At 73.9% G+C, this 40,517-nt stretch carries 34 protein-coding genes (1 of these 34 cut by a window edge); 9 read left to right on the top strand and 25 right to left on the bottom strand.

Annotated features, from left to right (window positions below; translation table 11 throughout):
- Positions 1-142: 142 nt before the first annotated feature.
- Entirely contained in the window at positions 143-628 is a 486-nt protein-coding gene (locus tag DQ240_RS15015; protein ID WP_113840421.1) for a GtrA family protein, read from the top strand.
- Between the two features lie 32 nt (positions 629-660).
- On the opposite strand, the gene DQ240_RS15010 is transcribed toward DQ240_RS15015, so the two are convergent.
- Both DQ240_RS15010 and DQ240_RS15005 read right to left on the bottom strand, forming a co-directional pair.
- A complete protein-coding gene (locus DQ240_RS15010) occupies positions 661-1,632 on the bottom strand; it encodes a ferritin-like domain-containing protein (protein WP_113840420.1) in 972 nt (323 codons plus the stop codon).
- A gap of 161 nt (positions 1,633-1,793) precedes the next feature.
- Positions 1,794-2,537 carry a TetR/AcrR family transcriptional regulator gene (locus DQ240_RS15005; protein ID WP_199589333.1) on the bottom strand — a complete coding sequence of 248 codons (744 nt, stop codon included), beginning with the start codon at positions 2,535-2,537 and terminating at the stop codon, positions 1,794-1,796.
- Between the two features lie 94 nt (positions 2,538-2,631).
- Here DQ240_RS15005 and DQ240_RS15000 point away from each other — a divergent pair, with 94 nt between their 5' ends.
- Positions 2,632-4,842 (top strand): MMPL family transporter, encoded by a 2,211-nt coding sequence (locus DQ240_RS15000; RefSeq protein ID WP_113840419.1) that lies wholly within the window; start codon positions 2,632-2,634, stop codon positions 4,840-4,842.
- A gap of 46 nt (positions 4,843-4,888) precedes the next feature.
- On the opposite strand, the gene DQ240_RS23325 is transcribed toward DQ240_RS15000, so the two are convergent.
- Together DQ240_RS23325 and DQ240_RS14995 are read right to left on the bottom strand one after the other, a co-directional pair.
- Positions 4,889-5,035 (bottom strand): hypothetical protein, encoded by a 147-nt coding sequence (locus DQ240_RS23325; protein ID WP_158548735.1) that lies wholly within the window; start codon positions 5,033-5,035, stop codon positions 4,889-4,891.
- Positions 5,036-5,169: 134 nt separating this feature from the next.
- On the bottom strand, positions 5,170-5,631 hold the full coding sequence (locus DQ240_RS14995; protein WP_113840418.1) for an NUDIX domain-containing protein: 462 nt from the start codon (positions 5,629-5,631) through the stop codon (positions 5,170-5,172).
- 431 nt (positions 5,632-6,062) lie between these two features.
- Between DQ240_RS14995 and DQ240_RS14990 the strand changes: the two genes are divergently transcribed.
- Together DQ240_RS14990 and ilvA are read left to right on the top strand one after the other, a co-directional pair.
- Positions 6,063-12,206, top strand: coding sequence for a DUF4011 domain-containing protein (locus DQ240_RS14990; protein ID WP_113840417.1), 6,144 nt, complete (start codon positions 6,063-6,065; stop codon positions 12,204-12,206).
- A 63-nt stretch (positions 12,207-12,269) separates the two neighbouring features.
- Positions 12,270-13,514, top strand: a complete 1,245-nt coding sequence (gene ilvA / locus DQ240_RS14985; protein ID WP_233498731.1) for a threonine ammonia-lyase IlvA — start codon at positions 12,270-12,272, stop codon at positions 13,512-13,514.
- Position 13,515: 1 nt separating this feature from the next.
- Here ilvA and DQ240_RS14980 read toward each other — a convergent pair whose 3' ends face one another.
- The 4 genes from DQ240_RS14980 to DQ240_RS14965 form a co-directional block, all read right to left on the bottom strand.
- Positions 13,516-15,747 (bottom strand): SpoIIE family protein phosphatase, encoded by a 2,232-nt coding sequence (locus tag DQ240_RS14980; RefSeq protein ID WP_113840415.1) that lies wholly within the window; start codon positions 15,745-15,747, stop codon positions 13,516-13,518.
- A 9-nt stretch (positions 15,748-15,756) separates the two neighbouring features.
- On the bottom strand, positions 15,757-16,107 hold the full coding sequence (locus DQ240_RS14975; protein ID WP_158548733.1) for an STAS domain-containing protein: 351 nt from the start codon (positions 16,105-16,107) through the stop codon (positions 15,757-15,759).
- A 170-nt stretch (positions 16,108-16,277) separates the two neighbouring features.
- Positions 16,278-17,678 (bottom strand): cytochrome P450, encoded by a 1,401-nt coding sequence (locus DQ240_RS14970; RefSeq protein WP_113840413.1) that lies wholly within the window; start codon positions 17,676-17,678, stop codon positions 16,278-16,280.
- An 87-nt stretch (positions 17,679-17,765) separates the two neighbouring features.
- Positions 17,766-19,166, bottom strand: coding sequence for a cytochrome P450 (locus tag DQ240_RS14965; protein WP_199589332.1), 1,401 nt, complete (start codon positions 19,164-19,166; stop codon positions 17,766-17,768).
- A 209-nt stretch (positions 19,167-19,375) separates the two neighbouring features.
- Between DQ240_RS14965 and DQ240_RS14960 the strand changes: the two genes are divergently transcribed.
- On the top strand, positions 19,376-19,804 hold the full coding sequence (locus DQ240_RS14960; protein WP_158548731.1) for an ATP-binding protein: 429 nt from the start codon (positions 19,376-19,378) through the stop codon (positions 19,802-19,804).
- Positions 19,805-19,828: 24 nt separating this feature from the next.
- Here the strand turns inward: DQ240_RS14960 and DQ240_RS14955 are convergent, their stop codons facing one another.
- The 10 genes from DQ240_RS14955 to DQ240_RS14915 form a co-directional block, all read right to left on the bottom strand.
- Positions 19,829-20,047, bottom strand: coding sequence for a hypothetical protein (locus tag DQ240_RS14955; protein WP_113840411.1), 219 nt, complete (start codon positions 20,045-20,047; stop codon positions 19,829-19,831).
- A 46-nt stretch (positions 20,048-20,093) separates the two neighbouring features.
- Positions 20,094-20,735, bottom strand: a complete 642-nt coding sequence (locus tag DQ240_RS14950) for a TetR/AcrR family transcriptional regulator (RefSeq protein ID WP_113840410.1) — start codon at positions 20,733-20,735, stop codon at positions 20,094-20,096.
- Between the two features lie 25 nt (positions 20,736-20,760).
- Positions 20,761-21,912, bottom strand: coding sequence for a lipid-transfer protein (locus tag DQ240_RS14945; RefSeq protein ID WP_113840409.1), 1,152 nt, complete (start codon positions 21,910-21,912; stop codon positions 20,761-20,763).
- Complete coding sequence (locus tag DQ240_RS14940; RefSeq protein ID WP_113840408.1) at positions 21,909-22,319, bottom strand: Zn-ribbon domain-containing OB-fold protein; 411 nt, start codon at positions 22,317-22,319, stop codon at positions 21,909-21,911. The genes DQ240_RS14945 and DQ240_RS14940 overlap by 4 nt, the downstream gene beginning before the upstream one ends.
- Positions 22,316-23,596, bottom strand: a complete 1,281-nt coding sequence (locus DQ240_RS14935; protein WP_199589331.1) for a cytochrome P450 — start codon at positions 23,594-23,596, stop codon at positions 22,316-22,318. Before DQ240_RS14935 ends, DQ240_RS14940 begins: the two co-directional genes overlap by 4 nt.
- Positions 23,593-23,754, bottom strand: a complete 162-nt coding sequence (locus tag DQ240_RS23320; RefSeq protein ID WP_158548729.1) for a hypothetical protein — start codon at positions 23,752-23,754, stop codon at positions 23,593-23,595. The genes DQ240_RS14935 and DQ240_RS23320 overlap by 4 nt, the downstream gene beginning before the upstream one ends.
- Complete coding sequence (locus tag DQ240_RS14930) at positions 23,751-26,219, bottom strand: CaiB/BaiF CoA-transferase family protein (protein WP_113840407.1); 2,469 nt, start codon at positions 26,217-26,219, stop codon at positions 23,751-23,753. Before DQ240_RS14930 ends, DQ240_RS23320 begins: the two co-directional genes overlap by 4 nt.
- A 3-nt stretch (positions 26,220-26,222) precedes the next feature.
- Positions 26,223-27,308, bottom strand: a complete 1,086-nt coding sequence (locus DQ240_RS14925) for an amidohydrolase family protein (protein ID WP_158548727.1) — start codon at positions 27,306-27,308, stop codon at positions 26,223-26,225.
- A 119-nt stretch (positions 27,309-27,427) separates the two neighbouring features.
- Entirely contained in the window at positions 27,428-28,255 is an 828-nt protein-coding gene (locus tag DQ240_RS14920) for a mycofactocin-coupled SDR family oxidoreductase (RefSeq protein WP_113840405.1), read from the bottom strand.
- A 48-nt stretch (positions 28,256-28,303) separates the two neighbouring features.
- A complete protein-coding gene (locus tag DQ240_RS14915; protein WP_113840404.1) occupies positions 28,304-29,755 on the bottom strand; it encodes an aldehyde dehydrogenase in 1,452 nt (483 codons plus the stop codon).
- A gap of 157 nt (positions 29,756-29,912) precedes the next feature.
- On the opposite strand from DQ240_RS14915, the gene DQ240_RS14910 reads away from it, so the two are divergent.
- The gene (locus DQ240_RS14910) at positions 29,913-30,464 is read left to right on the top strand and encodes a nuclear transport factor 2 family protein (RefSeq protein WP_158548725.1); all 552 of its coding nucleotides are present in this window, start codon (positions 29,913-29,915) and stop codon (positions 30,462-30,464) included.
- Positions 30,465-30,509: 45 nt separating this feature from the next.
- Here the strand turns inward: DQ240_RS14910 and DQ240_RS14905 are convergent, their stop codons facing one another.
- The 6 genes from DQ240_RS14905 to DQ240_RS14880 form a co-directional block, all read right to left on the bottom strand.
- A complete protein-coding gene (locus DQ240_RS14905) occupies positions 30,510-31,790 on the bottom strand; it encodes a cytochrome P450 (RefSeq protein WP_113840402.1) in 1,281 nt (426 codons plus the stop codon).
- Positions 31,791-32,021: 231 nt separating this feature from the next.
- Positions 32,022-32,459, bottom strand: a complete 438-nt coding sequence (locus DQ240_RS14900; RefSeq protein WP_113840401.1) for a nuclear transport factor 2 family protein — start codon at positions 32,457-32,459, stop codon at positions 32,022-32,024.
- Positions 32,456-33,625 carry an acyl-CoA dehydrogenase family protein gene (locus DQ240_RS14895; RefSeq protein WP_113840400.1) on the bottom strand — a complete coding sequence of 390 codons (1,170 nt, stop codon included), beginning with the start codon at positions 33,623-33,625 and terminating at the stop codon, positions 32,456-32,458. The genes DQ240_RS14900 and DQ240_RS14895 overlap by 4 nt, the downstream gene beginning before the upstream one ends.
- Positions 33,625-34,653, bottom strand: a complete 1,029-nt coding sequence (locus DQ240_RS14890; RefSeq protein WP_158548723.1) for an acyl-CoA dehydrogenase — start codon at positions 34,651-34,653, stop codon at positions 33,625-33,627. The genes DQ240_RS14895 and DQ240_RS14890 overlap by 1 nt, the downstream gene beginning before the upstream one ends.
- Before the next feature lie 2 nt (positions 34,654-34,655).
- Entirely contained in the window at positions 34,656-35,135 is a 480-nt protein-coding gene (locus DQ240_RS14885) for a Zn-ribbon domain-containing OB-fold protein (protein ID WP_113840398.1), read from the bottom strand.
- 43 nt (positions 35,136-35,178) lie between these two features.
- Positions 35,179-36,348: a thiolase family protein gene (locus DQ240_RS14880; RefSeq protein WP_113840397.1), complete on the bottom strand. Its 1,170-nt coding sequence runs from the start codon at positions 36,346-36,348 to the stop codon at positions 35,179-35,181.
- A 138-nt stretch (positions 36,349-36,486) separates the two neighbouring features.
- Here DQ240_RS14880 and DQ240_RS14875 point away from each other — a divergent pair, with 138 nt between their 5' ends.
- The 3 genes from DQ240_RS14875 to DQ240_RS14865 are packed head-to-tail and all read left to right on the top strand — an operon-like array spanning position 36,487 to position 39,487.
- Positions 36,487-37,620, top strand: a complete 1,134-nt coding sequence (locus tag DQ240_RS14875; protein ID WP_113840396.1) for an acyl-CoA dehydrogenase family protein — start codon at positions 36,487-36,489, stop codon at positions 37,618-37,620.
- A complete protein-coding gene (locus DQ240_RS14870; RefSeq protein ID WP_113840395.1) occupies positions 37,617-38,876 on the top strand; it encodes an acyl-CoA dehydrogenase family protein in 1,260 nt (419 codons plus the stop codon). The genes DQ240_RS14875 and DQ240_RS14870 overlap by 4 nt, the downstream gene beginning before the upstream one ends.
- A complete protein-coding gene (locus tag DQ240_RS14865; protein WP_113840394.1) occupies positions 38,873-39,487 on the top strand; it encodes a TetR/AcrR family transcriptional regulator in 615 nt (204 codons plus the stop codon). The genes DQ240_RS14870 and DQ240_RS14865 overlap by 4 nt, the downstream gene beginning before the upstream one ends.
- A gap of 63 nt (positions 39,488-39,550) precedes the next feature.
- Here the strand turns inward: DQ240_RS14865 and DQ240_RS14860 are convergent, their stop codons facing one another.
- Positions 39,551-40,517, bottom strand: partial view of an ABC transporter substrate-binding protein gene (locus tag DQ240_RS14860; RefSeq protein WP_158548721.1) — the 3' portion only. Its footprint extends 605 nt past the window's final position; the window shows 967 of its 1,572 coding nt (coding positions 606-1,572); its start codon lies off the right edge, out of view — the gene reads right to left on this strand; its stop codon occupies positions 39,551-39,553.

The following is a 40,517-nucleotide window of genomic DNA, read 5'->3' as shown; positions in this document are numbered from 1 at the left end:
GGCGTTAGCGTGGGCCACAGAGACCTCCGGTTGGGAACGGCGACGTCAAGCACCGCCACTCCTTCCGGAGGTCTCCTTGTTGATCAAGCCGCCACGCCGACTGTCAACAACGTCCCTGGTTGCGACACCTAGGCTGCTCGGCGTGCGGAGCTCCTGGTGGTCGCTCCCACCGGTCACCGGCGCCTGGCGCCGCCTGGTGCGGGAGCTGTCCGCCTTCGGCGTCGTCGGTGCGATCTGCTTCGCCCTCGACCTCGTCCTGTTCCAGCTGCTCTACGCCTCCGCGGGCGTCCCACCGGTCCTCGCCAAGGCCCTGGCCACACTGGTCACGTCCACCGTGGCCTTCGCCGGCCACCGGTTGGTCACCTACCGCCGTCGGCCCCGCGCCTCCGTGCGCCGCGGCTACCCGCTGTTCGCGGCGATCAACGCGGCGACGCTGTTGCTCGGGCTCGGGATCATCGCGTTCGTGCGCTACGTGCTGGGCCAGGAGGGCGCGCTGGTCCTGCAGATCGCCAACGTCGCCTCGATCGTCATCGGCACCGCGCTGCGGTTCGTGAGCTACCGGCGGTGGGTGTTCCCCGAGGCGGCGCCCGGAGCCGCCCCCGCACGGCGGGAGGCCCGCACCCCCTGAGGGGTGCGGGCCTCCCGAACGGGTCCGCGGCGTCAGCTGTCGACGCCGACGACCTCCTTGGCGACCGCGGCCAGGGCGACCTGGGCGGCGCTGATGACGCTCGACCGGTTCTTGTGGGTCTCCTCGTACCGGATCACGACGTTGATGTCGTGCGGCGAGCGGAGCGCCTTGGCGGCCTTGGCCGCGTCGGCCGTGCTCATCGAGTCGAAGCCCTTGATCGGCAGCTCGTCGGCGGTGACGTCGCCGAGCTCCTCGCGGGCGGACCTCGCGGCGTCGGCCGCGTCGCGGTTGCCCTCGCGGCGGGCGATCCGCTCGGCCCGGCGCAGCGCGGCGGACCGGCCGACGGTCAGCGTCTCGCGGACGGCGCCGGTGAAGGAGCTGGCCTTGTCGGCCACCTCGCCGAGCCGGTCCCCGGCCTCGTCGCGGACCTGCTGGGCGCTGTCGAGCACCTCGTTGACGCGGTTGGCGACGAAGCGCACCGGGGCGTTGGCGGCACGGGCGGCCGTCCCGGCGACCCGCTGCAGCGGGGTCGGCATCAGGGCGGCGGGGCCACCCAGCGCCTCCTCGGCGAGCACCACGGTGAGCCACTCGACGGTGGCCTTGTGCGCCGTGATCAGGCGCTCGGCCAGGTGCTCCACCTTGGGCAGCTCGGCCTTGGTGGCCAGCGCCTTCACGTAGGTGGCGCGGTCCAGCAGCTGGTGCTCGAGCTGCAGGTCGGTCAGCAGGGCCTCCTCCAGCGGGGCGGCCTGCTCGAAGGTGGCCTTCAACACCGCGGAGAGCCGGCCCAGCGCCGGGGTGACGACGTCGGGCACACCACCGAGAGCGCGCAGCTGCTCGGTGATCAGCCGGGTCCGCTCGGCGGCGTGGTCGGCGTTCTGGTTCAGCTCACGGCGCACGGCGTCGGTGCGGGCCTGCGACACGCGGGTACGCGCGACCTGCTCCTCGGTCTGCGTGAGGAGCACGAGGGCGCGGAGCTGGTTGACGATCTTGGTGTTGTCGGTCATGACGGGGAACTCCAGACATCGGGGATGACCTGACGTCTGGATGGGTGCCCCGCCTGGACCGGGCGCTAACTTCTGCAAGCAGATTGCTAGCAGTGACCCTCGCCACGCCGAGTCGACATGTCGACCGCGGGCGCCCGATCCCGCCGTGGACCGCCGGCCGCTCAGGACGGCGGCGAACAGTCCTCGACGATGCCCAGCTCCGACGCCACCCGCCGCATCTCCGACTCGAACATCGGCTCCGGATCGGCCAGCGCGAAGCGCAGGTGGCCGAAGACCTCCATGCAGACCATGCCGTAGAGGCGGATCCAGCAGGAGAGGAACACCGACATCACGCCGAGCGGCAGGGCGACGGGGAGCTTGGCGCACCACGCCTCGAGCTGTTCCTGGAGCTCCGGGGTCAGCTCGCCGTCCGCAGGGACGGGGAACGGCTGCTCCAGGTACACCTGCGCCATCAGGGCGGCGAAGACGCCACCGAAGCGCCGGCCGGCGAGCTCGGCGGGGCCCTCCGCGACGTCCCCCGACACGACCCCCTGTGCGGCACTGCCGAACAGCAACCCGAACTCGGCGTGGTGGGTGGTCGCCCAGTGCCGGAACGCCCGCGCGGCCGCCAGCAGCTGCGCGCCCGGGCGGGGCGGCCGGACGGCGTCCCGGGCGGCCTCGAGGTGGTCGCTGAGCTCGTCGTAGAGGTCGGCGACGAGCTGCTCGACGAGGTCCTCGCGGCTGGGGAAGTAGCGGTACAGCGCGGGGGCGGACAGGCCCATCTCCCGCGCGATGGCCCGCAGTGCCAGCCCCTCGGGACCGGAGGTCACCAGGACCCTGCGTGCGGTCTCACGGATCTCGCGCACGGTGTCTGCCCGGGCCCGCTCGCGCCGGGTCCCGATCTCCGGGGACGCGCCGTCCGCCATCGCGGTCCCCCTTGACGTCAGTGAACGGTGTATGCAGAGTTATCGGCGTTAGCTAACGCTGTTCACTCACTCTACCGGCTCCCCGGGAGGACCCGTGTTCGAGACCCTCGGCCGAGTGATGTACCGGCGCCGCCGGACCGTCGTCGTCGTGTCGTTGCTGTTCCTGCTGGTCGCCGGCGTCTGGGGCACCGGGGTGTTCGGCAAGCTGACCGGTGCCGGCTTCGAGGACCCCGACAGCGAGAGCTCCCGGGCCGCCGACGTGGCGGAGCGGGAGCTGGGCCGGGAATCGGCCGACGTCGTCGTCCTCTACCGCAGCGACGAGCTGACCGTCGACGAGCCCGCCTTCCGCGCCGCCGTCCAGGACTCGCTGGCCGCGCTGCCGCAGGACCTGCTCGCCCGCACCACCACCTACTGGTCCACCGGCGCCGACCCGCTCGTCAGCGAGGACCGGCAGGCGACCTACGCGGTCCTGCAGCTCGCCGACGGGGCGGACGACGACGAGGCCATGACCGCGATCGAGGACGAGCTCTCCGCCGACGGCCTGACCGCGTCGCTGGGCGGCAACGCGGTGGTGAACCGGGACATCAACGAGCGCGTGGGCGCCGACATCGCACGGGCCGAGATGATCTCGCTGCCGGTGCTGGCGGTGCTGCTCGTGGTCATCTTCGGCAGCCTCGCCGCGGCCAGCCTGCCCCTGGCGATCGGCGGGACGGCCATCCTCGGCGCCTTCACCGCCCTGCACGTGGTCAGCGGCTTCACCGACGTCTCGGTGTTCGCGGTCAACGTGGTGACGATCCTGGGCCTCGGCCTGGCCATCGACTACGGCCTGTTCGTCGTCAGCCGGTTCCGGGAGGAGATGGCGCGACAGGCATCGGTGGAGGACGCCGTGGCCCGCACGATGGCGACGGCCGGCCGCACGGTCGCCGTCTCCGGCGCGACGGTCGCCATCTCGCTGGCCGGGCTGACGATCTTCCCGCAGGTGTTCCTCCGCTCGATGGGCTTCGGCGGGATGAGCGCCGTCCTCGTCGCGATGCTGGCCGCCCTCACCCTGCTCCCCGCGCTGCTGGGGATGCTCGGCCCGCGGGTGGAGGCGCTGTCGGTCCGCCCCTTCCTGCGCCGGCTGACCCGCCGGCCCGCCGTCCCCGCGCCGGCCGGACCGGACGAGCACGGCGCCTGGTACCGGATCGCCCGCAGCGTGATGCGCCGGCCGATGGTCTACGCCGTCGCCGTCATCGCGCTGCTGGTGGTGCTGGCGCTGCCGTTCCTGCGCGTGCAGTTCGGCGCCATCGACGTCCGGGTGCTGCCCGCGGGCACCGAGAGCCGGGTGGTCTCCGAGACCATCGACGCCGACTTCCCCGCCGCGCCGGAGGCTCCCGTGACGGCGATCGTCTCGCTGCCGGACGCGGTGGACTCCGCGGCCGGCTCGGCGGCGCTGGACCGGTACGTCGCGGCGGTGGCGACGGTCCCCGGCGTGGACGGCGCCACGGTGACCTCCGCCGCCGGGGACACGGCCCGGGTGGCGGTGGCCTACGGCGGCGACCCGGTCGACGCCGACGCCCGCGCACTGGTCGAGGCGGTCCGGGACGTGCCGGTGCCCGACGGGGTCGAGGTCCTGGTCGGCGGCGAGAGCGCGGTCATGGCCGACCTGCTGGACAGCCTCGGGTCGCTGCTGCCGTGGATGGCGCTGCTGGTCGTGGCGACGACGCTGGTCCTGCTGTTCCTGGCCTTCGGCTCGGTGGTGCTGCCGGTCAAGGCGGTGCTGATGAACGTGCTGTCGCTCGGGGCCTCGTTCGGCGCGCTCGTCTGGATCTTCCAGGAGGGCCACCTGTCGGGGTTCCTGGACTTCACGCCCACGGGCTTCGTCGAGGCGACCCAGCCGATCCTCGTGCTGGCGATCGTCTTCGGGCTGTCGATGGACTACGAGGTCTTCCTGATGTCCCGGATCCGGGAGCAGTACGACCTCACCGGCGACAACACGACCGCCGTGGCCACCGGGCTCCAGCGCACCGGCGGGATCATCAGCAGCGCGGCGCTCCTGCTGGTGGTCGTGATCGGCGCCTTCTCGCTGTCGGGCATCACGTTCATCAAGATGATCGGCGTCGCCATGCTCATCGCCATCGTGGTGGACGCGACCGTGGTCCGGCTGCTGCTCGTCCCGGCCACGATGCGGCTGCTCGGGCGGGCCAACTGGTGGGCGCCGGGACCGCTGCGCCGCGTCTACGCCCGCTACGGCATCCGGGAGGACGACGGCGGGACCTCGGCGGTGGCGGCGCCGGCTCCCGCGGAGCTCGCCCCCGCTCCCTGACCGGTCCGGCCGGCCGCACCGCTGCTGGCGGTGCGGCCGGTGGCACTCAGGTGGTCCGCGCCGGCGCGGGGACGGCGGGCTTGCGGCGGGTCTCGAGCCGGAGCACCGGCTGCGTCATCGAGAGCAGCTCGACGCCACAGGAGGTGCAGTAGGCGCCACGCTGGTCGTGGGTGCCGCAGGTGGGGCAGGACACGGGCTCTCCTCCGCTCGGGAGTCCGCCGGGGACTCGGGCGGGCGAACGATGGCACGCCCGGCGGCCGATCCCGTACCGCGTGGGACTCCTGGGACGACTCGTCAGCCAACCGTCATGAACGCTCCCCGCGCCCGTCACCCACCGGCCAGCGCGGCGAGCCGGTCGAGGAAGGGGACCTGGCCCCTGACCAGCTTCTCCCGGGCCTGGGCGAGCGGGAACCAGGCCGCCCGGTCGATCTCCGGGAACTCCTGCACCCGACCGGAGCGCGGGGGCCACTCGAGGGAGAAGGTGTTGCTGCGGCACGTCGTCGCGTCGAGGTCCCCCTCCGCCGCCCAGACGGCGAGCACCTTCCCCGAGGCCCTGAGCTCACCCAGGGGCACCAGGTCCGCCGCCGGCACCGGACTGCCCAGCTCCTCGGCGAACTCCCGCCGTGCCGCCGTCTCGGGGTCCTCGTCGGCGGCGTGCTCCCCCTTGGGGATCGACCAGGCGCCGTCGTCCTTGCGGGCCCAGAACGGTCCGCCCATGTGGCCGAGCAGCACCTCGGGGCCCGCCGGTCCGCGACGGTGCAGCAGCACCCCCGCACTCCGTCTCGGCACGCCCCCACCCTGGCACGGCGGGGTCAGCCGGGCCGGGGTCCGGTCCGTGCGGGGCGGGTCCAGCTGGAGCGCACCCGGACGATCGTCGCGGCGCGGGCCCGTTCGCAGGCGGGGCAGCGACCGGTGGGCGTGCAGGACGGACAGGACATCGGGACCTCCCGGGGAATCGGTGCCGGGGACCGTGGCAGCAGCCGGCGCGCCACCGGGCCGACGGCGCGCCGGTGGGGTGAGACGTCATCTGCGCGACATCCACCGCTCGCCTGCGGGGACGCCACCGCTCGTGCGCGGATCGGCAGACCAAGGCGCGCACCGCACCGGTGCAGGTCAACGGCACGCATCTCACCGTCACGCCGGTTCCGTCCGTCACAGCCGTCCCAGGAGGCGCCGCGTCCTGACCGGACCGGTCCGTCCGGACCGGTAGACAGGACACCGTGAGCACCACTCCGGTCCGCCCGGCCCCCGCTGCCGCCGGCAGCGCGCGGCCGGCGGTGGCGATCTCGGCGACGAGCACGCCGGTGCTCTCCTACGCGCTCGCGCACAACCGGGTCCCGGTGGTCTCCAGGCTGACCCTCACCAACCACGGCGGCGCCGCGCGGGCGGCCACCGTCCGCCTGCAGGTGCTCGACGCCGAGGGCCCCATCGGCGGCGCGGTCGAGCGGCTGGTCGACCTGGACGCCGGGCGGACGACCGTGCTGGGCGACGTCGGCCTGGTCATGGACCCCGCAGCGATGCTGCAGATCGAGGAACAGCGGCCGGGCTCCATCGAGATCGACGTCCTGGTCGACGGCGACGACGTCGGCGGGACGGCGCTGCCGGTGCAGGTGCTGGCCGCCAGCCAGTGGCTGGCGACCCCCGCGCCGCTGGCCCTGGAGATGCTCGCCGCGCACGTCCTGCCCAACCACCCGGCGGTCGCGCACCTGCTCGACGAGGCCGCGACGCTGCTGGCCGACCGCACCGGCGACCCGTCGGTGCAGGGGTACCAGGCCGGGCCGGAGCGGGTCGACCAGATCGTGTCGGCGCTCGCCACCGCCATGGCCGCCCGGGACATCCGCTACAGCGAGCCGCCGGCCAGCTGGGCCGACGTCGGCCAGAAGATCCGCACGCCGGGTGACGTGCTCGACGGCCGGGTCGGCACCTGCCTGGACACCGTGGTCGTGCTGGCCGCGGCGCTGGAGCACGCCGGCATCCGGCCGCTGCTGTGGGTGGGGGACGGTCACGCCTTCCTCGGCTACTGGCGGGAGGAGCGCAGCGCGGAGAGCGCCGCCACCACCGACGTCGCGCCGCTGGTGAACCTGGTCGACCTCGGCTACGTGCGGCTGGTCGAGACGACTCTCCTCACCTCCCGTGGCGAGGCCGCGCCGCTGCCGGACGCCGAGGAGCTGCACCGCGCCGCCTACTCCGCCTGGCTGACCGGCGGGCTCGGGCGCGGGCCCGAGGGGCTGGACCGGATCGTCGGCGTCACCGACGTCTACCGGGCCCGGCGGGACGGGATCGTGCCGCTGCCGGCGCGGACCCGGGGCACCGACGGCACCGTGCACGTCGTCGAGTACCGGCCGGCGGTGCACGGCGCCGCGCCCCGCCCGACGCAGCCGACGGGCGCCGACGGCGACCGGCCGGTGCGCCGGCACGGCCGGCCCGAGGCCCCGGGGCGCGTGCAGCAGTGGAAGAACGCGCTGCTCGACCTCTCGCTGCGCAACCGGCTGATCAACTACACGGAGCGGTCCGGGCTGCCGTTGACCGTTCCCGCCGGCGCCCTGGCCGCGCTCGAGGACATGCTCTCCGGCGGCACCACGGTCTCCCTGCTGCCGTCGGACCGGCTGGCCGCGGTGCACCGGGAGCGCGGTGCGGCCAGCGCCCGCGAGCTGCCCGAGGAGCTGCTGACCGAGACGCTGACCGAGCGGCGGTCGGTGCACGCCGACGTCACCGAGGGCGGTTACCTCCCCCGCCTGCGCGGCCTGGCCTACAAGGCCAAGACCGTCCGCGAGGAGACCGGCGCCAACAACCTGTACCTCGCCCTGGGCAGCCTGGTCTGGGAGCTGGACGGCCGGCCGCTGCGCTCGCCGCTCGTGCTGGTCCCGGTCGTGCTCACCGCCGCCTCCCGCGGCGGCGGCTACCGGCTGACCGTCGACGACACCGGCAGCAGCACCCCCAACTACTGCCTGCTGGAGAAGCTCCGCCAGGTGCACGGGCTGGTGGTGCCCGGCCTCGCCGAGCCCGAGGGCGACGGCACCGGGATCGCGCTGGACCGCGCCCTGGACGCGATGCGCCAGGCGCTGGCCGAGGCCGGGCTCCCCCACCGGGTCGAGCCGACCGCCGACCTCGCCGTCCTCCAGTTCGCCAAGTACCGGCTCTGGCGCGACCTCGACGAGCACTGGGCCGACTTCGCCGAGAACCCGCTGGTCGCGCACCTGCTGCACGGGCCCACCGAGGCGTTCGCCGACCCGGCGCCGGACACCGCCGGCACCGTCGACCTCGACGAGCTCGCCGCCCAGTGTCCCGTCCCGGCCGACGCCTCGCAGCTGCGCGCCATCGCCGAGGCCGGTGCCGGGCGCACCTTCGTGCTGGAGGGCCCGCCCGGCACCGGCAAGTCGCAGACCATCACCAACCTGCTGACCCGCGCCGTCGCCGACGGCAAGCGCGTGCTGTTCGTGGCCGAGAAGCGGGCGGCGCTCGACGTGGTGGCCCGCCGACTCGACGCCGTCGGCATGGGTCCGTTCGCGCTCGACCTGCACGACAAGGGCAGCAAGGCCGCCGCGGTGCGGGCGCAGGTCAAGGCGGCCCTGGAGCACGCCGTCGCCGTCGACCGGCAGGGCCTGCGTGCCGACGCCGAGGGCCTGCGCGCCGCCCGCCGCACGCTGGCCCGCTACGCCGAGCGGCTGCACGCGCCCAACGCCGCCGGGCTCTCCTACTACTCGGCGCGGACGGCGCTGCTCGTCCTCGCCGACGACACGCCCCTGCTGCCCGTCCCGGCTCCGGTGGTCGCCGCGGCCGCGGCCGACGACCTCGCCGCCGTCCGGCGGGCGCTGGCGCTGCTGCCCGACGTCGCCGACCTCACACGCCCCTCCCCCCGGCACGCGTGGGCGTTCGTCGACACCCCGGGAGTGGACCTGCTGGCCGCCCAGCAGGCCGCGGCCGCCGTCGACGCCGCCATCCGCGCGCTGCCCACCGAGGACCACCTGGCCCGCGCGCTGCGCGAGGTGTGCACCCCGGCCGACCTCGACGGGCTGGCCCACCTCCTCTCCGGCCCGCCGACCACGCTCGACGTGCTCGACGAGGTCCCGACCGCGCGGTGGGCGGCGGCCACGACGCAGGTGCTCGCCGAGGTCGCGGCCTTCGCCACCGGCGTGCACCCCGGTCTCGACGTCGCGACCCCCGAGGCGCTCGCGCTGCCGCTGGCCGACCTGTACGTCGAGGCGCAGACCGCGCAGGCGGCGACCTGGCTGGCCCGTCGGCGCGGCCTCGCCGTGGTCCGCGAGAAGCTCGCGCCGGTGCTGCGGCCGGACGTGAAGCTGCGGCTGCGGGACGTCCCGGACCTCGCCGCGTCGCTGTGGCGGCTGCAGACCGCCGCCGCCCAGCTGGCCGCCCGCGCCGCGGTGATCCCCGGCCTGTCGGTCCCGCCGGACTGGAACCCGTTGCTGGCGCCGGACGTGCTCGAGAGGCAGGTGGACTGGCTGCGCCGGTCCGGGGCCCTGGTCGACAGCGCCAGCGAGTTCGCCGTCCAGCTGCGCCGCTACGTCGTCGCAGGGCCGGGACCCGACGCGGCGGCCGCGGACGCCGTCGCCCGGCTGCGCGACACCCTCACCGCACTGCTCACCGTGTGCGGCAGCGACGCGCGCCGGCTGGCCGCCTGGTGCGGCGACGACGGCCTGGTCTTCCGCTGGACGATGACCCGGCCCGAGCGGGGGGTCGAGCACACCGGCCTGATGTCGCTGCGCCGCTGGGCCTCGTTCCTCGACACCCTCGAGCCGCTGCGCGCGGTCGGCCTGACCGACGCCCGCACGGTGCTCGTCCGGGGCGAACTGCCCGCCGACGACGCGCTGCGCGCCTTCGAGCACGGCGTCGCGGTGACCTCGGTGACCGAGCGCCGGGACGCCTCCGGGCTGGACGCCTTCGACGCCGAGGTGCACGAGAAGGCGATCGGCCGGTTCGCCGCCGCCTCCCGCGCCGTCCGCCGGCACCTGGCCGCCGCGCTGCCCGCGGACCTGCTGGCCGCCCGCCCCTTCGACGCGCACTCCGGCGACGGCCGGGTGGGGGCGCTGCAGCGGGAGCTGGCGCGGTCCCGCCGGGGGCTGGGCGTGCGCGGGCTGCTGGAGAAGTACGCCGACCTGGTCACGGCCGTCACGCCGTGCGTCCTGGTCAGCCCCGACTCGGTGGCCCGGTTCTTCCCGGCCCGCGCCGGGCTGTTCGACCTGGTCGTCTTCGACGAGGCGTCGCAGATCCGGGTCGCCGACGCGGTCGGGGCCCTGGGCCGGGCCCGGGCGGCGGTCGTCGTCGGCGACAGCCGGCAGATGCCGCCCACGTCGTTCGCCGAGCCGGCGACCGGTGGCGACGACGACCCGGTCGACCTCCTCGGGACGACGGTCGAGGACGAGGAGTCGATCCTCTCCGAGTGCGTGCAGGCCCGGGTGCCGCGCCAGTGGCTGTCGTGGCACTACCGCAGCCAGGACGAGTCGCTCATCGCCTTCAGCAACACCAACTACTACGAGAACCGGCTGTCGTCGTTCCCGGCGCCCACCCACGGGCGGTCCTCGGCGGAGCCCGACGGCCGCGGGGTCTCGCTGGTGCGGGTGCACGGCACCTTCCACCGCTCCGGCGCCGGGCGGCTGCTGCGCACCAACCCGATGGAGGCCAAGGCCGTCGTCGCGGAGATCCGCCGGCGGTTCGACCTCTCGCCGGACACGCTGCCCTCGATCGGCGTGGTCACCTTCAACGCCCAGCAGCGCTCCTACATCGAGGGGCTGCTCCGCGACGCCGACGACGAGCGGCTGGTCGAGGCCCTGGACCGGACCGACGGCGAGGGGCTGTTCGTCAAGAACCTGGAGAACGTCCAGGGCGACGAGCGCGACGTCGTCTTCTTCTCGACCGGCTTCAGCCCGGACGACCGCGGGGTGCTGCCGCTGAACTTCGGTCCGCTCAACCGGGTGGGCGGCGAGCGCCGGCTCAACGTGGCGATCACCCGCGCCCGCCGCCAGGTCGTCGTCTTCACCTCCTTCGACCCGGCCCAGCTGCGCGCCGAGCAGACGGCGTCGGTCGGGGTGAAGCACCTGCGCGCCTACCTCGACCTCGCGGCGCTCGGCACCGACGCCCTCCCCCGCGACGCGCGCCCGCTGACCACCCTCGACCGGCACCGCGAGGAGATCGCCGACGCACTGCGCGGACGGGGGCTCGAGGTGCGTACCGACGTCGGCCTGTCGGAGTTCCGCATCGACCTGTCGGTCAGCGCGCCCGAGGCCCCGGACACCCCGGTGATGGCCGTGCTGCTCGACGGACCCGCCTGGGCCCGGCGGGGCACCGTCGGCGACCGCGACGGCCTGCCCGTCGAGGTGCTGGGCGGGATGCTGCGCTGGCCGGCCGTGGAGCGGGTCTGGCTCCCCTCGTGGCTGCGTGACCGCGAGGCGGTGCTCGACCACCTGGTCGCCGCGACCCGGTCGGTCGCACCGGCCGCTCCCGCGTCCCCCGCGCCCGCCTCCCCCGCGCCCGCCGCCCAGCCCGCGACCGCCGCGCCGGATCCGGAGCCCTCCGTGCCCCAGGTGCCGCGGGTGCGCCCGGTCCTCGTGGTCGTCGACGACGGCCCGGCGACGCCGCCGGCCCCCTCCGCGCCGCCGATGGCGGCGCTGCGGTCCGCCGCGGCCCTGGCCCCCGCGGTCCAGCCCGCGCCGCCGGTGCGGGCGGAGCTCACCGTGATCGCGCCGGGGCCGGAGACCGCTCCGGCGGACCCGGCCCCCGCCGGTACCGACGCCGAGCCGCCGCCCGCCCGGCCCGCCCGTCGCCCGGCCGGCCGCACCCCGCCCACTCCGGCGCTGGACGGCGAGCAGCGCTTCGTGCCGTGGACGCCGAAGCCGGCCGGGGACCGCAAGGCGCTCGACCAGCTCGCCGACCCCGCGACCGCCCGCGCCGTCCGGCGGGTGCTGGGGGCCGGCCTCCGCGCCGAGGGACCGGTGCACCGCGACCGGCTGACCCGGCTGGCGGCCGCTGCGCACGGGCTGACCCGGGTCACCGAGACCCGCCGCGACGCGCTGCTGGCGCTGCTGCCCGCCGACGTCCTCGCCGGTGACTTCGTGTGGCCGTCGAGCGTGGACCGGGCGACCTGGCGGGCGTTCCGGCGCCAGGCCACGAGCGCCGACCGGCCGCTGGAGCACGTCGCGCCGGAGGAGGTCGCCAACGCGATGGCGGCGCTCTGCCCGGCGGCCGGCACCACCGCGGACGAGCTGTTCGTGCGCACCGCGGAGGTCTTCGGCTACCGCCGTCGCACCCCGTCGCTCACCCCGCTGCTCGAGCGGGCCGCGGAGCTCGCCGTCGCGACCGGCCGCCTGACCCGCACCGACGACGGCACGCTGCTCCCGCCCACGACCTGACCGGGAGGCATGTCACCCCGCCCGGTGACCGGCGCAGACAGCGCGCTCGGCGAGGATGGAGCGGTGAGCTTCACCGCCGACGTCGACGACGCGGTCCGCCGGCTGGCCGGCATCGCGCACCGCACCCCTCTCCAGCGCAACGCCCGGCTCTCCGCCCTGACCGGCGCCGAGGTGTGGATCAAGCGGGAGGACCTGCAGATCGGCCGCTCCTACAAGATCCGTGGCGCGTACACGACCATCAGCCGGCTGGACGACGCCGCCCGCGCCGCCGGGGTCGTGTGCGCCAGCGCCGGCAACCACGGCCAGGGCGTGGCCCACGCCTGCGCCGCCCTCGGGGTCCGGGGCTACGTCTTCGTGCCGGGCACCACCCCGCGGCAGAAGCGGCAGCGGATCACCGCCCTGGGGAAGGGCCTGGTCGAGCTGGTGGTCTCCGGCGACACCTACGACGACGCCGCCGCCGCGGCCGCCCGGCACGCCAGCGCCACCGGCGGCACGCTGGTGCCCGCCTTCGACGCGCCGGGCACGATCGCCGGCCAGGCCACGGTCGCCGTCGAGCTGCTGGAGCAGCTGCCGCAGCGCCCGGACGTCGTCGTCCTGCCGGTGGGCGGTGGCGGGCTGCTCGCCGGCGCCGGCACGTGGCTCGCCGAGCACAGCCCCGGCACCCGGCTGGTCGGCGTCGAGCCGGCCGGCGCGGCGAACATGACCGCGGCCCTGGCCGCCGGGCACCCGGTGGAGCTGCCCGAGATCGACACCTTCGTCGACGGCGCCGCCGTCCGCCGGGCCGGCGACCTGACGTTCCCGCTGGTCCGCGACTGCGGTGCGGAGCTGGTCTCCGTCCCCGAGGGCCAGATCTGCACCGAGATGCTCGAGCTCTACCAGGTCGACGGCGTCATCGCCGAGCCCGCCGGGGCCATGGCGACCGCAGCCCTCACCGGTGGTCTCGTCACCGTCGAGCCGGGGCAGACCGTGGTCTGCCTGCTGTCGGGCGGCAACAACGACGTCAGCCGGTACGCCGAGGTCATCGAGCGGTCACTGGTACACCGGGGGCTCAAGCACTACTTCCTCGTCGAGTTCCCGCAGGAGCCGGGCGCACTCCGCCGCTTCCTCGACGAGGTCCTCGGCCCCGACGACGACATCGTGCTGTTCGAGTACGTCAAGCGGGACAACCGCGAGACCGGCGCCGCGCTGACCGGCATCGAGGTCGGCAGCGCCGCGGACCTGACCGCGCTGCTGGCGCGCATCGAGACCAGTCCGCTGCGCATCCAGCACCTCGCGCCCGGGACGACGGCCTACCGCTTCCTGGTCTGAGTCAGCCGACCCGGCCGAGGCCGAGGAGGGTGACGTCATCGGTGTCCGGCGGGTCCAGCACCGCGAGGACGGCGTCCAGGACGGCCGAGACGTCGGCGCCCTCCGCCGTCGCCGCGGACTCCAGGACCGAGAGCCCGGCGTCCACCGGCTCGCCGCGGCGCTCCACCAGCCCGTCGCTGAACAACAGCAGGCGCTCGTCGCCGGTCAGCCGCAGCCGCGTCTCGGCGTACTCGGCGTCGTCGAGGATGCCCAGCGCGGGACCGCGACCGGCGCGCAGGAACCCGGCGGTGGTGGAGAGCACGGGCAGGTGTCCGGCGCTGGCGATGGCGACCTCGCCGGTGGCCGGGTCGAGCTCGGCGACGACCGCGGTGGCCATCTCCCCGGGCAGCAGGGCGGTGAGCAGCCGGTTCAGCTCCGCCAGCGCCGTCCCCGGCCCGAGGTCGCGCAGCAGCGTCGCGCGCAGGGCGTGCCGCAGCTGGGCGGTCACGGCCGCCGCGGTCAGCCCGTGGCCGGCGACGTCGCCCAGCACGAACGACACCCGGCCGCTGGGCAGCGGCACGAGGTCGTACCAGTCCCCGCCCACGACGTCGTCGGCACTGGGCAGGTAGCGGGCGGCGAGGTCGACGCCGGGCACCTTGGGCAGCTCGTCGAGCAGCAGGGTGCGCTGCAGGGCGGCGGCCATCCGGTTCTCCTCCTCGGCCCGGACCCGGCCGGCGACGGCGACCTGCTCGGCGAGCGACCGGGCGGCCGCGACCTCGTGCTCCCGCCACGGCCGGGCGGTACCGCGGACGATCTCGGTCCACGCCTCGAACGACCGGCGCGGCGAGAGGCGGCCGCTCGCCGCGATCTCGGTCTTGTGCGGGTTGCCGCCCCACGTGACCTCGCGCGGGGTCTCCGGCCGGAACCAGGCGAGGAAGTCCCCGCCGTCCAGGCCGACGGCGAGCACCCCACTGGCCGTGCCGGCGAGGTCGGCCGCGCCGGGCAGCACCCGGGGCAGCGAGTCGGTGACCGGGGCTCCCGCGGCCAGCAGCGCCTCGACCAGCGGGCCGACCCGCTCGGCCGGTGGGGTCTCCCCCAGCAGCCGCAGGCGCCCGTCCAGCCGGACGGCGGCCCCCGTCGCCGGGAACAGGCCGAGCACGGAGGGCGCTCCCCCGCCACCCTCGGTGAGGGCGGGCAGCGGCGTGCGCCCGGCCCGGCCGACCGCGGCGACGAGGTCCGCCGACCGCTGGGCCACCCCGACGACGTCCCCCTGCTCGGCGGCGTCGACCGTCGTGGGCAGCAGCAGCGACGCGGTCCGGCCGAGGAACTCCGCGGCCACCCGGTCGGTGTAGGACGGCCGGCGCGGACCGTCGTAGTGGTGGCAGGCGATGAGGCCCCACAGCCTCCCGCGGTCGATCAGCGACACCGACATCGAGGCAACGACGCCCATGTTCGCCAGGTACTCCAGGTGCACCGGGGAGACGCTGCGCAGCATCGCGCCGGAGAGGTCCAGCGGCCGCCCGGTCGCGGGCACGGTGGCGGGCTCGAGCGGCACCCGGGTGTAGCGGGCGTCGGGGATCAGCCGCATCCAGTTGGTGGCGTACAGCGCCCGTGCCTGCGCCGGGATGTCGGCGGCCGGGTACCAGAGGCCGAGGAACGGCTCGAGGTCCGCCCGCCGGTCCTCGGCGACCACCTCGCCGTTCCAGTCCCGGTCGAAGCGGTTGACCATGACCCGGTCGAAGCCGGTGAGGGCCCGCACGTCACGGGCGAGGACCTCGGTGAGCTCCTCCAGGGTGGCGGTTCCGGACAGCCGCTGCAGCACCGACGGCAGCCGACGGTGCCACGCCGGGCCCGCCTCCGCGGCGCCCTCCAGCAGCTCCCACTCGGTGACCAGGAGCCCGTCGGCGCGGTGCACCACCAGGTCGACGGGGCCGCCGGGCAGGGCGAGCCGCACCGGGTTGAGCTCGGCCAGGTCGCCGGCGTCTCCCGCGAGCCCGGCGCGCAGCCGGTGCAGGTCGGCGGGCTCGAGCAGCTCCGCCAGCGTGCGCCCCCCGACGTCCGTGCCGAACACGCGGGCGGCGTTCGCCGAGGCCACCACGACGGTCAGGTCCGGCTCGGTCACGGCCAGGAGCGCACCGTGCGGCTGGATGGCGCCCGGCACGGCGATCGGCTCGTCCGCGCAGCGCAGCAGCGCCTCGGACAGGACCGCGTCGGCCGTCGCGCCGTCGGGCAGGGGACTCTCGGCCGTGGTCACCGGCCGACCCTACGAGCCGAAGCCCCCACCGGCGAAGCCCGGCTTCTCCACGATCGGCACCGCCTGCTGCAGGTCCAGCAGGTCGAGGACGAGCCGGACCGGCCGGTTGTCGGCGGGGCACACCACCTGCAGGGGGACACCGGCGCCGTCGGCACGCCGCGCGGTGCGCACGAGCTGACGGGCGCCGGAGGAGTCGAGGAACGTGGTCTCGCTCAGGTCGACGACGAACGCGGTCGGGCCGGCCTCCAGGACGCCGTCCACGGCGTCGGCCAGCTGGGGTGACGTCGCGATGTCGAGCTCACCGCGCACCCGCAGAGCCGGCCGTCCGTGGACGGTCGTGCGCTGGACCTCGAACAGCACGGACCTCAGCCTCTCACCCAGCAGGCGGCGCCCCGGCGCCGGACACCTGCTCCCGGAACACCGTAGGCCCTGGTCCCACGGCTGTCTCGATCAGGTCACCCGTCCGGTCGCCGTCGGAGCACCCGATCGGGCGCCGGGTCCGCGGACCCGGCGCCCGAGGGGCGGGACGACTACTCGGAGAGCCGGGCGGCCTCCTTCTTCACGGTCACCGGCTCGGCCAGCCGCTGCTCGTCGACGACCTCCTGCAGCCTGTCGATGGTCTCCACCAGCCCCGCGCCCAGGCGCGGGCCCGGGGTGAAGGTGGCGGGCAGGTGCTTCAGGCCGTTGATGACGCCGACGGTGTCGTAGTGCACCGCGCCGTCGGGGTCGCAGACGAAGTCCGGCATCCGGTCGAGGACCGCCTTGAGCATGGTCTTGAACGTCGCCCGGGCGACGTTCGAGCCGATGCACCGGTGCACGCCGAGCCCGAAGCTGGCGTGCCGGTTGCCCTTGCGGTCCAGCTGGACCTCGTGCGGGTTCTCGAAGACCTTCTCGTCCCGGTTGGCCATCGCCCAGGACAGCCAGAGCCGGTCGCCCTCCTTGAACTGCACGCCGTGGATCTCCGCGTCCATCGCCACGGTGCGGCCGTCGCCGGGGGCCGGGGTGTAGTAGCGGAGGAACTCCTCGGTGGCGCTGTCGCGCAGCTCGTCCCACTCGGCGATCAGGCGGGCGCGCTGCCCGGGGTTCTCGCTGAGCCACTCGAGCGCGTGCGCCGTGAGCGCCGTCGTCGTGTCGAAGCCGCCGCCCAGGAGCAGCCCGACCGTGCCCAGGATGTCCATGTCGGAGGGCTTGCGGCCGGTGATCTCGGCGTTGATCAGCGCGTTGACCAGGCCGGGCCGGGGGTTGGTGCGGATGTCGGAGATGTAGCCGAACGACCGCATGCCCATCTCGATCTGCTGCGCGTTGATGCGCTCCATCTCGGGCGTGCCGGGCTTGGTGTAGACGGCCGCGTGGATCGGCTCGACGTAGGTCTCGTAGTCGTTCATCGGGAAGCCGAGCATCGCCATGGTGAGCACGGCGGGGACCACGTTGGCGAGGTGGTCGACGAAGTCGATCCGCCCGGTCTCGATGACCTCGTCCAGCGCCGCGCGGGTGATCTCGTCGATCACCGGCTGCCAGCGGGCCACGGCCGCCGGTGAGAGGTACGGGTTCAGGGCGTTGCGGTAGTGCCGCTGCGCCGGCGGGTCCATGCCCAGGAACTGGCCACCGAGGGCCCCGGGGCCACCCGCCATGCGCTGGCGGACCTCGATCGGCGGCGACGGGATCGAGATGCCCGTGTAGCCCTTGCGCTCGCCGTAGGGGTCGTCGTCGTTGGAGAGCACGTCGGCGCGGCGGGCGGTGTCGAACAGCTCCTGGTTGCCCGAGACGAACCAGTAGCCGCCGTGGGTGTCGTTCCAGGCGATCGGCTTGGTCGCGTGGAGCTCGTCGGAGAGCCGCTGGAACTCGGTCCGGTACTGGTCTCCGTGCCGGTCCAGCTCGATCCGCAGCGCGCTGCGGTCGTCGCCGGTGCGGACGGTGTCGTCGACGGTCATGCAGGTTCTCCCGGGGATGGGTCGGTGCCGGTGGGGACGGGGAGCCGCGATCGCTCCGGGACGGCGGCGGGGGTGGACGGCTGCGGGTCAGGAGAGGCGGGCGGCCTCGCGCTGGACGGTCACCGGCTCGGCGAGACGCTGCTCGTCGACCACGGTCTGCAGCCGGTCGATCGTCTCGGCCAGCCCGGGCCCCAGGCGCGGGCCCGGGGTGAAGGTGGCCGGCAGGTGCTTCATGCCGTTGATGACGCCGACGGTGTCGTAGTGCACCGCGCCGTCGGGGTCGCAGACGAAGTCCGGCATCCGGTCCAGGACCGCCTTGAGCATGGTCTTGAACGTCGCGCGGGCGACGTTGGAACCGATGCACCGGTGGATCCCGAGGCCGAAGCTGGCGTGCCGGTTGCCCTTGCGGTCGAGCTTGAGCTCGTGCGGGTCCTCGAAGACCGTCGCGTCCCGGTTGGCCATCGCCCAGGACAGCCAGAGCCGGTCGCCCTCCTTGAACTGCGCGCCGTGGATCTCGGCGTCCTGCGTGACGGTGCGGCCGTCGCCGGGGGCCGGGGTGTAGTAGCGGAGGAACTCCTCGGTGGCGCTGTCGCGCAGCTCGTCCCACTCGGCGATCAGGCGGGCGCGCTGCCCGGGGTTCTCGCCGAGCCACTCGAGCGCGTGCGCCGTGAGCGCGGTCGTGGTGTCGAAGCCGCCACCGATGAGCAGCGACACCGCGCCGAAGACGTCGCTGTCCTCCGGCTTGCGGCCGGTGATCTCGGCGTTGATGAGGCCGTTCACCAGTCCGGGCCGCGGGTTCGCGCGGATCTCGGCGATGTAGCCGTAGGTCCGCATGGCCATCGCGATGCTCTGCTCGATCACCCGGTCCATCTCGGGGGTGTTCGGCTTCGTGTAGACCTGCGCGTGCGTCGGCTCGCAGTAGACCTCCCAGTCGGCCATCGGGAAGCCGAGCATCGCCATCGTCAGCACCGCCGGGACGATGTTGGCCAGGTCGTCGACGAAGTCGATCCGCCCGGTCTCGACGACCTCGTCGAGCGCCGCGCGGGTGATCTCGTCGAGCACGGGCTGCCAGCGGGCCACCGCTGCCGGGGACAGGTACGCGTTGAGCGCGTTGCGGTAGTGCCGCTGCACCGGCGGGTCGAGCAGCAGGAAGTTGCCGCCGAGGGCTCCGGCCGGGCCGGCCATCGCCTTGGCCGACTCCGGGTTCATCGCCGGGATGCTGATGCCGACGTAGCCCTTGCGCTCCCCGTGCGGGTCGTTGTCGTTGGACAGCAGGTCGGCGCGCCGCGCGGTGTCGAACAGCTCCTGGTTGCCCGAGACGAACCAGTAACCGCCGTCGGTGTCGTTCCACGCGATCGGGGCGGTGGCGTGCAGGTCGTCGGCCAGCTCCACGAAGTCGGTCCGGTACCGGTCACCGTGCCGCTCCAGCCGGATGACGCGGGGCGCCCGCTCCGACACGGGTGCGGTGCTCGTCTCGTCGACGCTCACGCTGGTTCCTCTCGTCGGGTGCCCTGGCCGGTCGCGCTCGTGACCGCGTTCACAGTTCGATGGAAGAGTATCGATCGAAACGTCTGTCGCAAACCCCCCTGCCCGGGGAGTCCCCCGCGTCGCACCGGCCCGGCGTCGGCGGGGCGGGCTCGTGGGCGCCGGCCCCACCTGGCAGGCTGCGGGTTCCGCACACGACCGGAGGGGGCGGGATGGACATCGCATTCACCGTGACCCTGCCGGTCGACACCGACAGCGTCCCGTTCGTCCGCGGGCTGTGCCGCCAGGCGCTGGAGCACCTGCAGATCCCGCAGCCCGTCATCGACGAGGTGACGCTGGCCCTGACCGAGGCGTGCGCCAACGTCGTCCAGCACAGCGGCGGCGACGCGCAGTACGAGGTCGGCGTCGCCATCGACGACAGCCGCTGCCGCATCACGGTCTGGGACGACGGCGAGGGCCTCGACCCCGACGCCGCTCCGAACACCCGGGCCGGTCGGGAGCTCGCCGAGGGCGGGACGGGACTGCTGCTCATGCAGGCCCTCGTGGACCGACTGGACTTCCGGCACGACGCGGACGGGCGGCACCGGGTGACGCTGGAGAAGCGCTTCAGCAGCCGGCCGGCGCTGCGCCTGCTCGACTAGCGCGGCCGCTCGGCGCGCGCCGGGTCAGCGGGCGCGCAGGACGCCCTTCTCCTCGAGCTCCAGCAGCGCCGCGAGCCGCCCGGCCCGCGCCGCGGCGTCCTGCGCGGCGGCGTCGGAGCCCTGGGCGCGGGCGCAGAGGCTGGCGACCTGGCGCACGACGATCCGCCGCCACGCCTCCCGGCGTCGCTCGGCCCGGTCGACGGGTGCCGTCGCGATCCCGGACGTCCCTGCGAGTGCCTCCACGCCGACCTCCTCGACTGTGCGCTGCGTCCTGCCGCACGAAGATAGGTCAATGACTTTCGAAACGTCCAGTCCTGGAGGTCACGAGCAGTCCGATCGCCCGCACCAGCGCCTGCTTCTGCGCCGCGAACTCCGCCGCCCGACCGGCGCCGTAGGCGGGCGGGTTGGCGCTGATCATCAGGTGGCTCATCGCCATCCCGCGCAGCGCGTGGAAGAGCACCGGCCCCAGCTCGTCCTCGCTCTCGCCGGAGCCGGCCAGCACCTCGCCGCCCAGCCGGTGCAGGTCGGCGTCGACGGCTCCGGTGATCCGCTGCATCGTGGCCAGCGTCTGCTCCGACGTGCGCGGGTCGTGGGCGAGGGTGAGCAGCACCTGCATGAAGACCAGGTACTCCTGGCTGCCGTAGTGGGCCTCGAGCACCGCGAGGTACTCCCCCACCCGCTCCTCGACCGAGCCGCCCCGGATCTCCGCCTCCCGCAGCAGCCGGCTCAGCCGCTCGTTGCCCTCCTCGAGGACGGCGAGCATCAGCGCCTCACGGGTGCCGAAGTGGTGCTGGATGGCGCCCCACGTCACGCCGGCGCGCTCGGCGATGGCGTTGGAGCTGGCCCGGTAGATCCCCCGCTCGAGGATGCACTGGATCGCCGCCTCGACGACGGCGGCCCGGGCAGGCTGGTCCGGGCGGCTCGCGGTCACGACCGCCGAGGGTACGACCCGGAGGTCAGCGGCGGAGGAGGACGCCGGTGCGGCCGGCGCTGACCAGGGCGACGTGCGGGTCGTCGAGCTGGTTGGGCGACGAGCCGCGGAGCTGGCGCACCGCCTCCAGGGTCAGGTTCAGCCCGTGGATGTAGGCCTCGCCGATGAGCCCGCCGTTCGTGTTGCACGGCAGGGCGCCGGTGGGCCCCAGGTGACCGTCGGCGACGAAGTCCTTGGCCTCGCCGTACCCGCAGAAGCCGAGCGCCTCCAGCTGGAGGAAGAACATCGGGGTGAAGGCGTCGTAGATCATCGCGACGTCGACGTCGGCCCGCTCGAGGCCCGCGGCGCGGAACAGGCTGTCCCCCATCTCCGCGGTCCCGTCGAACCGGGAGAGATCGGGGCGGTAGTGGTTGCTCGCCACCTCCTCCTCGAAGAGCCCGACCGAGGCGGCGGCCGCGATCTGCACCGGCGCCGGGGTGTCGGCCGCCCGGTCGCTCGAGGTGACCACCATCGCGACCGCGCCGTCGGTCTCCTGGCAGCAGTCGAACAGGCGGATGGCGGGCTCGGCGATCCAGCGGGAGTTCTGGTGGTCGTCGAGCGTGATCGGCCGGCCGGCGAAGTAGGCGTTCGGGTTGGTCGCCGCGTAGTCGCGGAACTGGACGACGGCCCGGCCGAAGTCGGCGCTGGTCGTGCCGGTCTCGTGCATGTACCGGGTCGACTCGAACGACATCCACGACGCCGGCGTGAGCACGCCGAACGGGGTGGCCCACTGCATCGCCGTCGTCCCCGAGTGCCCGCTGACCGGCTCGGGAGCGACACGGGCCCGCCCGAAGCGCTTGCCCGACCGGGACCGGCAGGCGCGGTAGACGACCACCGCGCGCGCCGCGCCGGAGAGCACCGCCGCGGCGGCGTGCTGGAACATCCCCTGCGACCCGCCGCCGCCGTAGGGCACGCGGCTGGACCAGCGGACGGCGGGGATGCCGAGCGAGCGCACCAGCTCGGTCTCCTCGACGGGGTCGACGGTGAAGCTGACCAGCCCGTCGACGTCGGCGGTGGTGAGACCTGCGTCGGCGAGGGCGGCGACGATCGCCTCGGCCGCCAGCCGGGTCTCGCTGCGGCCGGCCTCCTTGGAGAACTCGGTCGCCCCGACCCCGACGATGGACGTGGAGCCGTTCATGCTCGCCCCTCCCGGATCGCGAACACGGGGACGTCCCCCTCGGCGGTGGGCGCGGAGGTGACCTCCACCGGCAGCCCGATGCGGACGTCGGCCGGATCGACCCCGACCAGGTTCGACAGGACGCGCGGCCCCTCGTCCAGGGTCACGAGCACGGCCACGACCGGGTACTCGAACGACGGGTGCTGCGGGTGGTGCAGCAGCGACCAGCTGTAGACCACCCCGGTCCCGGCGACGTCGGCGAAGGACAGCGCGACGGAGTGGCAGTCCGGGCACATCGCCCGCGGCGGGTGCTGCCAGCGGCCGCACGCATCGCAGCGCTGCACCGCCAGTCGCCCCTCCGCGGCCGCCGTCCAGAAACCGTCGTTCTCCTCGGTGCGCAGCGGCGCCGGCCGCACGTGGTCGGTCATCGACCTCTCCCCGCCGATCGGGGGCCGGGCGTGAACTCGACCGGCAGGCTGGTCGGCGCCCAGACGTTGCAGGCGTCGTCGAACCGGGGGACGTCGGTGACCAGGAGCCGGAAGTCGGGCAACCGGTCGAGGACCGCGTCGATCATGACCCGGAACATCGTGCGGGCCAGGTTCGACCCCAGGCAGCGGTGGAGGCCGACGCCGAAGGCCATGTGCCGGTTGGGCCACCGGTCGACGTCGACGACGTCCGGGTCGGGGAACTCGGCGGGGTCGCGGTTGGCCGCGGCCCACATGAGCAGCGCCCGGTCGCCGGCGTGCATCCGCTGCCCGTGGAACTCCGCGTCCCGGGACAGCGTCCGCATCTGGCACTGCGTCGGCGTCCCGATCCGCAGGAACTCCTCGGTCGCGGTCGCCAGCAGGTCACGGCGGTCGGTCAGCCGCTGCCGCAGGGCCTCGTCGCGGCCGAGGTGGATCAGGGTGTTGCCGGTCAGGCCGCTGGTGGTGTCCATGCCGCCGAGCAGGATCAGGAAGACGTAGCGAACCTGCTCCTCGAAGCTGATGGTCCGTCCGTCGACCTGGCAGCGGGTGATCGCCGTGAGCAGGTCCTCGCTCCCGCCCGGGTCCGCCGTGCGCTCCCGGATCGCCGCGGCGACGTGCGTGACGACGTTCCCCAGCGCCGCCTGCCCCTCGGCCGAGCTGCCGTGGATGATCGCGTGGATCCACGACACCCACACCGCCCAGCGCGACTCGTCCAGCCCGAGCAGGTGCAGGGTCACCCGGGCGGGCAGCGGGGTCGTCAGCTGCTGCACGAGGTCGGCCCGGCCGGTCCCGACGAACTCGTCGACGAACTCGTCGGTCATCCGCCGGATGACCGGTTCCAGCGCGGCGACCGATCGCGGCGAGAGCGGGCCGAGGGCCGCCTTCCGGAACTGCTGGGCCTGCGGCGCGTCGATCTCGATCGGGATGGGCCCCGTCCCGGGCGGGAGGGCCGCCCCCTCCCCGTCCCTGGGCAGGCCGACGCCGGCCGAGGTGGAGAAGAGCGCGTCGTCCCGTGTCGCCTCGTACACCGGGCGGTAGCCGGTCAGCATCCAGAACCCGCCGTTGGTGGTCGACCAGGCGACGGGGTGCTCCTGGACCAGGCCGCGGTAGATGTCGTGCACGTGGGCGCTGAAGAACGGCTGGTGGGGGTCCAGCCGCATCGTCGGTCGCGGCGGCGCCCCGTCCCCGACGTCCTCCAGCGTGACCGGGACGGGGACCTCGACGGAGCCCACGGTCACCGCTGCTCGTCGAGGAGCCGCGCCAGGCGTGCGGCGCGCGCGGCGGCGTCGCGGGCCGCCGGGCCCGATCCGCCAGCCCGATGCCGGAGGCGCTCCAGCTGCACCTGCACGATCCGCCGGCGGGCCTCCCGGGTCCGCTCCGCGACGGGCGCGGTCACGACTGCGCCCCGGCCTGCGCGGTGTCGTCCACGGCGCCGGAGGCGATCAGCTTGTCGATCTCCTCGGGCGTGTAGCCGGCCGCCTGCAGGACCTGCCGCGAGTGCTCGCCCGGCCAGACCGGTCCGCTCCGCAGGACCCCCGGGGTGTCCGACAGCCGAAAGTACAGCCCGGCCGCCTGGGTGTGCCCGACCCGGCGGTGCGGGAACGCCGGGGAGAGCAGCTCGGCCGCCCGCGGGTCCTCGCCGGAGAAGAGGCGGTCGGCGAAGTGCGGGTCGGGCACCTCGCACGGCACCCCGGCGCCGTCGAGGGCGGCGAACCACTCCGCCGACGTCCGGGTCGCGAACGACGTGGCCAGCAGCTCGGCCAGCACGGTGTCCTCGGCCGCCCGCCCGGACCCGGTGGCGAACCGCGGGTCCGCCGCCAGGTCCGGCCGCTCCAGCGCGGTGCACAGCGCCGACCACGCCCCGTCGCCGAGGACGGCGATGCAGATCCAGTCGTCGGCGGTGCGGTACAGCCGGTAGAGGGCGTTCCAGCCGTACTGCTCGCCGTCGGGTCGCTGCCGCGCCCCCCGGTGCGCGCCGTCCGGGGTGATCCACGCGGTCGAGGTGTGCAGCAGGTGGGCGTAGAGGATCGACGTCCGCAGGAACTGGCCCTCGCCGGTGCGCTCGCGGTCCATCAGCGCCTCGATGATGCCCAGCGCCGAGAGCAGCCCGTTGCCGGTGTCGCCCAGCGAGGTGCTCGACCAGATCGGCCGGCCGCCGTCGTCCAGGCCGCCGTCCAGCCAGCTGGTGCCGCCCAGCGCGGCGCCGGTCTGGTCGTTGCCGGGGTTCTGCTCCCGCGGGCCCTGCTCGTGGCCGATCGTGTGGCAGTAGACCAGTCGTGGGTTGATCTGCTTCAGCGACTCGTAGTCGATGCCCAGGCGCTGGGCGGCGGCGTAGCGCATGTTGTGCTGGACGACGTCGGCCTGCTCGACCAGGCGCTTGAGCACGGCGAGGCCGGCCGGGTCCTTGAGGTCGAGGGCGATCGACTCCTTGTCCCGGTTGCACATCTGCGCGATGTGGTTGGAGTACCAGAACTTCTCGGTCAGCGAGTTCACCTTGATCACCCGGGCGCCGAGCTGGGCCAGCATCTGGGTGCCGAACGGCCCGGCGACGGCGACACCGAGGTCCAGCACGGTGATCCCCTCGAGCGGCGCCGTCAGCGGCCGGCCGGCCGGCGCCTCGGGGACGGGCCCGCCCGCGCGGATCAGCCGGTCGGCCTCGGCCCGGACCTCGTCGGTGTGCTGGCCGCGGGCCGGCGCGGGACGCGGGGCCGGCTGCGGGTGCCGCTCGAGGTCGATGACCCGGCCCACCTGGCGGACGACGCCGAACTCCGGGTCGGGGACGTCGACCACGCAGCCGTCGTCGACCAGCAACGGGTCGAGCAGCGCCTCCTCCGGGGAGCGCACCGGCTGCAGCGGCGTGCCGACCTCGGCCGCCAGCCGCACCCAGTCGGCGACCGGGTGCCGCGCGACGGTCTCGACCATCTGGTCGTGGAAGTGGAAGAGCACGACCATGTCGTGCGGCGACGGCGTCACGCGGTACGACGCCTTCTTCGGCGCCGGCACCGAGGGCAGCGGCTGCATCTCGGCCTCGTCGGCGTTGATCACGAACTCCGGCAGCGGCACCCAGTTGTGCAGCCAGCGGCCGTCGGACCCGCGGAAGAACCCGCGCGGGGTCCGCGGGTCGGGGATCCAGGTGAGGAAGTCCTCGACCTCCGGGTCGTCCACCTTCACCCACGCGCCCGGGGTCGTGACCATGACGCCCTGGAGCAGGCTCGCGTCCACCCGCTGCCCGCGGCCGGTGACCTGCCGGGCGCGCAGCGCCGCGGCGATGCCGACGCTGGCGATGTAGAAGGTGCCGAGGTCCACCCACGGGGTGCCGCTGAACAGGGGCCCGTCCCGGTCGGGGCCGTTCCAGACGGTCTCCGGCTGCTCGACGCCGGGCATGATCCCCGCGCCGCCCGAGAGCCGGCTGATGGTGGTGCCGAGCGTGCCCCGGACCTCGTACTGGTGGCCGGTGCGCGCGGCGACCAGCGCGCCGAGGCCGGGCCGGTCGGCGTCGGGGCCGTCGGCGCCGTAGCCGGTGATGGAGCAGTACACGAGCCGCGGGTTGAGCGCCGACAACGTGTCGAAGTCGATGCCGAGCCGCTGCGTCGTCCCCGGGGCGAAGCTCTCGACGACGACGTCGGCCTCGCGCGCCAGCGCCAGGAACCGCTCGCGGTCCGTGGCGTCGGTGAGGTCGAGGACGGCGCTGCGCTTGCCGCGGTGCCACACCCGGTATCCCGACAGGTCGCCGAACGGGTCTCCCCCGGGGCGCTCGATGCGGGTCACCTCGGCGCCGTGGTCGGCGAGCAGCATCGCCGTCATCGGGCCGCTGATGCCCCAGGAGAGGTCGAGGACCGTCAGCCCGTCGTGGACGCCCATCGACTACGACAGGTTCCAGGTGCGCATGGCGTTGCCCGACAGCATGAGCTCGCGCTCGTGCTGCGGGACCTCGGCGAACTGCTTCTCGACGCACGCGCGGGAGTTGGGCCACGAGGTGACCGGGTGCGGGAAGTCGGTGGACCACATGAGGTTCTCCACCCCGATGTAGTCCCGCATCCGCTCGAGGCCGAGCTTCTCGTCGATGAAGGTGAAGCTCATGTTCCGGCGCATGTACTCGCTCGGCAGCATCGTCGTGCCGGGGTACTCGTAGCCCTGGCGGGTGACCATGTCGTCGACCATCTCCATGTACCAGGCCACCCACGCGATGCCGGGCTCGACGAAGACGAGCTTCAGGTCCGGGAAGCGCTCCAGCAGGCCGGTCATGGTCCACATGCCGAACGACTCCGCCGTCATCAGCGGGGTCATCGAGACCATGATCCCCTTCAACGGCGTGGGGTCGCGGTCGGCGAGCTCGCTCAGCGTCGTCTTCAGCCCGATGTGCAGCGCGATCGGCAGCCCGGTCTCCTGGATCAGCGACAGCAGCGGCGCGTAGCGGTCGTGGTAGTAGTCCAGCTGCCCGAGCTCGTTGGGGAAGACCGGGAGCTGCAGGGACCTCGCCCCCAGGCCGACGACCCGCTCCACCTCGCCCATCGCCAGCTCGATGTCGTGGATCGGCACCTGGTAGCTCATGACCAGGCGCTTGGGGTCGACGTCGGAGAAGGCGTGGAGGCAGTCGTTGAAGGCCCGCAGCGCCGGGCCGACGCCGCCGTCCTTGATCGTGCTCAGGTACCGGAAGGCGCTGACCTCGCTGTAGAGCACCTCGACGTCGACACCGTCGGTGTCCATGTCCTTCAGCCGCTCCACGGGGTCGGAGTAGCTGGGCCGGGAGAACGCGGAGTTGGCGGTGGTGGCCTTGTCCTTGGGCTTCGCGCCGGCCTGGTTGGCCGCGCCCGCGCCGGTCTTCATCCGGTTCTCGTGCTCGGCGGCCGCCTCGTCGTAGACCGCGTGGTACTTCGCCGGCATGAACGACTTGATCTGGTCGTGCGAGACGCGGACGTGGGAGTCGGCAGAGATCAGGCGCTCGGTCATGGGGGGCTCCTCGTCGCCGGGGTCCGGGGGTGCACCGACGCCCTCGGCAGGCTCGGCGCCGAGCGCCATAGTAGCCACTATGTGGGCTCGTGGCGAGACCCAGGCCACATCCCGGCGACTCAGAAGACGCTGCAGCCGGCGTCGACCGGGAGCGTCACGCCGGTGACGAACCGGGCCTCGTCGGAGGCGAGGAACAGCATCCCGTTGGCCTGGTCCACCGGGTCGACCATCCCGACCGGCCCGAGGTCGAGCAGGTGGTTCCAGAGCATCGGCGCGACCTTGGGATCGGCCTCGATCGGGTGCGCCACCCCGGGCGTGGACTCCATGTGGTTCATCGGGGTGTCGGTCGCCGTCGGGTGCAGCGAGTTGACCCGGATCCGGTGCCTGGCCAGCTCGGTGGCGAAGGCACGCATCAGCCCGACCACCCCGTGCTTGGCGGCCACGTAGGGCACCAGGAACGGCAGGCCCTTGAGGCCGGCGACGGAGCTCACCAGGACGATCGACCCGCCACCGGCCTGCTGCAGATGGGGGACGGCGGCCATGACGGTGTTCCAGGTCCCGGTGAGGTTGACGTCGATGACCTCCTGCCAGATGGCCGGGGTCACCTGGTCGTAGGGCTGGACGACGACGATGGCGGCGTTGGCGACGACCACGTCCAGGTGGCCGAGCTCGGCGACACCGGCGTCGACCGCGGCGGCCAGCTCCTCGCGGTCCCGGATGTCGGCGACGCGGTGCACGATCCGCCGGTCGAGGGCCTCGACCAGCCGGACGGTCTCCGCCAGGTCGTCCTCCGTGGCCGCGGGGTACTGCGTGTTCTCGAACCCGGCGCAGACGTCGACCGCGATGACGTCGGCCCCCTCCTGCGCGAGCCGGACGGCGTGCGCCCGACCCTGCCCCCGCGCCGCCCCGGTGACGAGCGCGACCTTGCCCTGCATGCGTCCGGACACGGAGCTCCTCCTCGTCGTCGTGGCGGTGCTCCCCGACGGGGGTCGGGGCTACAGCGGCATCCACACGTTCTTGGACTGCACGAACTCGCGGATTCCCCAGATGCCGCCCTGGCGGCCGTAGCCCGAGCGCTTCACGCCGCCGAACGGCGCACCCACCGGCAGGTCGACGAAGCCGTTGATCCAGACCGTGCCCGCGTCGAGGTCGCGCGCCATGCGGTGCGCCCGGCGCACGTCGTTGGTCTCCAGGTGGGCGGCGAGGCCGTACTCGGAGTCGTTGGCGATCGCCACGGCCTCCTCCTCGGTCTCGAACCGCATGAAGGCGGTGACCGGCCCGAAGATCTCCTCCTGGGCGATCTCCGCGGAGTTGTCGACGTCGGCGAAGATCGTCGGGGCGAGGAAGTAGCCGTCGGCCAGGTCGCCGCCGAGCCGCTCGCCACCGGTGACCAGCCGCCCGGTCCCGGCCTCCTTGGCCCGCTCGACGAAGCCGAGGATGCGGTCGGCGTGCCCCTGGCTGATGACCGGTCCGACGAAGGTGCCCGGGTCGAACGGGTCGCCCATCGGCACCTGCTGCGCCATGGCGGCCGACATCTCCACCAGCCGGTCGTAGACCGGCGCCTCCACCAGCACCCGGCTGCCGGCGATGCACGCCTGGCCGGTGCCCAGCAGGGACCGGCGCGCGGCCCCCTCGAGGTCGCCGTCGGCGAAGACGATGCGCGCGGACTTGCCGCCGAGCTCGAAGGCGGTGGGGGTCAGGTTCGGGGCCGACGCCGCGATGATCCGGCTCGCCGTCCCACCGCTGCCGGTGAAGCAGATCTTGTTGACGTCGCGGTGGCTGGTCAGCGCCGTGCCCGCCACCGCACCGCCGGGGACGACGTTGATGACGCCGGGCGGGAAGCCGACCTCGAGCGCGAGCTCGGCCAGCGCCAGGCAGGTGTAGGGCGCCATCTCCGGGGGCTTGATCACGATCGTGTTGCCCGCGGCCAGCGCCGGGGCCAGCCACTGGCCGAAGGACACGAACGGCCCGTTCCACGGGACGATGACCGCGACGACGCCGTAGGGCTCGTCGAGGGTGTAGTCGAACGCCGGCCCGGGGAACGTGGGGACGACCTCGCCGCCGATCTTGTCCGCCCAGCCGGCGTTGTACTCGAAGAGCTCGGCGACCCAGTTCGTGAAGTACGGGGTGAAGGCCAGCGGGTAGGCGTTCTCGACCGTGATGACCGGGGCCAGCCGGTCGCTGCTCCGGACCGCCGCGGCGAACGCGAGCATCAGCCGGCGGCGCTCGTTGACCGGCATCCGCTTCCAGGCCGGGAGCGCCGCCCGGGCGGCGGCGACGGCCGCGTCCACCTCCTGCTCGCCGGCCAGCGGCACCGCGTGGGTGACCTCGCCGGTGGCGGCGTACCGGTGCTCGTACACCTCGCCGTCGTGCGTGGTGATCTTCTCGGCGCCGATGAGGAACCCGGGCTCGGGCAGGACGGCGCGGTCGACGGCTGCGGGGGGCATGCGGACTCCCAGTGCGAAGTGCCCATCAGGGCAAAGATGACTATTGAAGGGTCTACCCGACGACCCGTGCTGCCACAAGGCACCCGCGCCGTTGACCGCGGCGCACGCCGCGACCTAGCGTGCTGAACACCGTTCAGTAATCCCAGCGAGGAGCACCGTGTCCAGCACCGACCCCCAGTACGCCGCCCTGGCCGCCCGGCTCCAGGAGCTCGAGGACGTCCGCGAGATCACCGAGGTCTTCTACGAGTTCCACCACGCGTGCACCGGCGGCTTCAACGGTCTGCAGGCCGGCCGGATGGAGGCCCTCGACTGCCTGACCGACGACGCGACGATCGAGGTCGCGATGCTGCACGAGCCCGGCAAGGGCCCGCGCGGGCGCGAGGCGGTCGCGGAGTACTGGCACTACTTCTACGGCGACGACGGACCGCTCCCCTACGTGTTCCAGACCAGCGTCGCGGACAAGGTCGTCGTCACCGGCGACACCGCGGTGCAGTACTCGAACATGCTCGGGATGTTCTGGCACCGGGAGAACCAGCCGGTGATCTCGCTGTCCAAGCGGGTCAACGACTTCGTCCGCACCGAGAAGGGCTGGCGGATCCGCAAGACCACCATCGAGGGCGGCTTCTCCGCACCCCTCGAGGAGTTCCGCGGCCGGCTCAACCCGCTGCCCCCGCAGGAGCCGCGGACCCCCTGGACGTACCGGGGCTGACGCCACCGATGGAGGCGGCCCGATCGGGCCGCCTCCATCAGGGGTTCAGCTCGCGGCGGGGGTCACCCGCGGTCCGGGGGTGAACCGGACCGGGAAGCTGGTCGGCGCGTAGACGTTGCCGGCGTCCTCGAACCGCGGCACCTCGTCCACCGTCAGCTCGAAGTCCGGCAGCCGCTCCAGGACGCGGTCGATCATCACCTGGAACATCGTCCGCGCCAGGTTGGACCCCAGGCAGCGGTGGATGCCCACCCCGAAGGCCATGTGCTTGTTCGGCCACCGCTCGACGTCGACCGTGTACGGGTCCTCGAACTCCGCGGGGTCGTAGTTCGACGCGGCCCACATGAGCATCACCCGCTCACCGGCCCGCATGTGCTGGCCGTGGAACACGGCATCGCGGGACAGGGTCCGGGCCAGCCCCTGGGTGGGCGTCCCGACGCGGAGGAACTCCTCGGTCGCCCGCTCCAGCAGGTCGCGGCGCTCGATCAGCTTCTGCCGCAGCGCCGGGTCGCGGGCGATCCGCTCGAGGCTGTTGCCGGTCAGCCCGCTGGTGGTGTCCATGCCGCCGAGCATCACCAGGAACACGTACCGGACCTGCTCCATGAAGCCGATGGTCCGGCCGTCGACCTGGCAGGTGACGATCGCGGTCAGGACGTCGTCGGGCTTGTCCGCCAGCGCGGTCCGCTCCTCGATGGCCTTCGACACCTCGCCGAACAGCGCGATCTGCGCCTCCCCGGCCTGGGCCCGCTCGCCGTGGATGATCGTGTGGATCCACTGCACGAACTCCGGCCAGCGGCTCTCGTCCATGCCGAGGATCCGCAGCGCCATGAGCGCCGGCAGCGGCGTGCTGAGCTGCTGGACGAGGTCGCCCTCCCCCGACTCGATGAACGCGTCGATGAGCTCGTCGGCGGCCGCGCGGATCCCCGGCTCCATGGACGCGACCGACTTCGGCGAGAGCAGACCGAGCACCGGCTTGCGGTACTGCTGGGTGTGCGGCGGGTCGATCTCGATGGGGATGGGGCCGGTCCCCTCCGGCAGGCCGCCCTCCTCGCCGTCCTTGGGCAGCCCGGTGCCGGGCGCGGAGAGGAAGAGGTCGTCGTCCTTGGTGGCCTCGAAGACGGGCTGGTAGCCGGTGAGCATCCAGAAGCCGCCGTTGCGCCGGTCCCAGGCGACCGGGGCGGTCTGCAGCAGCTCCCGGTAGATGTCGTAGTTCAGCTCGGAGAACCGCTCACCGTGCACGTCGAGGTCGATGACCGGCCGCGGCGGCGCGCCCTCCTCGAGGGACAGCGACGTGACCGGACACAGGCCGGTGCTCTCGGACGTGGTCATGGCTGGCCCTCCAGGACTGGTTCTGGTCGCGCCCCGGCGATGACCGCCGACTCGCACCCCAACATAACAATGATTGTCGAATAGTCGGACGAGGCGCAAGGGTGCCGGTCGGCGGACGCGACCGAGGCGCACCCCCGCAGGGCATTGGCCCCCCACCGGCCACTCGACGGGGAGATGTGGCCGGTTCCGGGACGACGCTCGACCGTGGACCCGATCGGCTCCCCGGTCGACTCAGGGCTCCGGTGGTCGCAGGACCTCCCGGTCGCCTTCCGACCAGATCCCGGTCGCGGTGCGGACGGCGATCCGCCACCCCGCGGCGGTGCGCACCAGCTCGTCGGCGTACCAGGCGCCGGTGCGGTAGGTCCGCGGTGGCCGGCCGGCGCGGCGCAGGGTCGCGATCACCTGGCACCGCGTCCGCGCCGTGTCGCCGTCGACCCGGACGTCGTGCCCGCCGATCAGGTGCTGGGTGGAGTCCACGTGGGCGTGCGAGGTCCGCATGCGCTCGACCATCTCGTCGACCCCGGCCACGGTGAAGGCGCCGTAGTCCGCGCGCAGGTCGGCGGCGAAGACCTCGCGCAGCCCCTCCCAGTCGCGGGTGTCCAGCGCCCAGGCGTAGCGGTTGAGCACCCCCATGACGGCCAGGACGTCGGTGGCCTCCGCCGAGCTCATCCGACCGGCCGGCTGCGCGGCAACCCGAGCCGGCGCTCGGCGACGATCTCCCGCTGCACCTCGCTGGTGCCGCCGTAGATCGTGCTGACCGGCGCCTTGCGGTAGGCCCACTCCACGGCGCCGTGCAGCGGCCCGGCCCCGTCGCGGAGCAGCGCCTGCTCCCCCAGCAGGTCGGTGAGGACGTCGACCCGGCGCTGCTCGGCCTCGCTCGAGTACAGCTTCGCCATCGAGCCCTCGATGCCCGGCATGCCACCGGTCGCGGCGATCCAGCGCACCTTGAGGCCGAGCAGCCGGGAGACCTCGTCGTCGATGGCCAGCCGGGCCAGCTGCTCGGCGACGGTCGGGTCGTCCAGGAGCGGGGCGCCGTCGGGGCCGGGAGCGGTGCGGGCCCACTCGGCGACCTGCTCGACGAGGGTGGGGCCGCCGGGGGCGACCGCCGTGCCGCGCTCGTGCACCAGCGCGACCCGCATGACGCCCCAGCCGCCGTCGACCTCGCCGATCCGCATCGAGTCCGGCACCCGCACGTCGGAGTAGAAGGTGGCGTTGGTGCGCTGCCCGCCCAGGGTGTGCACCGGCTGGACCTCGACGCCGGGGGCGTCGAGCCGGGCCAGGAACAGCGTGAGCCCCTTGTGCTTGGGCACCTCGGTGTTCGTGCGGGCGAGCAGGAACACGTGGGTGGCCATGTGCGCGGTGCTGGTGAACATCTTCGAGCCGTTGACCACCCACTCGTCGCCGTCCCGGACCGCGCGCATGCGGGCGGCGGCGACGTCGGAGCCCGAGCCGGGCTCGGTGTAACCGAGCACGATGACGACCTCGCCGCGCAGGGCGGCGGGGACGATCTCCTGCTTGGCCTCCTCGGTAGCCACGTGCAGGATCGTGCGGGTCACCATCTCGGTGGTCACCCAGCCGTCCATCCGCAGGCCGCGCGCGCCGATCTCCTGGAACACGGCCAGCGCGTAGGCCGGGTCGACGTCGGTGCCGCCGTACTGGGCCGGCCAGCCGGCGCCGAGCAGCCCCTGCTGCCCGAGCAGGGCGTGCAGCTCCGGGTTGTGGTGGGTGCCGGTGGCGTGCTCCTGCTCGACCCACTCGGGGCGGAAGTGCCGCTCGGCCCACGCGTGCGCGGCCTGCCGGTGCTCGGCCAGGGCGTCGCTCTCCACGAAGTCCATCAGGCTGCCTCTCCCGCGAAGAGATCGGCGGCCAGCGCGCGCAGCTCGTGCCGCGGCGCCCCCAGCGCGAGCGGCCAGGCCTTGGCGCGCCGGTAGTAGAGCTGGATGTCGTACTCGAGCGTGAAGCCGTAGCCGCCGTGGAAGTGCAGGCTGGCCGCGGCCGTCTGCTGCGCCGTCTCGGCGGCGAAGAGCAGCGCCATCCGGGCCAGGGCCGCCGCCCGCGGGTCCCCGGTGTCCCGGGCCCACGCCGCCTCGTGCACCAGCAGCTCGGCGCCGTCGCCGGCGGTGGCGACCTCGGCCAGGCGGTGCTGCACGGTCTGGAACCAGGCGATCGGGACCCCGAAGGCGTGCCGGTCCTTCACGTACTCGACGCCGATCCGCAGCGCCTCCTGCCGCAGCCCCTCCAGGGCCGCCGCGGTGAGGACCCGCCACAGCGAGACAGCGTCGTCGTGCGCCCCCCGCGCCTCGTCACCGGTGGCGAGCACCAGCCGCTGCGACCACACGGTGGTCGCCACCTCGGCCAGCGCCGCGCCGCCGAGGTCCGGCAGCGGCTCGGCCGCGACCCCCTCCGGCCGGGAGAGCGCGACGAGCTCGTCGCCGTCCAGCGCGACGACGACGTCGGCGACCGCCGCGCCCGGCACCGGGCCGGCGGTCCCGTTCCGCAGCGGCCGCAGGGCGACCGTGGGGACGACGTCCCCCTCCCCCACCCCGGCCAGCAGGTCCGCGCCCGCCGGCGAGGCGGCCAGCAGCGCGGCGGCGGTCAGCGCCTCCGGCAGCGCGACCGGGGCGACGCGGCGGCCGGCCTCGATCGCGACGACGACGAGGTCGGCGACCGTCGCGCCGCCGCCGCCCAGCTCCTCGGCCACACCCATGGTCGGGATGCCGGACTGCACGAGCACCCGCCACAGCGCCGGGTCGTGCCCGACGGCCTCCGCCGCCCGGACCCGCTCGGACGTGGCCTGACCCGCGAAGAGCTCCGCGACCGACCCGCGCAGCGCCTGCTGGTCCTCGGTGAGGGAGAGGTCCACCGTCAGGCCACCGTCGCCGGCTGGTTCTCCACGTTCAGCGCGGCATCCGCGTCGTCCGGCTCCGCGGCGTCGGCGGCCGCGAACCGGAAGACCGTCACGTCCTCGCCCGGGATCTCCTCGAACACGATCCGCAGCGGCATGCCGATGTACAGGTCGTTCGGGTCGATGCCCACGGTGTTGCCGAGGACGATGCAGCTGCGCGGCTCCTCGGCCAGCTTGGCCAGCACCACGGCGTAGGGGACGTCGTCGTTGAACGCACCCGGGCCGCGGTGGACGAGGCTGAAGCTCCACACGGTGGCGTCCCGGCTGACCGGCGTCCACGTCTGGTTCTCCGACAGGCAGGAGCGGCAGGCCGGGTAGGGCACCCAGTTGTAGTGGCCGCAGTCGTCGCACTTCGGCACGCGGAACTCGCCCGCGGCCAGGCCGTCCCAGAACTCCTTGTTGCGGGGCTCGATCTGGGGCAGGGGCTTGAGGTAGGTCATCGTCGCTCTCCTGAGGTCTGGGGGGTCGGTCGGCGCGAGCCGGTCACTCGGTGGCCATGACGAGCACGCCGGCCATGCCGTGCACCGCCCAGCCCTGCTGCAGGGAGACGCCGAGCTTCGCGCCGGGCACCTGCCGCTCGCCGCACTCGCCGCGCAGCTGGCGGACCACCTCGATGGTGTGCATGCCGGCGGGGTCACCGGCGTGGCTGTTGGAGAGCAGGCCGCCGTCGGTGTTGGTCGGCATCTTCCCGCCGAGCGAGCAGTGCCCCTCCTTGACGTAGTCCGCGCCCTCCCCGAGCTTGCAGAAGCCCATCTCCTCGAGGTCGCGGATCGTGGTGATGGTGAAGCAGTCGTAGAGGCCGGCGACGTCGATGTCGTCGTGCTGGATGCCGGCGATGCCGAAGGCGCGCTCGGTGGCCCGGCGCACGGCTTTGCCCTCCTCGGGGAACCACGGGTCGTTGATGGTCACGTAGAAGTCGGTGTAGGTGGACTCCGCGCCGCCGAGGACGAGCACCGGCTCCTTCTTGCCCGACCGGGCCCGCTCGACCGAGGTCATGACGATCGCGTAGCCGCCGTCGTTGTCCAGCGAGCAGTCGAGGAGGTTCAACGGCTCGCAGATCGGCCGGCTGTTCAGCACGTCCTCGACGGTGATGTCGCCCTTGCGGCCCATGATCGAGTCCGGGTTCAGCGTGGCGTGGTGCCGGGTGAAGACGGCGACCTCGGCCAGGTCGGCGTGCGTGACGCCGAACTCGTGCATGTACCGCTGCGCCCACAGCGCGTACCACGTCGTCATGTAGGCGCCCGACTGGTAGAAGCTCCAGTCCGGCACCCGCGGGGCGCGGTCGGGCATCGCGGTGCCGCGGGGGCCGACCAGCGAGCCGGCCTTGCCGTAGAAGAGGACGACGACCTCGCACATGCCGTTCTCGATCGCTAGCGCCGCCTTGGCCAGGGCGCCGGAGGCACCGCCGACCTCCATCAGACCCAGCGGGCGCTCCCCCAGCTGGTTGGCCCAGAACTGGTGCGCCGTGGTGCCCGGCAGGTGGTCGGACATGCTCATCGGGATGATCCCGTCGACCTCCTCGATCGGGATCCCGGCGTCGTCGAGCGCGCCCTTGATCGCCTCCAGCTGGAGGGAGAACGAGGTGCGGTCGGGCAGCTTGCCCTGCTTGGTCGTGTAGACGCCGGCGATGGCCGCCTGCCTGGGTCGCGCCACGGGTTTCCACCTCTCGATGCCCGCCAAAGGAGCGGGGCTGATGAGACACTTGCTACCGAACTTGTATCGCACGTATCGTCCGCCGGGCAAGGGTCCCGGGCCGGTCCGCGGCCGGGTCGCGCACCCCGAGGAGGCGGCATGGCGTTCGGCCTGTCCGACGACCAGGAGCTGTTCCGCACCACCTGCCGGCGGGCGCTCACCGAGCGCGCGCCGGTCGAGCGGGTGCGCGAGCTGATCGGGGACCCGGTCGGCGTCGACCGCGCCACGTGGGCGGCCGGCGCGGACCTGGGCTGGTACGCGATGTTCGTGCCGGAGGAGCTGGGCGGGGGCAGCGTGTCGGGCGAGGCGCTGGTCGACGCGGCGATCGTCGCCGAGGAGTTCGGCCGGATGGTGCACCCCGGCCCGGCGCTGACCACGAACGTCGTCGCCGCCGGGCTGGCGCGTGCGGCCTCGGCCGAGCTGGCCGAGCGGGTGCTCCCCGGCATCGCCGCGGGTGAGCTGATCGCCACCTGGGCCTTCGCCGGCCCCGACGACGCGCTGCCCACGACGCCGCCGGTCACGGCCACCCGGGACGGCGCCGGGTACCGGCTGGACGGCGTCGCCTCCTACGTCCCCGACGCCGCCGTCGCCGATCTGCTGCTGGTCAGCACCGGCACCGACGCCGGCCCGGCGCAGTTCCTGCTCCCGCGCGACACCCCCGGGCTCGAGGTGGAGCCGCTGGAGACCCTCGACCTCGCCCGCCGCCTGGCCACCGTCCGGTTCACCGGGGTGCAGGCCGGGCCCGGCACCGTCGTCGGGACACCCGGGGACGCGGCGGCCGACGTCGAGCACCAGCTCCGCGTCGCCCTCGTGCTCCAGTGCGCCGAGACCACCGGCGCGACCGCGCGCGGTCTGGAGATGACCGTGCAGTACGCGAAGGACCGGGTCGCCTTCGGCCGGCCGATCGGCTCCTACCAGGCGCTCAAGCACCGGATGGCCGACCACCGGATGTGGCTCGAGGGGTCCGCGGCGATCACCGCGCACGCGGCCCGCTCGGTGCAGGAGCGCCGGCCCGACGCCGCGATCGCGCCCCGCGTGGCCAAGGCCCACGTCGGGAGGCGGAGCACCGCGACGCTGCACGACTGCATCCAGCTGCACGGCGGCATCGGGATGACGTGGGAGTACGACCTGCACCTGTACTTCCGGCGGGTCATCAGCAACGAGGTGCTCCTGGGCAGCCCCGAGCTGCACCAGCGCGCGCTGGTGGACATCGCAGAGGGAGCAGCGGCATGACCGACGTCGTCGAGGTCCCGCAGCAGGAGGCACCTGCCGGCGAGAGCGTCGCGGAGTTCCGGGCGCGCGCCCGGGCCTGGCTCGCCGCGCACGTGCCGCGGAAGACCCCCGGCGAGCCGTTCCTGCAGTGGGACGACGAGGGCGTCGCCCGCTCCCGCGCGATCCAGCGGGCGCTGTGGGACGGCGGCATCGCCGGGGTCCCCCTGCCGCGCGAGTACGGCGGCCTCGGGCTCACCGCGGCGCACCAGGAGGCGTTCCGCGAGGAGGCGGCCGAGTACCGGATGCCCGAGGAGTTCGGCAACGCCTTCAACGTCGTCGTCCCGACGCTGCTGGCGCACGGCAGCGAGACGCTCAAGCGCCGTCACATCTGGCCGATCCTGCGCGGCGACGCGATCTGGCGCCAGTTCCTCTCCGAGCCCAGCGGCGGCTCCGACCTGGCCGGGCTGCTCACCCGCGCCGACCGCACCGAGGGCGGCTTCGTGCTCAACGGCGCGAAGATCTGGACCACCGGCGGCAACTACGGCGACTGGGCGATCTGCCTGGCCCGCACCGACCCCGACGTCCCCAAGCACGCCGGCCTGACGATGTTCGTCGTCGACATGCGCACCCCCGGCATCGAGATCGCGCCGGTGCGGCTGCTCGACGGCAGCGCCGACTTCTGCCAGGAGCACATCGACGACGTCTTCGTGCCCGCCGAGAACGTCGTCGGCGAGGTGGACGACGGCTGGCGCGTGGCGACCACGCTGATGGTGAACGAACGCAGCGCGATCGGCCGGGGCTGGTCGCTGGGCGGTCAGCGCGGGCAGCAGGAGGACACCGGCATCGGCCTGGAACCCACCCTGCTGGACCTCGCCCGCGAGGTCGGCCGCGACACCGATCCCGGGGTCCGCGCGCTGATCGGCGAGCGGTGGGTGCTGGACGCGGTGATGGCCGCGACCACCCGGCGCGTCGGCGCCGCCCTGCGCGCCGGCGACCTCCCCGGCCCGGCCGCGGCGATCCTCAAGGCGATGGCCGGCTCGGTGGGCCCGCGCAGGGGCGAGATCGACCTCGCCGTCGCCGGCGCCCGGGCCGCGGCCTGGCAGCCCGGTGCGGAGAACTGGGGCGTGCACCGGCTGTCCAGCCACGGCATCGGCGGCGGGACGACGGAGATGCAGCGCAACGCCATCGCCGAGCGGCTGCTGGGGCTCCCCCGCGAACCCGGCGACGACCGCGTGCTCCCGTTCCGGGAGCTGCGGCACAACACCCGGCCTGCATGACGACCGCGCCGGAGCAGACGGAGGCCGCGGCCGACGAGGCGACGCGGGACCGGATCCTGCGCGCCGGGATGGACTGCGTGACCCGGTACGGGCGGGCGAAGACGACGATGCGGGACGTCGCCCGGGCTGCCGGGCTGTCCCGCGCGACCCTCTACCGCCACTTCGTCGACCGGGGCGCGCTGTTCCACGCCATCCGGGAGTTCGAGCGCCGGCGGGACCTCGCCGCGATCACCGAGCGGGCCGGTCGGACGACCACGCTGACCGACGCCGTCGCGGTCGTCGCGGAGGTGCTGGCCGCGACCGGGATCCGGTACCGGCAGGGCGAGCACCTCGCCGCCGGGGACGAGGACCTCGCCCGCTACGTGGCGTTGCGGCTGGGCCGCGAGCGCGAGCGCGTCGCCGGCATGGTGCGGCCCTACGTCCGGCGGGCCGCGGCGGCCGGCGAGCTCCGCCCCGGGATCTCCGAGACCGAGGCCGAGGAGTGGCTGGCCCTCTCGCTGGCCCAGGCCGGGTCGCTCACCGGCGTGCGGTCGGTGGACGTGCGCGACCCGGCGGCCGTCGGCGGTTGGCTGGCCCGCATGGCCTGCGCCGGCCTCTGCGTCGACGCGTGAACCCCCACCGACGCGGCGGGCGCGGCCCCCTTCCGGGACCGCGCCCGCCCGTTCCGGTGCCGGTTACTCGTCCAGCCAGGCCCCGCTGAGCACCACCGACCCGGTGCCGTAGAGCTCCACGCCCTGCAGGTCCCCGAGGACGTTCTCGCGGGTCGCGCTCCAGATGATGAACGGGTACAGCTCGCCCACCCGCTCCTCGACCGTCGTGTAGTACTCCGTGCGCGCACTCTCGTCCGCCGTCAGCCGGGCGGCGTCCAGCGCCTCGTCGATCTCGGGATCGGCGATCTTGGAGAAGTTGAGGAACGAGGTGGAGTACAGGCCCGAGTACAGCTGCGGCTCCGGGTCGACGAACTGCAGGCCGGCGATGCTGGCCTGGAACTGACCACCGGTCAGCGCGCCCTGGGCGCCGGCGAAGTCCCGGTTGTCGATCTCCATCGTGACGTTGTCGAACGCCGCGAGCTGGGACTGCATGGACTGGGCGACGGCCAGGGCCTCCGTCGTCGGGAAGGTGACCATCGTGAACTCGACCGGCGTCCCCTCGTCGGCGAGCTCGTCGAACAGCTCCTGGGCCCGCTCCGGGTCCGAGCCCGACAGGTACTCCCCCGTGTAGAACGGCGACTCCTCGCCGAAGAGCGACCGGGGCACGGTCCCCGCACCGTTGAAGACGGCGCTCTGGACGACGTCGAGGTCGATCGCCTTGTAGACCGCCTCGCGCGCCCGCACGTCGTCGAAGGGGGCGGTCTGCGTCTGGAAGACGACGGTGCTGCCGCCGTTGGGCTCGCTCGGCACCGCGACCGCGATGCCGGCGTCCTCCGCGCGCTGGGTGATCACCGGGCTGTTGTTCAGGATCGCGTCGACCTGGCCGCTCTGCAGGGTGTTGAACCGCTGCACCGCGTCGTTCTGCGCGGTCAGGGTCAGGCCGTCGAGGTAGGGCCGTGGTGCGTCCCAGTAGGTGTCGTTCCTGACCAGCTCCATCGCGCCGCCGCGGGTCCAGCTCTCCAGGACGAAGGGGCCGGCGCCGATGGGCGCG

Source organism: Blastococcus sp. TF02A-26 (assembly GCF_003319125.1).
In the GTDB taxonomy this organism is placed as follows: domain Bacteria; phylum Actinomycetota; class Actinomycetes; order Mycobacteriales; family Geodermatophilaceae; genus Trujillonella.
The sequence above is the reverse complement of the archived record's forward strand: the minus strand, read 5'-3'. Positions and strand labels throughout refer to the sequence as shown.

Coding starts and splice junctions, on each gene's coding strand:
- DQ240_RS14865 (WP_113840394.1), top strand. CDS start 38,873: ATGACGACCGCGCCGGAGCAGACGGAGGCCGCGGCCGACGAGGCGACG.
- DQ240_RS14905 (WP_113840402.1), bottom strand. CDS start 31,790: ATGACCACGTCCGAGAGCACCGGCCTGTGTCCGGTCACGTCGCTGTCC.
- DQ240_RS14930 (WP_113840407.1), bottom strand. CDS start 26,219: ATGGGCGTCCACGACGGGCTGACGGTCCTCGACCTCTCCTGGGGCATC.
- DQ240_RS14885 (WP_113840398.1), bottom strand. CDS start 35,135: ATGACCTACCTCAAGCCCCTGCCCCAGATCGAGCCCCGCAACAAGGAG.
- DQ240_RS14900 (WP_113840401.1), bottom strand. CDS start 32,459: ATGAGCTCGGCGGAGGCCACCGACGTCCTGGCCGTCATGGGGGTGCTC.
- DQ240_RS14915 (WP_113840404.1), bottom strand. CDS start 29,755: ATGCCCCCCGCAGCCGTCGACCGCGCCGTCCTGCCCGAGCCCGGGTTC.
- DQ240_RS14895 (WP_113840400.1), bottom strand. CDS start 33,625: ATGGACTTCGTGGAGAGCGACGCCCTGGCCGAGCACCGGCAGGCCGCG.
- DQ240_RS15010 (WP_113840420.1), bottom strand. CDS start 1,632: ATGACCGACAACACCAAGATCGTCAACCAGCTCCGCGCCCTCGTGCTC.
- DQ240_RS14875 (WP_113840396.1), top strand. CDS start 36,487: ATGGCGTTCGGCCTGTCCGACGACCAGGAGCTGTTCCGCACCACCTGC.
- DQ240_RS14945 (WP_113840409.1), bottom strand. CDS start 21,912: ATGAACGGCTCCACGTCCATCGTCGGGGTCGGGGCGACCGAGTTCTCC.
- DQ240_RS14960 (WP_158548731.1), top strand. CDS start 19,376: ATGGACATCGCATTCACCGTGACCCTGCCGGTCGACACCGACAGCGTC.
- DQ240_RS15005 (WP_199589333.1), bottom strand. CDS start 2,537: ATGGCGGACGGCGCGTCCCCGGAGATCGGGACCCGGCGCGAGCGGGCC.
- DQ240_RS14925 (WP_158548727.1), bottom strand. CDS start 27,308: ATGACCGAGCGCCTGATCTCTGCCGACTCCCACGTCCGCGTCTCGCAC.
- DQ240_RS14940 (WP_113840408.1), bottom strand. CDS start 22,319: ATGACCGACCACGTGCGGCCGGCGCCGCTGCGCACCGAGGAGAACGAC.
- DQ240_RS14870 (WP_113840395.1), top strand. CDS start 37,617: ATGACCGACGTCGTCGAGGTCCCGCAGCAGGAGGCACCTGCCGGCGAG.
- DQ240_RS14970 (WP_113840413.1), bottom strand. CDS start 17,678: ATGACCGTCGACGACACCGTCCGCACCGGCGACGACCGCAGCGCGCTG.